The sequence below is a fragment of the Acinetobacter sp. YH12108 genome (assembly GCF_013419055.1).
In the GTDB taxonomy this organism is placed as follows: domain Bacteria; phylum Pseudomonadota; class Gammaproteobacteria; order Pseudomonadales; family Moraxellaceae; genus Acinetobacter.
The window spans coordinates 57672-105448 of record NZ_VPAW01000013.1 but is presented as its reverse complement, the minus strand read 5'-3'; the positions used below and the strand labels follow the sequence as shown (position 1 = coordinate 105448).

The window sequence follows — 47777 nt, the reverse complement described above, 5'->3', positions numbered from 1 at the left end:
CAACCTGTCCTAATTCTATAGAGAATAGCTTCAATAAAATTGCGTAAATTTGAGTTGTGGTGAATGGATAAATTACGCAGAATAACTTTCAACTTTTGCCAGTGTTGATCTGTCAGCATGGTACGAGGCATAGCGAATAGTAAAATTGGGTTTGGCGATTTGATTTTACTACTTCGCTATTTTTTTAAGCTAAAAGTGTCAACACACCCTAAATAATTTTAAATAAAAAGGCTGCTCAGCAGCCTTTTTATATGATGCTATTTAACCTATTAAGGCGTAAGTAACACTGGGCTAATCAAGCTGTCCACATCCAGTTTTTTGCTATATGCACCTTGCTCGATATTAAACTCATTCACGTGGTAGCTAGAGCCATAGATCGAGGTCAGTTTGTCGCTTTTCTTAAAGACGTCTTGGTTGGCTTTCACATTTAAGAAATCTGTACCGTCCACATATTCACGATACTGTTCAACAGGTACGCCAGCTTTATTGGCCATAATCTGAATGGCTTCATCATGTGTTTTTGGATCTTCAATATAAGCCACCACTCGGTCCCAAATCTGAATGATTTTTTTCCATTCTTTTTGGTTACGCAGCAAACTTTCAGAATTGACCGTTAATGCACCAAAAATAATGCCCGGTTTATTTTCAGCGGAATAAATAATTTTCGAGCCCGGTACATTTTTCAGTGCCTGATTTGCACTTGGCTGCCAAAGAGCTGCAACCTGTACATCAGGAGAAGTAAATACTTGAGGAATTTCATTGGTTGTCGTGTTGACCAATTCAACTTCGTTACTTTTAATATTTAAATCTTTCAGTGCACTATCCAAGAGCAAGTGATCTACCAAGCCCTTTTCTACCGCAATTTTTTTGCCTTTTAAGTCTTTTAGTTCAATCCCCTGTTTGGCAATGATTAAATCATTGGTCTTGCCCAAGTCTGTCGCCAAAACCAAAATGCCGTTGACCCCACTGGCTGCAACCATCAGATTGTCACCGTGTGCAATGGTCACTGCATCAATTTGCTTGGAACTAAATGCATTTAATGACGCAGAATAATCAAACCATTCAAAATCAACATCCAGTCCCTGCTCTTTAAACCAGCCTTTATCAATGGCAATTTGCCATGCCACCCAGCCTGGATAATCACTGTAGCCAATTTTAATTTTCTGGCTCATTTCAGTTGCAGATGCATTGGAGGTTTCGCTTGGGAGATTTGCTTTATTTCCGCTGTCACAGGCAACAAGTAAGGTACTTGCAAGTACAGAAAATAAAATAGATTTTGCTTTAAACATACTTACAGCCTCTTTAGTCAGTATTACATTATTTAAAATTCGTAATATTGATAAATGCAAAATCTATTCCACAATCCTTTTATATTTCAATTATTTTTCTGGGACCAATTTGAGGACTTGTTCGGTACACATCACCTGTCCAAAAATCCCATTTTCAACGGTGATCATCTGCAGTGCAGAATGGTGCAAATCTACATTGGCCGATGCACAGGCATCTTCAACCGTAATGCAATAAAAGCCCAAATCGGTGGCTTGTCTAAAGGTACTGGATACGCACACTTCGGTGGTCACACCGCTAATAATCAGATGTTTAATATCATGATTTTTTAAGATTAACTCGAGATCGGTATAGGCAAATGCTGAATAGCCGGGCTTATCGATCACCGGCTCACCCGCGATTGGTTTTAAATCGTCTATCAGGTCATGCCCATATTCACCTCTGAGCATTAACTTGCCCATTGGGCCTTCAGCACCAATTTCCGCTTTTAGCCCTGCAGTGCGCTTTTTTTTGAGTGAATATAAATCCGTTAAATCGGTACGATGACCTTCACGGGTATGCACCACCAACAGCTGATGTTGTCTTGCCCAGTCCAGTAATTTCTGAATATTGGCAATCGGTTGTCTAAGAATTTCAACATCCAAACCCATATGATCGGCATAACCATTTTTTTCGCAGAAATCACGCTGCATATCAATCACAATCAATGCCGTGCGTTTAAGATCAATCATAACCATCCAAATAAAATCAATAAAAATTATAAATATTCAAGGCGTTGACCATCCTTAAAGGTAATGTCGGTATAAATACAAATCCGTTCATCCACACAATGACGTTTCCCCTCACGCACCAAAATCGAAGGTTCGACTTTATGCACTTTTGCTTCACCTCGGGCAATGGCTTGCATGACCTTTAAGGTCAGTTCCAGTTCAGCCATGCTGATTTGAGGAAGTTGCGAAGTAACAAAAGGATGTGCACCAAAGAATTGCGTTTCGGCATTGGTCATCGACTGGATATAGGCCAATGATTTTTCATAATCTGCCACATTTCCCACATACAGCTCACTCGGATAAAGTACATCGCCAAGCAAACAGATATTTAAGCTGTCACTGTATAAAATGATCGAGTCTTTGGAGTGTCCTGGTGCATAGAGCAGCTGAAATGAAATGCCGCCAAGATCAATGACATCTCCCACATCCAGCATTTTTTCGACTTGAATAGGATCAGGTTTGAAGCCATCAATACTGCCCAAATGGAATTCATCCGGAATCTGATACAGACCGGCTTCATCCTTAAAACTGTGGAGGCAATCTAAATTGGGCAGATAAATCCGCTCAAAAAATTTGAGCCCACCAATATGATCAAAATGCAAATGTGAAGGTAAAACCGCAAAGGGTTTATCCGTTAACTGCTTGATGACCTGAGTCATATCATGCTCAGGACTGGCACCGGCATCAAACATTAAGGCCTGCTCACTGCCAATCATCAGGTAGGAAAAATTACCCTGATAATAAGAGGGCTCTTCGATGGCGTATAAATATTCTGTAATCTGATGAATGACAAAATATTGTTCCTGATTCTGCAAATGAAGAGTATCCATTGAAAAGCCCCCTCGAATTTATGCGTCTGCCGTAATTGGCGCCAAAGTAAACAACACCTGTCCTGTTTTTACCGTTTGCCCTTTTTCAATGGTAATGGCTTCAACTTTCATGCGTTCAGGGGCAATAATTGGAATCTCGATTTTCATCGCTTCAATCACAGCAAGCGTTGCACCTTCTTCCACAATATCGCCTGATTGACATTCAATTTTCCAGATGGAACCCGGCATATGTGATTCCACCGCACAGCCACCTTCAGGCACTTCAACGCCTTCACCATCATCCACAGCATCTAAACTTTCAGAGACATATTCGGCAAGTCCTGCTTCATGCCAACGACGGCGTTCTGCTTCAAAGTTCGCTTGTTGCGTTGTCTTAAACTCGCTAATGGTGTCGGCATTGTCGGTCAGGAACTGGTTGTACTCTTTCAGATTCAATACACCTTCTTCAATACGCAGTTTCAGGCGGCCTGCCTTAAAGTCCTCACGCATTTGCATCAGTTCTTCTTCAGACACTTCATAGAACTTGATCTGGTCAAAGAAGCGTAGTAACCATGGCTTGCCTTGCTCGAAGTCGGCATTTTTACGGTAACGCGACCACATTTGCGTAGTACGACCGACGAACTGATAACCACCAGGGCCTTCCATACCGTACACGCACATATAAGCACCGCCGATCCCCACAGCATTTTCAGGGGTCCAGGTACGCGCCGGGTTATATTTGGTTGTGACTAAACGTTGACGCGGATCAAGCGGTGTTGCCACAGGTGCACCGAGGTACACGTCGCCTAGGCCCATCACCAGATAGCTGGCGTTATACACCACATCTTTGACTGCCTGTTTATCTTTCAGGCCATTAATACGGCGGATAAACTCGATATTGTCCGGACACCACGGCGCATCTGGACGCACAGTTTGCATATAGCGTTCAGTTGCCAACTGGGTTTGCGAATCTTCCCAAGCAAGTGGCAGATATACCGTACGCGATGGCACTTCCATTTCAGTCACATCAGGCAATTCAGTTTCAGCCACTTGCAACAGGCGCAATAGGTCGAGCTGATCCAGCTTGATTGAATTGAAATGGATTTGCAGCGAACGGATGCCCGGTGTCAGGTCAATAATGCCCGGAATATTCTGTTTTTGTACCCATTGCATCAAGGCATGGATACGGAAACGCAGGTTCAGATCCAGCACCAGCTCGCCATATTCCACCAGCATGTAGTTATTACCCGCTGGGCGATACACCACATCTGGCGCACCATTTTCACCTTTTAAGGTATCCAGTACGGCATTTTTCAGCGTAGCCAGTTCAGGATAGAAGGATTCATTAAATGAAACTTCCTGAGTATCCAGCGCTTCTAGTTGTGCGTGATATTTCTCATTCAACAGTTTGGCTTGGTGATAGCTGACTGGAACAAATTTCACTTTGTCACCGGCTTTGAGCTGACCTAGTTTCCACAGCTCAGAATTGATCACCACCGCTGGACAAACAAACCCCCCCAAACTTGGGCCATCTGGACCGAGAATAATTGGCATATCGCCTGTAAAGTCGATCGCACCAATCGCATACGCGTTGTCATGAATATTGGATGGATGCAGACCGGCTTCACCACCATCTTCACGTGCCCATTCCGGCTTTGGACCAATCAGGCGGATACCGGTACGGCTAGAGTTAAAGTGAATCTCAAAATTATTGGCAAAGAAGGTATCAATGTCCTTTTTGGTGAAGAAATCTGGCGCACCATGCGGGCCATACATCACCGCAATTTCCCATTCATGGCTGAAAGTCGGAATTTGCGCTGGCGCTAGTGCTTTAACTTCATCAGATGTATACGCCGTAATTGGCAGCATATCGCCGATCAGCAGGTTACGGCCGGCATGACCGCCAAACTGACCGAGGGTAAAGGTCGCTTGTGAACCTAAATATTCAGGCACATTCAGACCGCTCTTAATGCCGATATAGGTACGGCAACCGGTGGCGATCTTGCCACATTTTAAAATCTGACCTTTACGCACATTCACGGTTTGCCACATTGGCACAGCCACACCATCCAGTGTTGATGGCATGTCACCACCGGCCAATACAATCTGGCTGTCACAATGGAATTTTAAAGTTGGCCCTTGCAGGGTACATTCTAGACCCGCTGTATTTGGGGCATTACCTAATAACTGGTTTGCCACATTTAATGACAATGGGTCAATCGCACCTGATGGCGGCACACCGACATCCCAGTAGCCCAAACGACCTGTCACATCTTGCACAGCAGTTTGAATGCCCGCTTGTAGCACTTCAACTTTTTGGGTTTTCCATTCAAAAGTATTCAGGAAACGCGTGGTTTGTGTACCAGCTTTAAACACCTCACCATCAATAATGTTTTGTAGATATTCCAGGTTGGTTTCGATACCCGCCACTTGAGTTTTCGACAGTGTATCCGTCATCGCCTGAATGGCTGCGTCACGATCATCTGCTGTGACAATGATTTTAGCAATCATTGGATCATAGAAAGATGATACATTCGATCCGGTTTCCACCCAGGTTTCGTTACGTGCATTATCATCAAACTCGACATAAGTCAGCAGACCGGCACTTGGCTGGAAGTTCTTGATCGGGTCTTCGGCATAGAGACGTACCTGAATCGAATGACCTTTGGATTCCAGTTGCCCGGTTGGTGCAGCCCAGTCACCGCTGGCCAATGTCACCATCCATTCTACCAGGTCCACACCAAAGACTTGCTCCGTCACACCGTGTTCGACTTGAAGACGGGTATTCACTTCAAGAAAGTAGAATTCCTGGGTGTCGGTATCCATCACGAATTCAACCGTACCGGCAGAACGGTAATTCACTGACTCCATCAGCTGAATCGCGACATTCTGGATATAGGCACGTTGCTCATCGCTAATGTGCGGTGCTGGCGTTTCCTCGATCACTTTCTGGTTACGGCGTTGTACCGAACAATCGCGTTCACCAAGAGCAATTACCTTGCCTTGGCCATCACCAAAAATCTGCACTTCAATGTGACGGGCATTTTGTACAAATTTTTCCAGGTACAGACCGGCATCTTTGAAGTTGGCTTGTGCTAAATATGAAACTGTTGCATAGGCATCTTTCAGCTCAGCTTCGTTCCAGACCAGACGCATGCCGATCCCGCCACCACCCGCAGTACTTTTCAACATGACTGGATAGCCGATACGTTCAGCTTCGGCCAGGGCTTCTGCTTCATCTGCCAGTAACTGGCTACCTGGCAGTAATGGTACGTTAGCCTGAATTGCCAGCTCACGCGCTGTATGCTTTAAACCAAAAGCACGCATTTGTGCCGAGTTTGGACCAATAAAGGCAATGCCTTGCGCTTCACACAGGTCGCAGAATTCAGCATTTTCCGACAGGAAGCCATAACCCGGATGAATCGCTTGTGCACCGGTTTGTTTTGCCACTTCCAGAATTTTTTCGACATTTAAATAACTTTGGCTGGCAGGTGCTTCACCAATATACACAGCTTCATCCGCAAGAGTGACATGTAACGAATCACGGTCTGCTTCAGAATATACGGCTACAGATTGAATCCCCAGTTTTTTCAGGGTACGGATCACGCGGCAGGCAATCGCGCCACGGTTGGCAATCAGAACTTTATCAAACATGACTTAAGCCTCCTCGCCTTCACGCACAACCAGCTGGATTTGTGTCGGGTTATAGGCATTACATGGGTTATTCAATTGCGGACAGTTCGAGATCAGTACGATCAGATCCATTTCTGCCTTGATTTCCACATACTTGCCCGGTGCCGAAATACCATCATCAAATTTCAGGTGACCATCAGCCGTTACTGGCACATTCATAAAGAAGTTGATGTTTGGACCGATGTGACGCACGTTTAAGCCATGTTTTTTCGCTACCGGATGTTTTGCCAGTGCATACATAAAGTTGTTGCGGCAGCTGTGCATTGGGTATTTGTCATGTGCATAACGGACCGTGTTACTTTCACATGAACATGCACCACCTAAAGTGTCATGACGACCACAGTTATCATCATTGATCACGGCAATGGCACGGCCAAAGTTACTATATAAAGAGGTACCTTTTTCCAGATAAATCTGCTGGTTTATCGCTAAGGTATCGGTTGCGCTATAACGCTCTTCTGTATTTTCAGCCGAGATAAATAAGGTATCAACAGCCTGATTCCCTTCCAGATCGATGATGCGGAAATACTGGCCTTTTTTGACTTCGCACATCCATGCTTCACCGGCAGGACAGATTTCGCTAAGAACTGTTTTTTCGAATTGTTGTAGAGCTGTCATGGTCATTCTCCTGCCTTAAACGTTAGAAAGTGCGTAGTAACGTGCGTTGTTCTGGAATGCACGCTGGTTCTGTGGACAGGAGTCGCGACAGATATCGGTTTCGCCTAAGCTATTGGCTTTAAACAAAGATAACTGAATGTCAGCCGGCTGATATGCCGCACTGTTATCCAGACCATGCGGTGCAGCAGACAGGAACACCAGACAATCCATTTCAAAACGCAGTTCAATGATTTGTTCAGTATTGTCTGAAGGCACATAAGACAATGCACCCGCATCATTCGGAGTGACTTTCGAGAACAGGTTGACGGTCGCACTCAGGTCAGTCTGGCCTAAAGAGAATTTGGATAATTCAACCAACAGGCCATCTAAACCACTTTGGTACATGTCATTGCGGGCATCCTGGAAGCTACGGATGCCAAACTGTTTTTCAATCTGTTCAGGACGGGATGGCCCGCAGAAGGTATCGTTCCAGCCAGCTTCATCTTTAACAATGGAAGCCATCACACGACCCAGATCGGAATACAGCACATTCCCTGCTGTCAGGTATGCGGTATGTTGGCCTTTCAGGCTGTCTGGCATGTTGTAACGTTCCAGTTTGTCTTCAGCATTGACACAGAACAGGGAAACATTGGCATTGGCACCGAGTGCCTTGAATTGCAGAACCGCGCCTTTTTGAATGCGCCCGGACCAATGATGCCCTCCCGGCAGGATTTCAGTCCAAAGTGTTTGATTGTTATGGTACTTATTGTCTATTGCGCCCATTTGCATGACCTCTCTAAGGTTTTTGTTCCAACCTCCCGGGCTTTTATCCCTCCGTGTAGCTCAAATCGAGCCGTGAACTCTCGGTCTCAGGCGCAGTTTTTTGAAAAAACTGCCGGAACCCTAGATCACTTTATGATGTGTAAATAAATGCAAATGACGTGCCAATTTAGTATTACGATTTTTATTATTAGTAATACTTAAAATGCTCAAAATAAGTTCATTTTACGAATTTATTGATAAATACAGTCTGGATGTGCACCCAAACTGGACTTTTTATCTCTATCCAAAAACGGGATAATGGCGGTGAAAGAGAATTGGGTGTGACATGTTTAAAGATAAAAAGCTGGTATGTTTTGACCTGGATGGGACCTTGATTGATTCAGTGGGAATCTGGAACCAAGTCGATGCTGCCCTGATTCAGGAATTGTCGGGGATCGAAGTCGGTCTGGATCAGATTCAGCAACAGCGTGACCTGCAACTGAAAGCCTTTAGACATATGCCCGATCCTTATCTGGAATATTGTGGCTATTTAAAAGAGCTCTATGGTTTTGAACCCAGCAAGGAAGAGGTTAAAAATCGCCGTTACGGTATTTCACGGCATTCTCTGGATCATGTGATTGAACTCAAACCGCAAGCTGAGCTGCTGATTCAAGCCCTAAAACAGCAAGGGATACAATTGGCACTCACGACTACCACTAGTTTATTCAATGTGCAGCGTTATCAGGACAATAACCAGAAGATTAATCAGAAAATCAGTTTTGATGATGATTTTGCGATTATTTTGACTCGTGAAAATGTTGAGAATATCAAACCGCATCCAGAAGTGTATTTAAATGCGCTCCAGCATTTTGAAATTGAGGCTAAAGATTGCCTGATTGTTGAAGACTCTTTAATTGGGGTGGAAGCTGCCAACAATGCGGGAATTGATGTCGTTGCAATTTACGACCAGTATTCTGCGCATGAAATGGACCTGATCAAAGCCAAGGCAGATTATTTTGTAGAAGATTTTGCTGGTCTCATAAAATTGGTGAACTAAAAAAATGCCATGAATCCTTTCTGATCATGGCATTTTTCGTGTTATCTCTGAATTGATTAGATTAGAGCATTATTTGGCTTTTTTATAGACGGAGCCTGAGCCGACCAAATTGCCAGTTTTTTCGTCAATCGCGAAATCAACGACACCTGTACCTGAATTAATCTGAAGCAGACCATTATCAGCGACTGAAGCGGGCATCGGATTTTTCTTGTCGGTTTTGCCGCTTTCTTTATCTTTAATGGTATTGGTAATGAAATAGTTTTCACCATTTTTGGAAATTACCAGGATATTTTCCAATTTTGGATTTTCCAGTGTATTTTTCCAGTTCCCCTGATAATCTGGTGCTGGAGTTTCCGGGGTATTACACGCGGTTAACAGCAATAAAAGTGAGATGCCTGAAAAATATTTAAGATATTTCAAAACTGAGACCTTGAATGATAGAACGCGGCCATTATAAAAAGAACCTCCTTGAGGTAAACGCTTAGCTTGTAGGCGAAGCGTTTCAGCGGTAGTAAATCTGTCCCGCCTTCGTCATTTTTTGAAAAACATCTTCACATTTCATTCATAAATTCGTGTGAACTGACCACTTTTTAACAGATAAAAAAATCCTCAATAGACCATCCAAATCTATTGAGGAGTACCAAACTGGATAATAGAGAAACCCTAAAAATTAATTTACAAGCTTAGATTTAAAGTAACGAAACACCGATTTAACTGCGTGAGTTTTTTCTGCAATTTGCTGATTCCATTCATTTGGCAGTGAGCATTTCGCCAGTCTGACCCATACAGTCGAGAACTGTTTCATAAAGCTGGCTTCGTTATAGTGAATCCCGTACTCAGCACATAAGGCTTTGATTTTTGGTGCTACTTCGGCATAACGGTTTGCTGGCATATCTGGGAACAGATGATGCTCAATCTGATGGCTTAAATTACCACTCAGAATATGCAACCAGTTCGCGCCACTGAAGTTGCTCGAACCACGGATCTGACGCAGATACCATTCCGCACGGGTTTCATTGTCGGTATTGTCCATTTCAAAGGTTTCTGCATCTTCAGTGAAATGTCCATTAAAGATCACCGCAGACGCCCATAGGCTACGAATCACATTGGCAACCGCATTCCCGGTAAATACTGGAATGGCATTTGGACCGGCAATCAGTGGGAAAAATACATAATCTTTCAGGACCTGACGGCGCATTTTTTTGCGTAAAGGCGCTGCTTCTTCCCAGACCTGTTTCCAGGTTTTGGTTTTATAGGCAATCACATCTTCCAGATGCAAACGCTGTACACCCACATACCATTCAAAGAACACCATCAACTGAATGGTTAAAGGAATATTCCAGATAAAACGTAGTTCCCACGGCTGAGATTCACTGACACGGATCAGACCATAACCGACATCGTGATCCATACCGACAATATTAGTATACGTGTGGTGAATATAGTTATGGTTGTATTTCCAGTCATCCCCAGTGGAAATAGTATCCCAATCATAAGTCGAACCATTCAGACCCGGATCATTCATCCAGTCGAACTGGCCGTGCATCACATTATGGCCAAGTTCCATATTTTCCACGATTTTCGAGATACCCAACAAGCCTGTGCCCGCTAACCATACTGGTGGCAACCAGCCTGCGACCATCAGCATGCCACGGGAAGCAATCTCGCTATAACGTACAAAATTACGGATTTTATAAATATATTCTGCGTCTTTTTCGCCCAAATCTTCCATTACTTCACGGCGGATAGCATCAACCTTGGCACCGAACTCTTCAACCTGTTCCGGGCTTAGAAATTGAGATTTACTGTGTTTTTTAAAATCAATTTGCATATTCATGGGAGCACCTTCTTATTCGTTTAGTAATGGTTGAAATAGCTTATAAATTAATCACCACAGGACTGACGGCCTGTGAAATACAAAGTTTGATTGGAGTATTGCTGCCGTGGTCGATCTCACCCGTCAGCATGTTTTTCACCGAACCGCTGACTTTAGTACATGAGCAAGTATTACAAATGCCCATACGGCAACCATGCGCTGGACGAAGACCCGCCTGCTCTGCACTTTCCAGCAGATTAGATTCTGCCTGGAATTCCTGCTGCGATCTTAAAAACTGTACAGGCTGTGCTTTCACTTTTTCATCCATCGCAATCTGGAAATATTCAGAATGGAAACTGGATTTCACCGCCAGTTTATCGGCAATTTTGAGTGCAGTTTTCATCATTCCCGCTGAACCACAGGCATAGATTTCACGCTGTTCAAAGTCTGGTACCAGCTTGTTTAGCAATTGCTGGCTCAGATGTTGCTTATGCTCGACTGTATTAAAATGATGATATTTCAGATGAGGATGCATCAACGCCAAGGTTTTGATCTCGGCATGAAATGCATCATCACGGGTGAAATAGATTAGATCAATCGGATGCTGAAACTGCACGACTGCTTTTTGCAATAAGGAATAAATTGCAGTAATGCCACTGCCTGATGCCAGAAACAGAATCGGTTTAGGAGAGTTTAATAAGGTAAATTCGCCCTGTGGCTGAGACAGCTCGACCACTGCACCTAGTTGCAATAAAGTTAGGGCACGTGACACCTTACCTTGCTGCTTGACTGCAATAATCACATCGCCATTTTTTAAAATGGTCACGATAGAATAATGACGTTGATGACGAACTCCATCCAGACGCAGAGTCACCGCGATATTTTGACCGGCCTGAAATGACCCGCGGTTAAAGTTATAATTTGGACGTAACTGGATTTTGAAAAAGTCCAGGCTGACCGCCTGAATATTCACGACCGATGCTTTGACTTTTTTGAGTGCCCAGGTTGGATGGATTTTTTCACCAACAAAATCAATGAAGTCTTCACGAATCCAATGCGGCTTGTAGGTTGTCATACTTGTCATTTTTATCCCCTCTATTCCGCAGACAGCATTAATGTACAACTGTCTATTTATTATGTAGTCCAGAATAAAGAATTTTGAAGCTCACACCATGTCAATGTAGGTCAAATTATGTGCTTAGAAACCATAGTTGGACTTTTTGTAAGACAATCCTAGCCAGAAAGTGCTGTTAAAACTGTATGAACTGAATAAATTGCTTTTTTGGTCTGTATATTTTTAGCAAAAACATATAAAAAAACTGACCTCTATATAAGAGATCAGTTTCTGTTTTAAATATTCGGTGAGTTAAAAAGGCAAAAATTTACCTTTTAAAAAAATAGCTTAACCTACGGCCTGTTCCAGCAAGATAGAACCATAAAGTTCACGCAGGTCTTTTTTCAGCATCTTGCCGGTTCCACTTAACGGAATAGAATCTACAAAGATCACGCGATCCGGGATCTGCCATTTAGCGACTTTGTCCGCATAGTAATCCAGAATTTCAGCTTCACTCACATGACTCTCTGGCTTTTTAATCGCAATCAGAACGGGACGCTCATCCCATTTAGGATGCTGTGCCGCAATCACGGCAGCCATGGCAATTTCAGGATGTCCCATCGCCATATTTTCAAGATCGACTGAAGAGATCCATTCACCGCCTGACTTGATCAGATCTTTGGAACGGTCACACAGCTTCATAAAGCCATCTTCATTTAAGGTAGCAATATCTCCGGTATCAAACCAGCCATCTGCTGTGAGCGCAGATTCTTCCTTGCCAAAATAGTGATCAATGATCCAGTGCCCTTTAATCTGCAGATTACCTATGGTTTCACCATCCCGGGCAATTTCCTGAGTTCCTTTTTCTTCATCGGTTAAACGTAAATCAACGCCAAACGGTGGACGACCTTGAGACAGACGAATCTGCATTTTTTCTTCATCCGCTAGATCAAGATGTTTGGTTTTTAGCTGATTGGCACTACCAAGTGGACTGGTTTCAGTCATCCCCCAGGCATGAATGGTTTCGCAGTTAAACTGCTCTTTAAAGGTTTTCAGCATAGCCGGTGGACAGGCAGAACCACCGACCACATTCCGTTTCAGGCTTTCCAGTTTTGAACCACTTTGCTGGGCAGCCGCAATCAGCCCTTGCCAGATCGTCGGAACACCTAAAGCCACAGAGACTTTATACGTATCAATCAGATTAACCAGACTGGCTCCATCCAGGCCTGGCCCCGGCAACACCAAGGTACAACCGACCATGGCAGCGGCATATGGGGTTCCCCAGGCATTGACATGAAACATTGGTACCACCGGCAGCATGATGTCACGCGCTGCCACATTCAGGGAATCCGGCATGATAATCGCATAACTATGCAGCACTGTTGAGCGATGGCTATATAAAACCCCTTTCGGATTTCCAGTCGTACCGGAGGTATAACACAGTGAACTTGCTGTATTTTCATCCAGTTCAGGCCAGTCAAATTCTGCAGATTGCTGGGCAAGCAAATCGTCATAAAACTGAACTTCCGGAATGGCTTCACGAATCGACGAATCTTCAGCATCCAGACAGATATACTGTTCTACAGTTTTTAATAACGGTTTGACGGCTTTAATTAAAGGTGCAAAGGTTTTATCAAACAGCAGTATTCGATCGGCAGCATCATTGATAATAAATACCAGCTGTTCCGGAAATAACCGCGGGTTAATGGTATGGCAAATCAGTCCACTTCCCGAAATGGCATACCAAGATTCTAGATGTCGATGATTATTCCAGGCAATGGTTGCAACCCGGTCGCCGAGTGTCAGACCGAATTGCTGTAATACATTGGCAAAACGTTTCGAGTTTTCCCGGATTTCTCCCCAATTGGTCTTTTTAATGCTGGTATCGGTATTTTTAGAAATGATCTCGGTATCGGCATGATAACGACCGGCATGTTCAATCATGCTGCTGATCAGTAAGGGCTGGAACATCATATTTCCGAGCATGCTTCACTCCTTTATCCTTGTTGTTTGTCCATCTGCTATATCGTTGTTATTTCTGTATGATGCGCTGGCGAAAAGCCTGTATTCATTTTTATCATCAAACAGTCTGAATCTAGCAAGGAAATCTGACTTTGTGAGTGTCAAATTGTGACAAAGTCATAGAGTGGATGCAGAAAAAGTAGAAAATAAAACTGGTAATGTGTGGCATAAAAAAGCCCCAATTTAGATTGGGGCGATGATAGTGTTCAGGGAGAAGAGAATTTTAAAAGCCGCTCATCATAATTTTGTCTGCATTTACTACAAAGATAACGCCGAGGCAGAATAAACCAGTATAAAGTGCAAACCAGAGAATCATCTTCTTGAATGCTGCATCAGAAATACTGCTATCCGCATATTTTGGTGCTTTGTTGTCTTCTGAATTCATATGATCACCCATAATTGGTCTGGCGTTATGAGTTTTATTATCAGCAGACCTAAATCAGCTGTATAGATACAATATTCATTTAAAAAAATATAACAGTTAGTCACTTATTTTTTTGATTTGTTATATTTTAATAACTTATTCATAATATAATTCCGATTATATTAGTACAGTTTAGATTTTATTTTCTTATGTTCAAGTCTGAAAAGCTGGCCCAAAATATTCGCCAAATGATTGAAAATGGCGCATGGAAGGCGCATGACAAATTACCTTCATTGCGGGAACAGACTGAATTGTCCGGCTATAGCCTGATGACGGTGCTTAATGCCTATCAGGTGCTTGAATCGCAAGGATTGGTCTATGCCAAAGATAAATCTGGCTACTATATTGCGGAGCGACCTCAAACCTATAACAGCAAAGAACCTGCCGTACAGATTGGCTTAAACTCCAAAGTTAAAATTAACTCTGTGGTATTTAATTATTTAAAGTCACTGCAAACTCCAAATATTGCACCTTTTGGTTCAGCTTTTCCAAATGCTGAACTATTATATAACAGCCGGTTTATGCAGATTTTGGCGCAGCATAGCAAAAGAAAAAGCAGTTATAGCCATCAAAATCATATGCCACCGGGTAATCAGGAATTACGCCAACTAATTGCCAACCGCTATCAGTTACAAGGCATAAACTGCACTTCGGATGACATTGTCATTACTTCTGGTGCCTTGGAAGCCCTCAATCTGTCTTTACAGGCTTTGACTCAACCGGGTGATTTTATCCTGCTCCAGCAAACCATTTTTTATGGTGCCTGGCAGGCGGCTGAACGTTTAGGCCTGCAAGTCATCACAATCCCTGAACATCCACAGTTTGGTTTTGACCTGGAATCATTTGAACAAGCACTTAAACAGTACCCGATCAAAGTTTGCTGGCTGATGCTGAATGTGCATAATCCGATTGGCTTTACGGTAAATTCAGAGATCAAGCAAAGAATTGCGGAACTGTTGAATGAATATCAGGTATATCTGATTGAAGATGATGTCTATCAGGAACTCAATTACGGCGCTCATAAACCGGTTTCCGTGAAATATTTTGATCAGCATCAACGGGTATTGCACTGCTCTTCATTTTCTAAAACCTTGGGCATGGGTGCGCGGGTCGGCTGGGTTTTCGCTGGCCCATTTTCTGATGCAATCCAGCATTTACAGCTCATGAGTACTTTGACTGTTAGTCCGCTATTACAAAATGCACTGGTCGATTTTCTGTCCCATCATCATTATGAAAAGCATTTGCGCCATTTAAGACAGCAGCTGGAAAAGTATAAGCAAAAATTTTATCAGGAACTTAAAGCGCGTTTAGATGCAGTCTGTGAAATTTATTATTATTCTAGTGGCTATTTTCTCTGGATCAAATTGGCGGAACAGCTGGATGGTCAGGTTTTATATGAACAGCTGATTCAGCACAATATTGCCATTGCCCCTGCTTTGCTGTTTAAACCGGAACATACCAGCCAGAATTATATTCGCCTGAACTGTTCATTTGACTGGACCTCTGAGATAGAAAATGCTGTCAATGTGCTGGCAGAGGTGATCCTGAATCATGCAAAAAGCGTGGATTAATTCATCCACGCTTTAAGTTTCTTATGTAAATCGCTAGAGCTTAGAAACTGTAAATTGCAACGGCATTCACTCGGTTATCTTCACCTTTTGTACTGCCATTTGGTGCAGCACCCAATGCTTCACGTTCACCATAAACATATTCCAGGCCAAAACTCAGCGGTTTTGTAGGGTTATAGAACACATTAGCCCAAGCCTGCCAAAGGTCTTTGTTCACTGCTGTTAGATTCAGACCAGGAGCAGCAAGATAGCCATTATCTTGGTCGAAATTCATATAACCATAGCCTACAGTACCACGTAATTTCTCAGTAAACTGCTGGGTCAGACCAACCGTAATCGAGTCAAATTCACTCTGTAGAAGATCACCATTAGGAGCTCGAACTACGCCAGGATTAGCGTAAGAGACAAAGCTGCTATCACCTTTGACATGATAATAATCTGCCTTAAGACTGGTGCCTGAAACAAACTCATATTTCGCACCTAAACCCACACCCCATGCAGTTTTTTCATCTTCATTCACACGTTTTTCATTCCCCATCGCACGCGCGCTGACAGAAAGATTATCTGCAAATTTGTGATTTAAGCGTGCAGTTAAGGCAGGTAAACGCTGTTTGATTCCAGTAATGGTCGCATCTTTCGGGTCTTCTACTGCAAGCACCAGATTGGTTGCCGGACTCAAAGTACTGGTATGACGAATCTGAGGCGTCCGTTTAATTGAACCGCCAGCATAAACCAGCGCATCTACTGTTTCAGGTATATAGTCCGGAGTTGCAAAGTTTGACCAAGTTTGACCAATTAACCAGTCAGCATAGCTGATATAGGCATGGCGAATACGCAGGTTGTCAAAACCAGCTCCACCCAGGAAATCGACCTCAACCTTACCGCTTAAGGCATTATCCCCAGCACCCACGGGCGCTTTAAAATCCATCCCTAAACGGGTGGCTGAAAGCGTGGACTTAAACTCATCACTGCGTTCACCTGTGCCTTCAAGAGGTACCGCATTAATCTGGTTATACATACGTGTCGCTGCACCGCCCTCAGCCTGATAAGAGGCATCAGCACGGATATTACCGTATAAATTAAACTCGGCCCCACTGGCAATTTTCATCACAGGTTTGCTCGTAGGAGCTACTGCTGTATTTGCAGGTGCCGGCGTTGCCGCTACAGGTGCAGTCACAGCAGCTGTCTGAGTCTGCTGCTGTTCAATCAAGGCACGTAAAGCTTGAACCTCTTGACGCAACTGCTCAATTTCCTGCTGATTGGACTGAGCTGGAGTTTGTGCCTGGGTAGACAAGCTAAGGCCCCCTAAACTTATTGCCATCATGCTCATCAGAACCGTGCGTTTTAATGTGATTGTTTGATTATTAAATAATTGTTCCGTGTTCATCCTAAACTCACTTTTTTATTATGCGTCTCGATTCTAGCAACAGATCACCACCGCTTACGATGGCGATCTCTATCATTAGAAGTGTTTTCTTTATTAATTGATATTTAATCCATTAACTTGCTTTTTCAGCGAGAGAATCAGTGCGAATCTCAGGTGCAGCAAGGGCTTGACCTTCTACAGACATTTTTAAGTTCACCAGGAAAATTGCCAGCGCAGCAATCAAACCGGGAATCGCAATTGCAAAGAAGTTCATTTGATGCGGTAAATTCATGGTGAGTAAAGCACCTGTCAATACCGGTCCAACGATCGCACCGATACGTCCAATCCCGGAAGCCCAGCCCATGCCAGTAGAACGCACCGTCGATGGATAATATTGCGCCACGAAGGTATAAAGCAGAATTTGTGAACCAATGGTCGCTGCACCGGCCACAGCAATTAAGCTATAAAGCACGAATTGTGGACTGTTATAACCGAGCAGGATTAAAGAAGCTGCCCCGCAAAGAAACATGATGGTCAGTACTTTTTTGATATGGAAACGGTCTGCCAGATAACCCCCACCAATAGCCCCGATCATGCCGCCAATATTCAGGGCAAATAGGAAGATCATGCTGGCACCCAGTGAATATCCAGCCTGGATCATCAGTTTTGGTAACCAGCTGCCTAGTGCATAAACCATTAATAGACACATGAAAAATGCCAACCAGAACATAAAGGTACTAAATGTACGGCCTTGCTGGAATAGTGCTTTTAAAGGTGCTTCATCGCCTTTTTGCACTTCATTCAGAACAAACTGGGTGTCAGATCCAATTATCTGAGTTGGCGAGATTTTTCGGATAATGCTTTGCGCTTCAGCCGTTTGCTGCTTATTGGTCAGATACATCAGGGATTCTGGTAAATATTTCCAGAGTATCGGCAGGAACAGTAAAGGAGTACCCGCAAGCAAGAACATGATTTTCCAGCCGAACTGTGGTACCAGCCATGCGCCAAGCAAAGCAGATGTCATGCCGCCGATGGCATAGCCACTAAACATCAAAGCGACCAGTGTACTGCGAATCCTTTTTGGTGCGTATTCCGTCATCAGGGCAACGACGTTTGGCATCACGCCACCAATTCCGAGTCCGGCAAGAAAACGTAAAATTCCGAATTCGACAGGTGATGTTGCAAAGGCACCGATAAACGTAAAACCACTAAAGATCGCGACACAGATCATGATGGTTTTTTTACGTCCCAGTTTATCGGACAAAGTGCCGAAACTCATCGCTCCAAACATCATACCGAACAAGGCGGTGCTGGCTAACATGCCTGCCTGTACTGCACTGAGTGCCCATTCCTGCATCAGTAGCGGTAAAGCCACGCCGTAAATTACCAGGTCATAACCGTCAAAAATAATGATCAGCAAACACCAGATCAGGACGCCCCAATGAAATGGCGTGAACTTTGCTTCATCAATCAGCGTATTTATATTCACTTTATTTGTAGACATCTCCACCTCCTAATTGTGAAGTTCAATTTATGAGATTCACAATGCAGAAGATGTGCATAAATGTCCAAAACTGAATAGGCATGCTTCTATACCTATAAAGTCTGCCTTAAAGAAAAGGCTTTATTTACTATGCCTTAATGATATTCATCCAAAAAATGAAACCTTCATTCAATATTAAAATATGGATTCGCTTTATTCCCTATAAGATCCAGACAGGTATTGATCTGAATTAAAATACAGCACGATCATATTTAATCGCTTCAAGATCATAGACCTGATAGACCGCATCAAACAGATAACGAATATATTCACTTTCATCCATATTACGAATAGCCATAAAAACCGGACTGACCGCAAATTCATCTAATAAAGGGATAAAGTTTAAATGTGCCAGACGAATATTCTGGGCACTTTCCGGCACAATACAGACGCCCTCTCCGGCAGCCACAAAACCAAGCGCCAGTTGCAATTCACTGACTGCACGGATATTTTTCGGTTCCAGCCCATACTCGGAAAATATACCGCGCACCTGGGTAGAAAAATTCGCTTTACCATTATTCGGGTATAAAAAGAGTGGCTGATCCACCAGTTCCGACAGGTTCACGCCATCTCGTTGCGAGAGAAAATGGCTGGAATGTGCCGCGACCATCAGCCGTTCTTCACGCAGCAACACCCGTTTCACTGCCGGATCTGAAATCCTTAAACGTCCAAAACCGACATCAATCCGCCCTTCTTTAAGTGCCTGAATCTGCTCTGAAGTATTCATTTCAACCATCTCAATTTTGAGCTGGGGATGTTGCTGCTTAAATAGAAACACAATACGCGATAGCAAACCGAACAATAACGAGCCAACAAAACCAATGCTAATGGTGCGATCCGCGATACCAATCCGCTTGGTCATCGATTTGATTTCTTCCGCATTAGACAAAAGTTTAACCGCATGTTGATAGAAGAATTGACCTGCTTCTGTGGTCTTAAGCGGTCGGCTACCTCTTTCAAAGAGCTGAATATCCAGTTCCTGTTCCAGATTTTGTATCTGTCTGCTTAAAGGTGGTTGAGCAATAAACAGTTTTTCTGCCGCCTTGGTAAAACTTTGTTCTTCGACGACTGCGACGAAGTAACGCAAATGCCTGAGTTCCATATTATTGCATACCTTTAAAGTATAAAAAAATGCTAAATCGATCTTAGACCAATCAAAATTATTCTTTTAAGGTATATCAAGTCAAAACATTAAAGCAAGAATGTGAAGCGTAATTATGTATAAGTCAGTTGAAACCTTGCTGGTTCAAATACCGACGATCCGTCCTCACAAGATGGCTGTCGCAACCATGCAAACCCAGACACTGGTCCTGGTCAAAATCACCACCGAAGACGGCTATGTGGGTTGGGGCGAAGCCACCACTATTGGCGGTTTAGGCTACGGTGAAGAAAGCCCAGAAAGTGTCAAAGTGAATATTGAGACTTACTTTGCACCGCTTCTGAAAACATTATCAGGTTTGAATGTTGCACAGACATTACAAGCCATCAAAAAAAATATTAATGGTAACCGTTTTGCCAAGTGTGCCATTCAAACTGCGCTACTGGATATTCAGGCACAGCGTTTGAATCTGCCACTGAGTGAAATTTTAGGTGGACGTTTACGTGACAGCGTACCAGTACTGTGGGTCTTGGCATCTGGCAATACCGAGAAAGACATTGCCGAAGCCCAGAAAATGATTGCGGCCAAACGCCACAATATTTTCAAACTGAAAATTGGTTCACGTCCAGTGGAACAGGATGTTGAACACGTGCTTGCGATTAAACAGGCACTAGGCAAAGACATTTCGATCCGTGTTGATGTGAACCGTGCCTGGACAGAGCTGGACGCGATTAAAGGCATTCAGTTACTCCAGGACGGCGGCATTGACCTGATTGAACAGCCATGTGCCATTGATAATCTGGATGCAATGCGACGTCTGACCCAGCGTTTTGATATCGCCATCATGGCGGATGAATCCTTGATGGGTCCGCAGTCTGCCTATCAGATCGCACGTCAGCATGGCTCATCAGTTTTTGCAGTCAAAGTGGCGCAATCTGGTGGCCTGATTGAAGGTTGTGAAGTTGCAAAAGTGGCACAGCTGGCAGGTATCGATCTGTATGGCGGCACCATGCTTGAAGGTCCGGTGGGCACGATCGCCTCTGCCCATGCCTTCTCGACTTTTGAAAGTCTCGCTTATGGCACCGAACTGTTTGGTCCACTGCTGTTAACTGATGAAATTTTAAGAACCCCACTCCAGTATCAAAACTTTGAACTTGAGATTCCGAAAGGACCAGGTCTGGGTATTGAGTTGGATGAAAACAAAATTGACAACTTGCGTCGTCAATAATTCCAGGAGAATCCCATGCTTTTCCAAGTACGAATGGACGTCAATATTCCAAAAGATATGCCGGTTGAACAGGCCAATGAAATTAAGGCAGTTGAAAAAGCTTATTCACAGGATCTGCAACGCCAGGGTAAGTGGCGTCATATCTGGCGTATCACCGGGCAGTATTCAAACATCAGTATTTTTGATGTTGAAAGCAATGAAGAGTTGCACAACCTGCTACAAGGCTTGCCGCTCTACCCGTATATGAACATCAAAGTTATGGCATTGAACCGCCATCCATCATCGATTCGGGATGATGACAAGTAATGAATAAATTCGGGAATGGAAATGAAAGAGTTTTCTTCCCCCCTTACACCTGAGGGTAATCCAAAAGGACTTGTGGCCAGCAAGATTTAGCCAGCCAAACGAATGCTAAAACATGCGCCACTAAAATATGAAAGACATACTTTAGGAGCAATAGTATGAACCGCCAAGAAATTGATGCACTGGTTAAAAAAATGAATGTCGATACAGCGACAGGACCAGTTGATGAGCGTGTACAACAAGTTGTTGTACGTTTATTAGGTGATCTTTTCCAGGCTATTGAAGATCTTGATATTTCTCAGACTGAACTCTGGAAAGGTCTGGAATACTTTACTGATGCAGGTCAAGCCAATGAATTAGGCTTACTGGCTGCAGGTCTGGGTCTGGAACATTACTTAGACTTACGCGCGGATGAAGCAGATGCCAAAGCAGGCATTACTGGCGGTACACCACGTACCATCGAAGGCCCGCTGTATGTTGCAGGTGCTCCTGAGTCAGTTGGTTTTGCGCGTATGGATGACGGTTCTGAAGAGGGCAAAATTCCAACCCTGATTATTGAAGGCACAGTGACCGATACTGACGGCAACATCATTGAAGGTGCAAAAGTTGAAGTCTGGCATGCCAACAGCCTGGGCAACTACTCTTTCTTTGACAAGTCGCAATCTGACTTTAACCTACGCCGTTCTATCTTTACCGATCAAGACGGTAAATATGTTGCCCTGACTACCATGCCGGTCGGTTATGGCTGTCCACCTGAAGGTACTACCCAGTTCGTACTGGACAAATTAGGTCGTCACGGTAACCGCCCATCTCATGTGCATTACTTCGTATCTGCACCGGGTTACCGAAAGTTAACCACACAGTTCAATATCGAAGGCGATCAATACCTGTGGGATGACTTTGCCTTCGCCACACGTGATGGTCTGGTCGCAACCGCTGTTGATGTGACCGATGAAGCTGAAATCGCACACCGTGGTTTAAATGGTCCATTCAAACATATCCAGTTCAATATTGAACTGGTGAAAGACCAGGCTGCAGCGCCAAGCACTGAAGTAGAACGTCGTCGCGCAAGCGCTTAATTCAAAATGGAATCGGGATGTCAGTCTGAGCAACATCCCGATGACTTCCCCTCCTTGGAAAGTCGGAGACTGGACATGCCTCGTATTCCTGTAATTAACACCAGCCATTTAGACCGTATTGATGAATTACTGGTCGATGATTTTGAATCTGGTGAATTTAAACTGCACCGTTCCGTATTTACTGATCAAGCCCTGTTTGATCTGGAAATGAAATACATCTTTGAAGGAAACTGGGTTTATCTGGCCCATGAGAGCCAGATTCCCAATAACAACGATTACTACACAACCCATATTGGCCGTCAGCCAATCATCATTGCACGTAACCGCAATGGCGAACTGAATGCCATGATCAATGCCTGCTCTCACCGCGGTGCACAACTGTGCCGTTATAAGCGTGGCAATAAAGCAACCTATACCTGCCCATTCCATGGCTGGACATTCAATAACTCGGGCAAGCTGTTAAAAGTGAAAGATCCGGCTGATGCAGGCTATTCAGATTGCTTTAACCAGGACGGTTCTCATGACCTGAAAAAAGTAGCCCGTTTTGAAAATTACAAAGGCTTCTTGTTTGGCAGCCTGAATCCGGATGTTCCTTCTCTGGAAGAATACCTGGGTGAAGCCACCAAGATCATCGACATGATCGTGGGTCAGTCTGAGCAAGGTCTGGAAGTTTTACGCGGTTCGTCGACTTATACCTATGAAGGTAACTGGAAGCTGACTGCAGAAAACGGTGCCGATGGTTATCACGTCTCTGCCGTGCACTGGAACTATGCTGCAACGACTCAGCAACGTAAGGAAAAAGAAGCTGGCGATAATATTCGTGCCATGAGCGCAGGTTCATGGGGCAAACAAGGCGGTGGTTCTTACGGCTTTGAACATGGTCACATGCTGCTTTGGACACAATGGGCCAACCCGGAAGACCGTCCAAACTTTGCCAAGAAAGATGAATATACCGAACGGTATGGTGAAGCCATGGCGAAATGGATGATCGAACGTTCACGTAACCTGTGTATCTATCCAAACGTTTACTTCATGGATCAGTTCGGCTCACAAATCCGTGTTCTGCGTCCAATCTCTGTCGATAAGACTGAAGTGACGATTTACTGTATCGGTCCTGTCGGTGAAGAGCCGGAAGCACGCACTCGCCGTATCCGTCAGTATGAAGATTTCTTTAATGCTTCTGGTATGGCTACCCCAGACGATCTGGAAGAATTCCGTGCCTGTCAGGCTGGTTATGCCGGGATCGCACTGGAATGGAACGACATGTGTCGCGGGTCTAAGCACTGGATTCAAGGGCCAGATGATGCAGCCAATGAAATTGGCCTGAAACCAAAACTGTCTGGTATTAAAACAGAAGATGAAGGCCTGTACCTGGCTCAGCACCAGTACTGGTTAGAGCTGATCAAAAAAGGCATTGCGACTGAAAAAGAAATTGCTGCAAGCACTGAAGGAGAAACCGCATGAGCGACATCACTTTAGAAAATATTGCACAGTTCCTGTATCAGGAAGCCCGCTTTTTAGATGATGAGCAATGGGATGACTGGTTACAGTGCTACGCCCCTACTGCTTCTTTCTGGATGCCTGCTTGGGATGATGATGACCGTCTGACTGAAGATCCACAGTCTGAAATCTCACTGATTTACTACCCAGACCGTCAGGGTCTTGAAGACCGTGTGTTCCGGATCAAGACAGAACGTTCATCTGCCACCATGCCGGATACCCGTACCAGCCACAACATCTGCAATATTGAAATTGTGGAACGTGATGGCGACAAGGTCACTGTACGTTTTAACTGGAATACCCTGAGTTTCCGCTACAAAACCAGTTACAGCTACTTCGGTATGTCTCGTTATGTAATCGATTTTTCAGGCGAAAAACCACAGATTTTAAGCAAATACGTGGTACTGAAAAACGATTACATCAACCAGGTTATCGACATTTATCACCTCTAAGACTGTCTCGACAGCCAGGTAAAACCCTTTAGCCAGATGGAAAATTGGCTGAAGGGTCCAGTTTCAAAGATTTATATAGGATATTCAGCCATGTCAAACCACAATGTTGCACTCCAATTTGAAGATGGCGTTACACGTTTTATTAGTGTTGCCCAAGGCGAAACCTTGTCCGATGCAGCTTACCGTCAAAAGATCAATATCCCTCTAGATTGCCGTGACGGTGCATGTGGAACGTGCCGCGCTTTTTGTGAATCAGGTGCGTATGACATGCCTGAAGAAATGTACATTGAAGATGCACTGACACCAGAAGAAGCCGCAGAAGGTTTTATCCTGGCTTGCCAATGTAAACCGACTTCGGATGCCGTGTTCCAAATTCAGGCCTCCTCTGATGTCTGTAAAACCGAGATTCATGCATTTCAAGGTACGTTGGCCCGTGTAGAAAACCTGTCTGATTCCACCATTACTTTTGATATTCAACTCGATGATGGTCAACCAGATATCCATTTTCTGGCCGGACAATATGTCAATGTCGGTATTCCTGGAACCACTGAAACCCGTTCTTACTCATTCAGCTCTAAACCGGGTAACCGTTTAACTGGTTTTGTAGTACGTAATGTCCCTAACGGCAAAATGAGTGAATTCCTCAGTAAAAATGCCAAAGCCGGCGACAAGATGACATTTACAGGTCCATTCGGCAGCTTCTATCTGCGTAATGTGACCCGGCCGGTATTGATGCTGGCAGGTGGTACAGGTATTGCACCATTCATGTCGATGTTGCAAGTGCTGGAAGAAAAAGGTTCAAAGCATCCAGTGCGTCTGGTATTTGGTGTGACCAATGATTTTGATCTGGTGGCCATTGAAAAACTGAATGAACTACAAGATAAATTCCCGTGGTTCGAATACCGTACTGTAGTGGCAAACCCGGAATCTGCACATGAACGTAAAGGCTATGTCACTGGCCATATTGAAAATGAATGGCTGAATGCTGGAGATGTCGACATCTACCTGTGTGGTCCGGTGCCAATGGTTGAAGCGGTTCGCAGCTGGCTGGATGCTGAAGGTGTCAAACCTGCCAGCTTCCTGTTTGAAAAATTCTCTGCCAACTAAGTTTAGAAGCCGGAGAATCTTATGAACCGTAACCCAAGATTTGAAGATAAAGTCGTGATCGTGACTGGTGCTGCTCAAGGCATCGGTCGCGGTGTCGCGATGCAGGTGGCGAGCGAAGGCGCCCAAGTCATCATGGCCGATCTTTCTCCCTATGTAGAAGAAGTATTGGTAGAGATTGAAGCCACAGGTGGCGATGCCATTACTGTAAAAGCCGATCTGGAAACTTATGCCGGTGCTCAATCTGTCGTTGAAAAAGCCTTAGATACCTATGGGCGTATTGATGTGCTGATCAACAATGTTGGCGGTGCGATCTGGATGAAACCTTTTGAAGAATTTTCTGAAGAAGAAATCATCAAAGAAGTGAACCGTTCATTGTTCCCAACCATGTGGTGCTGCCGTGCAGTGCTACCGCAAATGATCAAGCAGCAGCATGGCACCATTGTAAACGTATCGTCAATTGCAACCCGTGGCATTAACCGGGTGCCTTATTCGGCTTCTAAAGGTGGAGTTAACGGCTTGACAGCTGCCCTTGCCTTTGAACATGCCAAAGACGGGATTCGTGTCAACGCCGTTGCAACGGGTGGCACCGAAGCACCTCCCCGTAAAGTACCGCGCAATGCCAATCCACTGACTGAATCTGAACAAGAATGGATGCAGCAAGTGGTAGATCAGACCATTGACCGTACGTTTATGGGTCGCTACGGCACAATTCAGGAGCAAGTAAATGCCATTCTATTCCTAGCTTCCAATGAATCATCTTATATGACAGGTACCGTAGTACCGGTCGGTGGTGGAGATCAAGGCTAGTCCTGATCATCACGATTTTTGACAGGCTCATGGTTCGACGCAAGGAGGCACATTACCAATGAACACCCTGTTTCAGACATTAAAAAATGACTGGTCAATTTCAGCGACTGTTGCAGGATTTCTAGCAGTGCTGATTTCCTATTCAGGACCACTGATCATTTTTTTCCAGGCAGCGCAGCAAGCCCAGGTTTCCCCAGACATGATGATTTCATGGATTTGGGGAATTTCTATTGGTGCGGCGCTCGCAGGTATCTTTTTATCGATTAAATACAAAATACCTGTTGTCACCGCCTGGTCTGCGCCCGGAACGGCACTATTGGTCACGCTGTTTCCCGATATTTCGCTCAATGAAGCGGTTGCGGCCTATATCACCTCTGCTGTGGTGATTTTTCTCATTGGGATTACCGGTTATTTCGACAAATTGCTGTCCTGGATTCCCCAGGAAGTCGCTGGCGGAATGATGGCCGGAATTTTACTGCAGTTTGGTTTAGGACTGTTCACCGCGACCGATACCATGCCCTATATCGTCTTTGGCATGCTGGCGGTGTTTTTGCTGGCCAAGCGTTTCAGTCCACGTTATGCCATGGTCTGGGTGCTGGTTGCCGGTGTGATTTTAAGCATGCTGCTGGGCAAGATTAATCCGGTCACGGCAGATTTCAGTCTGGCAATTCCGCAATTTATTGCACCGGAATGGACTTGGAGTTCCACCCTGAATCTGGCCCTCCCGCTTATTCTGGTCAGTCTGTCGGGCCAGTTCTTACCAGGAATGGCCATTATCAAGATCAGTGGATATGACATGCCTGCCAAGCCAATTATCAGTGCAACCAGTATTGCCTCGCTCGCAGTAGCCTGTGTGGGGGGGATTACTATTGTATTGGCCTCTATTACGGCCGCATTGTGTTTAGGCAAAGACGCGCACGAGCTGAAAGAAAAGCGTTATATCGCGGGTGTGGCGAACGGGCTTTTTTATATTTTAGGCGGCCTGTTTGCCGGCAGCATTGTCATGCTGTTTAGCCTGATGCCGAAGGAATTAATTGCAGCTTTGGCAGGACTGGCCTTACTCGGAGCAATTGCCACTAACATCTCTATGGCGATGGGCAAAGAGTCGCAACGTGATGCCGCACTGATCACCTTTTTAGCAACTGCTTCCGGCATGCATTTCTTGGGGCTGAGTTCAGTCTTTTGGGGGATTTGTATTGGCCTGGTAGCACATTTTCTGCTGTCACAGAAAGACCGTAATGCTGTTCCGGTTGCAACATCAGATTCAAAACGAATTTAAAGACATCCATTAGTTTAAGGTATGTAAGGACCAGATTATGATAGATAAAAGTTCATTATCATTGAAAGAAGCACTCTCCCAGATCAAGGATGGTTCTACCATTATGATCGGCGGATTTGGGACAGCGGGTCAGCCTGCTGAACTGATTGATGGTCTGATCGAATTGGGAATCAAGGATCTTATTATTGTCAATAATAATGCTGGTAATGGCGACTATGGTCTGGCGAAACTGCTTAAAGCGGGCGCTGTGCGTAAAATTATCTGCTCTTTCCCGCGTCAGTCTGATTCCTGGGTATTTGACGAACTCTATCGTGCAGGCAAGATCGAACTGGAACTGGTGCCGCAAGGTAATCTGGCTTGCCGTATTCAGGCAGCAGGTATGGGCTTAGGTCCAATCTATACCCCAACCGGTTTTGGTACCTTGCTGGCTGAAGGCAAACCAACCTTGAACTATGAAGGCAAAGATTTTGTCCTGGAAAATCCGATTAAAGCTGACTTTGCTTTAATTAAGGCCCATCAGGGCGACCGTTGGGGCAATCTGGTCTACCGTAAATCTGCCCGTAACTTCGGTCCAATCATGGCGATGGCGGCAGATGTGACTATTGCCCAAGTTGCTGAAGTCGTTGAACTCGGTGAGTTGGATCCGGAACACATTATTACCCCAGGCATCTTTGTCCAACATGTTGTCCAAGTACAACCTGCACAGTAATTCAGGAGCAAAATCATGAGCTATAACAAACTGACCCGTGACCAGATTGCTGAACGTGTTGCCCAGGACATTCCGGATGGTGCCTATGTCAACCTTGGTATTGGCCTGCCGACCAAGATTGCCAGCTATCTACCAGCAGACAAGGATGTTTTCCTGCATTCTGAAAATGGCCTGCTGGCTTTCGGTCCGCCACCTGCCAAAGGCGAAGAAGACCCTGAGCTGATTAATGCCGGTAAAGAATTTGTGACCATGCTGACTGGAGGTGCTTTCTTTCACCATGGCGATTCTTTCGCCATGATGCGTGGTGGACAATTAGATATCGCAGTCTTGGGGGCATTCCAGGTCGCTGAAAATGGTGACTTGGCCAACTGGCATACTGGTGCACCGGATGCAATTCCTGCTGTCGGTGGCGCGATGGATCTGGCCGTCGGTGCCAAGAAAGTCTTTATCACTACCGATCATGTCACTAAAAAAGGTGAACCGAAGATCGTGGCTGAACTGACTTATCCTGCCACTGGCCTGAAATGTGTAGACCGTATTTATACCGATCTGTGTGTGATTGATGTCACGGCTGAAGGCATGAAAGTGATTGAAAAAGTTGAAGGTCTGTCATTTGAAGAATTGCAGGCATTAACTGGTGCCAAACTGATTGATGCGACTCAATCAAATTAAGGGGAAGTCCCTCCTTTATTAAAGGAGGGATTTAGGGAGGATTTGAGGATTAAAACTACTTCATTAAATCCCTCCCAACCTCCCTTTAAAAAGGGAGGAGTTTTCTTCTTTTAAATATGTGAGCAAATACACAATGAAAAACGCATACATCATCGATGCCATCCGTACCCCATTCGGTCGCTATGCGGGTGGGCTGGCACCTGTTCGTGCTGATGATCTTGGCGCGATCCCGATTAAAGCCTTGATGGAACGCAACCCAAGTATCAACTGGGAAAAAGTTGATGACATTATCTACGGCTGTGCCAACCAGGCCGGTGAAGACAACCGCAACGTGGGTCGTATGTCAGCACTGCTTGCAAGTGTACCTTATCAAGTGCCAGCCACTACCATTAACCGTCTTTGCGGATCCTCCCTGGATGCAATAGCGATTGCGGCACGTGCCATTAAAGCCGGTGAAGCGAATCTGATTGTGGCTGGTGGTGTGGAATCCATGTCACGCGCCCCTTTTGTCATGGGTAAAGCAGAAACCGCTTATGGCCGTAGCCAGAAAATTGAAGACACCACCATGGGCTGGCGTTTTATCAACCCGAAACTGAAAGAACTGTATGGCGTGGAAACCATGCCGGAAACTGCTGAAAACGTGGCAGAACAGTTCAATATTAATCGTGAAGATCAAGACAAGTTTGCCCTGACCAGCCAGCAACGTACAGCAGCAGCACAAGCCAAAGGTTTCTTTAAAAATGAAATCGTGCCCGTGGTCATTCCTCAGCGTAAAGGCGAACCAGTTGTGGTAGATACTGATGAACATCCTCGTGCTTCTACAACACTAGAAGGTTTAACTAAGTTAAAACCAGTCGTCAAAGCAGATGGTACGGTGACGGCAGGCAATGCTTCTGGCATTAACGATGGTGCAGCGGCACTCCTGATTGCATCCGATGAAGCCGTTCAACACTATAGTTTAAAACCACGTGCCAAAATTATTGGTTCAACGGTTGTCGGTGTAGAGCCACGCATTATGGGCTTTGGTCCGGCACCAGCGATTAAAAAGCTACTGGCCCAGACCGGTTTGACACTAGATCAGATGGATGTCATTGAACTGAATGAAGCCTTTGCTGCACAGGCCTTAGCCGTGACCCGTGACCTTGGCCTTCCAAATGATGCTGCCCATGTAAACCCGAATGGCGGTGCCATTGCCATTGGCCATCCACTCGGTGCTTCCGGTGCCCGTCTGGTGACAACCGCACTGAACCAGCTGGAACAGACTGGCGGGAAATATGCTCTCTGCTCTATGTGCATTGGCGTAGGTCAAGGTATCGCGCTGATTATTGAACGTGTTTAAAAAATCCCTCCTAACCTCCCTTTCTTGCACAAGGCTTAAGCAGTGCTTATGCCTTGTTCAGGGAGGAACTTTTAGAAGGAAATAAAAGGAATAACAAATGCCAACATTTACATCAAATGATGCCCAGATTAATTACCAGACTTTTGGGGATGCCAACAAACCTGCCTTGGTATTTTCCAACTCACTGGGTACCAAATACAGCATGTGGCAGCCACAGATTGAACATTTCCAGCAGGATCATTACGTAATCTGCTATGACACCCGTGGTCATGGTGGTTCGGAAGCACCACAAGGCCCGTATAGCTTGGAGCAGCTGGGTCAGGATGTCGTGAATCTACTGGATCATTTGGATATTGCAAAAGCAGCATTCTGTGGTATTTCTATGGGTGGCTTAACCGGTCAATGGTTGGCGATTCATAAGCCAGAACGTTTTAGCCACGTGATTGTCTGCAATACCGCAGCCAAAATTGGCCAGGAACAGGCATGGCAAGACCGTGCTGCGCTTGTCCGTGAGCAAGGTCTTGCTCCGATTGCTGCAACTGCAGCATCACGCTGGTTTACCGATCCCTTTATCCAGAGCAACCCGGCAGTCGTTGCAGAACTTTCAAACGACCTCGGAGCTGGCAGCCCAGAAGGCTATGCAAACTGCTGTGAAGCTCTGGCTAAGGCGGATGTCCGCGAACAACTTAGTAGCATTCAAATCCCTGTGCTGATTATTGCGGGTCAGCAGGATCCGGTGACGACTGTTGCAGATGGCCAGTTTATGCAGCAACGTATTGCGAACAGCCAGCTATATGGAATAGATGCCTCGCATATTTCCAATGTCGAACAGCCAGAAGCCTTTAATCAGGCAGTAAAAGAATTTATTTCAGTCTGATTAATTTTAGAAAATCAAAAAGCCACGGAATATCGTGGCCTTTTGATTATTATGAATACAGGTATTTAATCAGGCCCAGATCACTAGCATCGCTGCAATCACCACCAGTCCCAAGCCCCAATGTTCGGCACGCGCCAGTTTTTCTTTAAAGAAATAAGCTGAAATCAGCAGACTGAACAGGATTTCGATTTGTCCCAAGGTTTTCACGATTGGCACGCTCATCATACTCATGGCGGTAAACCAGCCGAGGGACGCTATAAAGCTGCAGAAGCTGACTTTAAAGGTTAGACCTAAACGTTGCCACATGGCAACTAAGGTTTTTCGACTAAACAGGCTCAGGTAAATCAGCATACTGATGCACTGAAAACCAATCACCGAAATTAGTACCCATGAAGCGCGATGTACGGTTGGCAACATTGGTAGTTCCAGACTGGCTTCACGTACCAAGAGTGAAGTAATAGCAAAGCTCAAACCGCTGCCGATTCCGATGGCTAAAGTCTTGGTGGATAGGCCGGTGAGCTGATTGCCCTTACTCAGCAGGAATACCGCATAGCCACCAATCAGCACCCCGATCCATGCCAGTGCAGAAAGATGATCTGAAAGAAAAATCACTCCGATAATGGCTGCCAGAATCGCTTCACTTTTTGCCAGTCCAACGCCAATCGCATAATTTTTCTGTTTAAACAGCTGCACCATCAAAGCAGTCGCCAGAATCTGGCTGATACCGGCAATCAGGATATAGATCCAGTACTTCGGGGTAAAATGCACCACACTTTCTACCGGTTTGAAGTGGTATAAAGTTGCAATATAAAGCCCTGCTAGCGGAAAGCCAAACAGGAAACGCGCCAGTGTCACGCCCCAAATATCGACTGTGGTACTAAGCTGTTTTTGAAAGGCATTTCGCCAGGCCTGCATAAATGCAGCCATTAAAGTGAAGAAAATCCAGCTGATTGCCATACCCTGATCATTAGTACCGTAAAAGTGAATTAATTCTATGCCTTAGTACAATCTATGACTAATTAAAAAAGAGATAATGGCTAATAGCTAAAAGTTTAATTTTCTAATTTAGAAATAATTAAAATTTATCAATTTGACAGGGATAAAATTGATTTCTCAGATTCCAACTATGCTAATAAATAAGAAAATAGCTCCAGATTCTTGATTAAATTATAATAAAAGACTTTCCTATTCTAAGGGAGCTATATTTGATTCAACAGGATAAACTTTTTCCATTGGAATAAAGCGAATGCCATGTTTGTGAGTAAGTTCACCTGTTTCTACAAAACCAAATTTTTTATAAATATTGAAGCCATATAAACTGGATTTGACTGTGATCCTTTGATGCCCTTGATTACAGATTTGTTCTTCTAAAAAATTCCACATTTGTCGTCCATATCCCTGCCCCTGATAAGCTGGATCCAGAAAAAAGTGCATGAAGTGTGCAGGTTCCATATAGGCCACCACGCCCACAATTTTTTGATTAATTTCTCCAACAAAATAATGAATATCAGCTCGATCAAAAATGGTCTGAAGAATTTCAGGTTGAAAACGCTTGCGTCCCTCTTCACTAGAAATCAAGACATCAACAAATGGGGAAATGACGTTCGCAATTGCTAGTGTGTCCTGAACAGTGGCTTTTCTTATCTTCATCATATTTTAATACCCCAAAAGCAGAACTATAAAATGAAAAATAATTTATTTTTCTGCACGATGTATGTTTTAACATTGAGGAAAATATATACCAATTAGGTCTTATGAAAAACACTATTCAATCAATTTTTTTCAATAATTTTTGATCTCTAATTTTTTATAGTTTGCATTATTCAGTTTTTTTAAATTGATACTCTCGTTTTTATTTAAGAAAAAAATACATAAGTCAGTTCATCGGTTTTTTTATTTCTGTCAGCTTTTCGTCTATAAACAGTCACTAAACCATAATTTAATGAATAATCGATCACATGCATTTTACAATTAATCAACATAGTGTTTTTTAAGAAATTTTTATGATGAATTTTTAAACAGGATAAAATTCCGCAATGCAATCTGAATATAAATTATAGAGTTTCAGTAATTCATTGTAATTCATTCATTTTGCAGGGAGTATCGATGAAGTATTTTGAATGCCCAGTTTGCGAACAGCAGATCTTTTTCGCCAAATTCGTATGTGATCACTGCCTTTCTCCTATCGGCTATATCGCATCCGAAAAAGAAATGACGACATTTAAAAAGCTGAATGCTCAGGAGTGGGTTCCCGTTGCCGAGAAGTATCAATATTCCCGTTATAAACCTTGTTATAACTATACCCATCATCAGGTATGTAACTGGATGATCCCCGTAGATGACGAGGAAGATTTTTGCGAATCCTGCCAGCTGACTCATGTAATTCCAAATCTGGAAAATGCCGAAAACATGATTTACTGGTATCGGCTTGAGGAAGCCAAACGCCGGTTTCTATATCTGACCCAACGTATGAACATTATGCCTCGTCCAAAACATTCGGATGATGATCCATTAGGTTTGCGTTTTGATTTTCTTCTTCCTGAAAAAGACAAGCCAGTACTTACCGGCCATGCCAATGGGGTGATTACCTTAAATGCCTTCGAGGCCGATGTGGTTTATCGGGAAACAACCCGGGTCAATATGGGTGAAAATTACAGGACATTATTAGGGCATTTTCGTCATGAAAGTGGGCATTTTTATTTTAATGTCATCCAGCATCTACATCCGGAATTACTCGATGAACTTCGCCATTATTTTGGAGATGAGCGGCAAAATTATAGTGAAGCACTAGAGAGGCACTATAATCAAGGTGCGCCTATCAACTGGCATGAAAAATATATTAGTCCCTATGCCACTGCACACCCGTGGGAAGATTGGGCTGAAACCTGGTCACATTATCTGCATATCATGGAAACACTGGAAACTGCATTTTATGCCGGTCTACGCGTGGAAGGTAATGGCCGAAATCTAGCCAGTATGGACTTTAAAGAATGCCCGATTGGTGGACAGGATTTTGAACATATCCTGGAAAACTGGGTCACCCTGACTTTTAATTTGAATGCCTTAAACCGCAGTATGGGTCTGGAAGATGCTTACCCCTTTAAGCTGACTGAAGCTGTGAAAGATAAACTGCGTTTCATTCATCGGCATATCTTGGATAAAGTCTTTAATAACCCACGTCTGATTCAGAACTAAAATATTTATCTAGTACAATAAATAAAGCCCGTGATTCACAGGCTTTATTTTGGGCTTATTTTAAGAAAGAGAACTAAGCAATTTTCATTGAACCGGTTTCTTCAAACTGGGCATGCCAGGACAAAGCTTCATTTAACAAATGCGGTGTTTGCCCACCATGCGCACAGGCGCGCTCAAAGTAATCATTCAGACTTTTACGATAATCGGGATGAGCACAAATATCGATAATCTTGCGGGCACGTTCACGTGGTGCCAATCCGCGCAGATCGGCCAAACCTTGCTCTGTTACCAGAATATCCACGTCATGGTCAGTATGATCCGTATGGCTCACCAGTGGAACCACAGACGAAATCGCACCACCTTTGGCATAGGATTTAGTCACAAAAATCGCAATATGTGCATGACGGGTAAAATCACCTGAGCCGCCAATACCATTCATCATCTTGGTGCCAGCGACATGGGTTGAATTCACATTCCCGTAAATATCAAACTCCAGTGCGGTATTGATTGCAATTATACCCAGACGGCGAATCAGCTCAGGGTTGTTGGAAAGTTCTTGCGGGCGTAAGACAATTTTATCTTTGTACTGATCAAAATTCTTCATCACCCGTGCCGCACATTCATCGCTCAGGGTCATGGAACAACCAGAAGCAAAGGTCATTTTTCCTGAATCGATAAGCTGGAAAGTACAGTCTTGCAGGACTTCAGAATACATTTCCAGATGGTTGAAATTAGAATGTTCAAAACCTGCAAATACGGCATTTGCCACGGAACCTACTCCGGACTGCAGCGGCCCCAGATTTTCAGGTAATCGCCCTGCTGCAACCTCTTGTTCAAAGAAGTTAATCAGGTGACTGGCTATTGCCAGCGTTTCTTCATCTGGCTCGTCCATTTTAAAAGAAGTATCAGGAATCTCATTAATGACAATCGCAGCAATTTTTTCAGGTGCAACATGGATTCCGATCGTACCTATCTTGTCACTGGCTTGCGTCAAAGGAATCGGACCACGATTTGGACGGGCTTTAGGCAAATAGATATCGTGCACGCCTTCCAGAACCGGACTAATGGTGGTATCAATTTCAACAATGACCCGATCTGCCATTTCGATGAAATTCGCCGAGTTTCCACAAGAACCTGTGGGAATAATCTGACCATCTTCAGTAATGGCAGTGGCAGCAATAATCGCGACATTAATCGCCGGTAGGTTTTTATGACGGATATTGTCTGCCAGTTCAGAAAGATGCTGATCGATATACATCACTTCACCATTATTGATGGCCTGACGTAAAGAAGGATCAGCCTGATAAGGATAACGGCGGGTTATAACGTTAGCTTCATTCAGTTTCCCATCAATCCGGTTCCCCAGACTTGCACCTGTCGCCAAGGTAATATGGATCGGATGCTGCCGGGCATATTCAGCCAATGCCAAAGGCACAGTTTTCGCTTCACCGGCGCCGCCAAAACCGCTCAAACCAATTACATCACCATCTTGAATCAATTGTAGTGCTTTTTCTACAGGAACTACTTTATCTTGTAATGCGAGCAAACGAATACGCTCTAAACCGTTCATAAAAATTCTCAAAAATTAAAAATAAAGAGACACCTGCTCCTGGCGTACCAGAAGCATTGTGGTCTAATTCAAAAAATATTTAAGTTTGCTACTTTGAGCATATGATCATGCAATTATGAAAAGACTTAAATTAGTTCTACTGCAATCGCTGTTGCTTCCCCACCGCCAATACATAGTGCTGCAATGCCTTTCTTGCCACCAGTACGCTTTAAGGCATGAATCAGGGTCACAATGATACGGGAACCTGAAGAGCCCAGTGGATGACCTAAAGCACAGGCACCACCATTAACGTTCACTTTTGCTGGATCAAGTTTAAAAGCATCTATTGCTAACATGGTTACCATGGCAAAAGCTTCATTAATTTCCCAAAGGTCTACGTCCTGAGCATCCCAACCCGTTTTTTGCAAGACTTTTTCAATCGCGCCCACTGGTGCAATGGTGAATTCTGATGGATGCTGCGAATGGCTGGCATAGGCCACAATATTAGCCAGCGGCTTTAAGTTGCGCTGCGCGGCAATTTCACTCGAGGTAATCACCAGTGCCGAAGCACCATCAGAAATGGAGCTGGCATTTGCCGCAGTAATTGTTCCATCCTTTTTGAAAGCTGGACGTAAGGTTGGAATTTTGTCAGCCTTGGCATTTAAAGGCTGTTCATCCTGTTCTACCACGACATCGCCTTTACGGCTACTGACAGTGACCGGTACGATTTCATCTTTAAAGAAACCTTGCTGCACCGCTGTCACGGCTTTATTTAATGAGCCAATCGCATAGGCATCCTGCTGCTCACGGGTATAGCCTTTTTTGTCCGCCATTTCCTGCGCCAAGATGCCCATAGATAGACCTGTTTCCGCATCTTCCAGACCTTCCTGGAACATATGGTCAATGACTTTGCCATGCCCCATACGGAATCCGGCCCGTGCCTTGTCCATTAAATAGGGTGCGTTTGACATCGATTCCATACCACCTGCAACCACAATCTCTGCTGAACCGGCCTTGATTGCGTCTGCTGCTTGCATCACCGCCTTCATGCCTGAACCACAAATTTTATTAATCGTGGTCGCCCCGGTGGAATCCGGTAGACCCGCCTGACGCATGGCCTGACGTGCCGGACCCTGTTTTAAGCCGGCTGGCAATACACAGCCCATGATCACTTCATCAATATCATTGGCTGCCAGACCTGCACGCGCTACCGCTTCCTTGATCGCTACAGCACCCAAATCTGGTGCCGTACAGCTTGAAAGTGAGCCTTGAAAACCGCCCATTGCGGTACGTACAGCTTCTACAATTACAATCATTCTAATCTCATCCTTTAACATCATTGTTATCAACACTGTAAAGTGATAGCTCTACAGTGTTCGTCCTTCGCAATATTTGCGGGTTTAGGCTTGTGCAGTGAAATATTCTTCTGGCAATTGCATCACCAGCTCTGCACCTGCCTGAATGCGTTGAATTCTCGCACTTAAATCCGGAAGTACTTTAGCAATATAGTAATTAGCCAGTACCAGTTTATTCTGGAAATAGCTTTCTTCTTTGGTAGCCGCCGCTTTACTGATACGCGCATACATATAGACGAAGCTCAACAAACCTACGGCGTGCAGATAATCAACAGCAATGGAGTTGGCGAAATCAGGATTCTGCTGAGACTGCTCAACAATAAAATTGGTAATATCTTCCAGTTGCTGACAGGTATCTAAGGTTGCCTTTTTAATCGTTAAGGCATCATCTAGACTTTGGGCAAATTCACGGATTTCTGCAATATACTCTGCAATATATGCACCTTTACATTTCGTAGTTTTACGGCCAATCAGGTCAATTGCCTGCACCCCATTGGTCCCCTCATAGATCTGTGAAATGCGCAGGTCACGGATACATTGTTCCATGCCCCATTCACGGATATAGCCATGACCACCGAAGCACATTTGTGCTTCAAGTGCAGCATCCAGTGCTTTATCGGTGAGGTAAGCTTTGGCAATAGGCGTTAATAAAGCCACACGATCAGTTGCTTTACGTACCGCCTCAGGGTCGGTGGAGTATTTGGTAATATCCAGCTGCTGGCCGACATAGACTGCGAAAGCACGAGAAGCTTCATTATTGGCACGCACATTCAGCAACATACGGCGTACATCACCATGTACCAGAATTGAATCGGCTGGTTTTTCTGGTGATTTAGCACCGGTTGATGCACGGCCCTGTAAACGGTCGGTCGCATATTGTGCGGCATTCTGATAAGCAAATTCTGCCGCGCCAATGCCTTGAATCCCCATCGACAAACGTTCGTAGTTCATCATCACGAACATGCCCGCCAGACCTTCATTTTCATTACCCACCATATAGCCTTTGGCACCATCAAAGTTCATGACACAGGTTGCCGAGCCTTTAATACCCATCTTATGTTCGATCGAACCGGCAGCGACCGCATTGCGCTCACCGAGTGAACCATCGGCATTAACCAGGAATTTAGGGACAATAAACAGAGAAATACCGCGTGAACCTGCTGGCGCGTTTGGGGTTTTGGCCAGTACCAGGTGAATGATATTTTCACTCAGATCATGCTCACCGCTGGTAATGAAGATTTTGGTCCCGGTAATGTTGTATGAACCGTCTTGATTTGGTTCAGCCTTGGTTTTGATAATGCCCAGATCTGTCCCTGAATGCGGCTCAGTTAAACACATCGTGCCTGACCATTCACCCGTATAGAATTTTGGCAGATAGGTTTGTTTCTGTTCCTGCGAAGCACGGTCATTGATCGCCATGCCAGCTCCCACGGTTAACAGCGGGTAAAGCATGAAAGAGGGATTGGTACTCCAGATCATTTCGTCTGCAAGTACAGTCAGCATTTTTGGCATGCCCTGACCGCCCCATTCTTCAGGCGCGCCCAGCCCCACCCAGCCACCTTCGGCAAACTGTTTGAAAGCTTCTTTAAAGCCTGCAGGTGTTTTGACTTCACCATTACTAAACTGAGCACCACCTTCTTCATCTGCAGGGCGGTTCAGATCAAGAATCACATTCTTGGAAAACTTGGCCATCTCCTCCAGAATTGCATTTGCAGTTGCCATATCTAAATGTGCAAGATTTTCATTATCTTGCCAAAATTGTTCGGCCTGAAACACATCATTTAAAATAAATTCCATGTCTTTTAGCGGCGCATTATAAATAGGCATTTTCATATTCCTTCACTGGTGATACTCAATTCTGTTACTGAGTATTTTTTCATTATGGATTCGAGAAAATATTTTGAGGATTTTTGCTCGAATCCATGCATGTCATTCAAAAATCATCATATCGAATTAATCTGGCGATGAATTCATTGACATAAATTAGCGATATAAAATTTAAAATCAAAAACTTTATACCTCTGGTATTTACTGAATCCTTAAAACTTAAATCCATTGATGAATGAAAAATTTAAGCTGTTAAAATGACTCTGGCTTCACTTCGCTAAACCTTGTCTGGTCTGGGTTTAAAACGAAAATATGATTCAGCTTTATGCCCTAAAACCATAAATCAAATATATTGAAAATGGAATTTTATTTAGCAAAGTTGATCTCAAGGGTTCAATTTTCTTGACAATATTTTTAGCGCAGCTGTATATGACTTTTTTCTACAAGAAATGTTGAATAAATATACAAATTTAGATAAATATCACGACCTTAGTTTTATAGCTATACCTGTGAAAATAGCATATTCTTAGTAGGTTCCTTTTCTAAAATGATGAGTCAAGAAGATGACGACTGTAAGACAGCAGAACTTCCTTCTTCGTAAAGAGAAGATCCTGAGCATGGCAGAAAGTCTACTGCTTGATAATAATCAGGACATCACCTTGAGTGAACTTGCTGAAGAACTGGACATCGCCAAAGGAACCATCTACAAGCATTTTAAAAGCAAGAACCAGTTATATTTAGAACTCATCATTCTGAATGAAAAAAGAATTCTGGCAATTTCCGATAAATATAATAACGATATTAAAAATTATGTTTCGCAATATATGCTTTATCACATGCTCAATTCAAACCGGACTATTTTGCTGCATGTTATTGAAGAGCGTTTAACCAATAATGAAAAAAACCTGAAAGAGTTATTTCAGGAACTCTACCGTATTCGTGAAGAACGGATTATCCGCATTAAAGATATGACCCATGATTATCTGGTGTCTTTAGACAGTGCCATGTCAATCCGGGATTATTTATCTTATATCTGGACAGTCACTTATGGCGCTTCACTATTATTAAATTCGACCAGTTATCAAAAAGCGATTGGTTCGCGTGAACGCCTGATTAAGCTATATATTAATCAGGCATTAATGACGCCAGATAAAATATCGGCAGTTTCATAAAAAATGCCTAATCATGATTAGGCATTTTAGAATTATTTTTTAAATGGCAAATATCAAGCCATAGTTTCAGGCGGAAAGCCATCTTCAGTTAATGCCGCGATAATCTCAGATTCGCTTGCACTCGATTCAACTTCCACCATTTTGCTGACCACATCAACATCTACTTTAGCATTTTCATCCAGCTCCTGAATGGTTGCCGTCACACTACGTGCACAACCACCACAAGTCATATTTTCAATACGGAATTTCATCTTGATCTCCCTTTGATCAGTTTAAATTTGGGTTAAGCGAATTTTAATTCAAGGCTATTGATCTGCTTTGATAGCCGTATGTGCAGTTTTCCCATGTGACACACCCTGCTCAATCTGTTTCAGAATCTGACAGTCAGATTGCTCATCTCCAGCACACTGTGCAACCGATTGCTGCAAAATTTTCATCATATTTTGCATGTCCGCAATTTTCTGTTGCAGTAACTCGATATGCTTTTGCGCCAACTGTTTGACATCACTGCTGTGTCTGGCATCGTTCAGCCACAGGCCGAGCAATTCTTTCATCTGTTCAGAAGAAAAACCCAGTTCACGCGCATGCTGAATAAAACTTAAAGTCTTGATGTCATCGTCACTATAGATACGATAACCCGAATCGCTACGTTTAGGATTGGGTAATAAACCGATATCTTCATAATAACGGATCATTTTGGCCGAGATCCCGGAGCGTTTCGCGGCCTGTCCAATATTCATTACACTGCCTCCTTCAACTGGATCGGCTGATAAGTCTTTAAACGAAGCGCATTGCTGACCACAAAAACTGAGGATAATGCCATCGCGCCTGCTGCAAACATCGGTGATAACAAAATACCGAAGAATGGATACAACAGACCGGCAGCAATCGGAATCAAGGCAATATTATAGACAAAGGCCCAGAACAGGTTCTGTTTGATATTGCGCATGGTCGCCTGACTCAGGCCAATACCGGTTGCCACATGCTGTAAATTTCCAGACATCAGCACCACGTCTGCTGCTTCGATTGCGACATCCGTACCAGTTCCTATTGCCATTCCAACATCGGCCTGAGCCAAAGCAGGTGCATCATTAATCCCGTCACCGACAAAAGTGACGATGCCATGTTGCTGTTGGAGTTGGCGTACCGCATCGACTTTTTCATTAGGCAGAACTTCAGCAATGACATGATCAATCTTCAACTGTCCGGCAATGGCCTGTGCAGTATGCTGGTTATCACCGGTGATCATGGCAATCTTTAAGCCTTGATCATGTAAGGCCTGAATCGCACTATAGGTTGTGGCTTTAATCGGATCAGCCACAGCAATAATGGCAGCCAACTGCTGATCTATCGCGACATATAAAGGCGTGCGTCCCTGCTCGCCTAACTGTTGTGCTTTCTCTTTAAAAATATCGACACTTAAGCCCAATTGCTGCATCAGGCGTTCTGCGCCAATATGAATTTGCTGACCTGAAACTTGAGCTTTCACGCCTGCACCAGTGATTGAATCAAAATCACTGACTTCAGGTAGTTGCAACTGTTGTGCTTTCGCAGCTTCCACAATCGCATGAGCAATGGGATGTTCGGATTTGGCTTCCACTGCTGCGACCATTTGCAATACTGTTTGCTGCTCAAAACCAGATGTCACTGCAAAATCGGTCAGGGCTGGTTTTCCTTCAGTTAAGGTTCCGGTTTTATCTACCGCCACAACTCTGGTTTGCTGCATGAGTTGCAATGCTTCGCCTTTACGGAACAAGACACCCAGCTCTGCCGCCCGGCCGGTGCCGACCATGATAGATGTTGGCGTAGCCAAGCCCATTGCACAAGGACAGGCAATAATCAGTACAGCAACAGCATTGACCAGTGCATAAGTCAGATTCGGTTCAGGACCCAACAGGAACCAGACAATAAAAGTCAAAGTCGCGAGCAGCATCACAGCCGGTACAAACCATAAGGTCACTTTATCGACTGCCGCCTGAATGGGAAGTTTTGCGCCTTGTGCCTGTTCCACCATATGAATAATCTGAGCTAGAACTGAATCTTGTCCGACTGCTGTCGCCTTGATCTGCAAGGTGCCATTCTGATTTACCGTTCCGCCAATCACCCGATCTCCAGCCTGTTTAGCCACGGCTAAAGGTTCACCGCTGATCATCGCTTCATCGATATAACTTTGACCAGAAACGACTTCACCATCAACTGCGACTTTCTCACCCGGACGAATCTCGATCAGCATGCCCTGCTGTACATCAGCAATTTTCAGATCAACCCAGGTTCCATTTTGCTGTACTCGAGCAGTTTTTGGCTGCAAGCCAACCAGATATTGAATCGCTTCAGAGGTTTTACCTTTGGCTCGAGCTTCCAGATAACGTCCCAGTAAGATCAAGGCAACAATCACAGCCGCCGCTTCGAAATACACATGTACAGTGCTTTGCGGCAATAATTGCGGAAAGAAAGTGGAAATACAGGAAAATCCATAAGCGGCTATTGTTCCCACGGCAACCAGAGAATTCATATCGGGTGCCAGTCGCAACAATGCCGGAATCCCATGCTGATAAAACCGCCGTCCTGGAATCAGCAAAACCAGAGTCGTCAGTACAAACTGGATATACCAGCTGTTTTGGGTACCTAGCGTATGTGCAATCCAGTGATGAAAAGCCGGAATCAGGTGTGAACCCATTTCCAGAATAAACACCGGAACAGCCAGAATTAGTGCTAACCATAAGTCACGTTTTAGCTGTTCAGTTTCAGCGGTTTTCTTTTCCTGAAATGCCGTCTGGGCATCGGTAGCCTGTGTATCTAATTTTTCATGGGCGTTATACCCCGCTTTTTCGACGGCAGCAATTAAAGCTGGAAGCTGACTACGCGGCGCCTTGACCCAAGCTGTTTCAGTGGCGAGATTGACTTGTGCTTCACTTACCTGATCGACTTTTAATAAAGCCTTTTCTACACGTGCCACACAGGAGGCACAGGTCATTCCTTCAATAGCCAGTTCAATTCGGTCGGTTTGAATATCAAAGCCAGCTTTTTGTACAGCCTTAACAAGTTGAGAAACAGCGAGAGGATGAATTGCAGTGACATGAGCTTTTTCGGTTGCCAGATTAACCTGCGCATCCAGTACCTGATCGACTTTTTTCAAGGCTTTTTCAACACGAGCTACACAAGAGGCACAGGTCATGCCTTCAATATTTAAATCAAACTGCTGGATCACGGCTTCAAAACCGGTTTTATTGATAGCATTGACGAGTTGCGATGCAGGAATAGGTTGTTCACTTTTTAAAAAAGCCTGTTCAGTGGAGAGATTGACGTTCGCTTCCACCACACCTTCAATTTTCTTTAAGGCTTTTTCCACACGTGCGACACAAGAGGCACAGGTCATTCCTGAAATCTGTACCTGCTGTTCGTACAACTGTGTGGTTGCTGGTGTATTCATTCTGCTCTCCCCCATTTACCCATTCACTGCCTATGCTATAGCTTAAACATTACCATAATGGGAAGGTCAAGCTTCTGCTTTAAATTCTTGATCTTTCATTATATGAAGGCATAAAGTCCAATAAAAAAACCCGAAGATGGCTTCAGGCTTTTTGAGATTTAAAGAAATTGCTTGGTTAATAGTTTACTCAGCCGAAATATCTTCAAAAAGAATTGAAGATAAATAGCGTTCACCACCATCTGGCAGAATCACTACGATATTTTTGCCTGCATTTTCAGGACGTGCAGCCAATTGCGCAGCTGCAGCCATTGCAGCACCACTTGAAATACCGACCAAGATACCTTCTTGAGTTGCAGTTTTACGTGCCCATTCCACTGCATCGCTACTGGTAATGGCAATCACTTCATCGACCAGATCCAGATCTAGGTTCTTTGGAATAAAGTTTGCGCCAATACCCTGAATTTTGTGTGGTCCTGGAGTGAGCGTCTCGCCACGTTTTGCCTGACCAATAATGGCAGATTCAGCCGGCTCTACAGCAACTGAATAAATCGGCTTGTTTTTCACTTTTTCAAAAAAGCGTGAAATACCGGTAATCGTACCGCCTGTACCTACACCCGCTACCAGAATATCGACATTACCTGCAGTCGCTTCCCAGATTTCAGGACCGGTCGTCTCTTCATGGATTTTTGGGTTAGCTGGATTTTCAAACTGTTGTGGCAGGTAATACAGTTCAGGATTTTCATTCACCAGACGTTGTGCTTCTTCCACCGCGCCTTTCATGCCTTTGGCTGGATCTGTCAGTACTAAATTAGCACCTAATGCTTTCACCACTTTACGGCGTTCAATACTCATGCTGGATGGCATGGTTAAGGTAATATCATAGCCTTTAGCCGCTGCTACAAATGCCAGCGCAATACCGGTATTACCACTGGTTGGCTCAACAATGTGCATGCCCGGCTTCAATTTACCTGACTTTTCTGCATCAGCAATCAAGGCTGCGCCAATACGGCATTTCACCGAAAATGCCGGGTTACGGCTTTCAATTTTCGCAAGTACAGTCGCTCCGCCTGAAATGGCACGATTGATACGAACCAGAGGGGTATTACCAATTGCCTCTGCATTATTGCTATAAACCGCGATACCTAAATTGGCAGGTGTTGGAAAAGCTGAATCTGTAGTCATTAGAATATCCTTGATGTTATTCGCCAAGATGTATTTACATGATACAAGCATTTTCCGGCTTTGTAGATGCCTGAAACAAGATGGAATCACGATAGCAGTTTGAAATGAAACATCTTCTTTCTAAAAAACCGGAACACGATAAAATTATCTTATATTTTAATTAGTAAATTATAACTATTCTTGATAACACAATTCATTAAAAACCATAGTAATTCACGCTTTCTATCCATCAATTCATGCTGTTCGAGTCGTATAATTCGCGGGCTGTAATTGTATAAATGGACATAGTAAATGAAAACCGATCTTGAAATTGCCGCGATGCGGGATTCAGCTCAACAGGTTGTCGGTATTTTAAAGTTAATGGCCAATACGGACCGACTGCTCATTTTATGTCATCTCTCCCAAAATGAACTGAATGTCTCTCAAATTGAAGAGATTACCGAGATCAGACAGCCAACCCTGTCTCAGCAGCTCATGATTTTGCGTAAAAGCGATGCGGTAAATACCCGTCGAGACGGTAAACAGATCTATTATTCGATCAAAGACCAGAACCTGGTAGAAATGTTAAAAAAGCTTTATCAAATCTACTGTGTAAATCAAGCAGTCGCTTAAAGCTGCAATTTACCTCATTCGTCCTGTTTTATTTTAAAGCGATCTGCCTGATTTAAATTTTCTCTACTGAGAGTTTTAAGTCTTTTGCCTTGATCCTTTGTCCCTTCATTCATTTTTTAAAATGTGAATGATCACCTATTTATATCCTAAGACTTCTTAGCAGAATTTGTGCATAATATATCTATATTTGTGATTTAGACCTGTATATGCCAAATTTTAAGTCTAGACTGCTCAATAGACTCCCTGCCTGGTCATGGTTAAGTCAGTACAGTCCGGTGAAATTGAAATCGGATGTACTGGCTGCCCTGATTGTTGTTGCGATGCTGGTACCTCAAGGGATGGCCTATGCCATGCTGGCAGGTTTGCCACCGATTATGGGACTCTATGCCAGTATTCTTCCAATGATCATTTATGCCTTATTGGGTGGCAGTACAACTTTATCAATTGGTCCAGTGGCCATCATTTCCATGATGACCTTTGCCACACTGAATCCATTATTTGAAGTGGGTTCTCCAGTCTATATTGAAGCGGCAACTTTATTGGCATTGATGGTCGGCATTATTTCCCTGCTTTTAGGTGTATTCCGTTTCGGCTTTTTAATTCAGCTGATCAGCCATCCGGTCATTCAGAGTTTTATTATTGCTTCGGCTCTATTGATTGCTTTTGGTCAGTTCAAGTTTCTGGTGGATTTACCTTTAAAAGCCAATAATATTCCCGAGCTGGTGAAAAGCCTGATTGAATATTTACCACTTTTGCATCTCCCGAGTCTGATCTTTGGCCTGCTTTCTATCGGTTTACTGGTTTATCTGCCGAAACTATTAAAATCTCAAGCAGTACAAAGCCGGATCGGTTCGACTGATTTTCTGGTTCGAGCAGTTCCACTGATTCTGGTTTTTCTCGGTATTGCAGCCGTTCTGTTTTTAGACTTAAAAGTTCAAGGCATTAAAACGGTCGGTGAAATTCCTTCAGGCTTTCCGCCTTTGTCTTTCCCACACTGGAACTGGGAACTGGTGATGACCTTATTACCGGGTGCCAGCATGATTGCCATGATCAGTTTTGTGGAATCTCTCTCTATTGCTCAGGCAACGGCGCTACAGCAGCGTAGCAATTTGAACAGTAATCAGGAACTGATTGCGCTCGGTGTAGCCAATATCAGTGCCGGAATCAGTTCCGCCTTTCCTGTAACCGGTAGTCTGTCACGTACTGTGGTGAATGCTGACGCTGGCGCCAAAACACCTTTGGCTGGCGTATTGTCTTCTTTATTGATTGTCGTGGTTAGTCTGTTTTTTACCAGCTTCTTTGAGGATCTGCCGCTGACCATTCTGGCTGCAACCATTATTGTGTCTATCTGGAAACTGGTCAATTTCCAGCCTTTCGTCGATGCCTGGCGTTATTCCAAAGCTGATGGCATTGCCATGTGGATTACTTTTTTTGGTGTGGTATTACTGGATATCACCACTGGCCTGATCGTCGGGATTATTTCGACCTTTATTCTTATGCTATGGCGCATCAGCCGTCCTCATATTGCTGTTGTGGGTCTGGTCGAAGGCACCCAGCATTTCCGGAATATCCAGCGTCATCAGGTGATGACTTCTGATCGGGTACTATCTCTGCGTATTGATGAAAACCTGAGTTTTTTAAATGCGCATACCTTAAAAGGTTATCTGATTAATCAGTTAAGTTTAAATGACAAGTTAGAGCATGTGATTTTGAACTGCTCCAGTATCAGTGCGATTGACTTGAGTGCCTTGGAAACGCTGGAAGAGCTCAATGCTGAATTGTCTAAACTGAATATTCGCCTGCACTTTGCAGAAGTGAAAGGCCCGGTATTCGACCGCTTGCAGGCCTCCAAACTCATGACACATTTGAGTGGACGGATTTATCTAACCCATTTTCAGGCAATTCAGGATCTGGCTCCGGAAATTTTCGAAAAGCCTCAGCATTATATGATTTAAGATTTTTCAATTCTTTGCATGATAGACATGCTGTCATGCAAAGAATTCAACTGAAATATAACTGGAAATGATTGATTTAAATTCTATATTCATCTAAAAAATAAAGATTAAAAACCGATCAGTAAATCTGGCCAATTCTAAGAATTTTGTATGGAAATAATACGATCAAGATAAAAAACCATCTTAATTATTTATTAATTTTCAGTCACTTAAATATTATCTAAAAATATATTTTAAGCGATCCTTAATTTAAGTATAAAATAACGCAAATTTTTTTCGCA

General features: G+C 44.0%; 41 protein-coding genes, 1 pseudogene and 1 riboswitch. Of the genes and pseudogenes, 18 read left to right on the top strand and 24 right to left on the bottom strand.

Translation table 11 applies throughout. The annotated features are described in order from the left end of the window. The 7 genes and pseudogenes from FTU46_RS10195 to FTU46_RS10165 form a co-directional block, all read right to left on the bottom strand. Positions 1 to 131: pseudogene (locus FTU46_RS10195) on the bottom strand (IS5/IS1182 family transposase); the annotation flags it as partial. Positions 132 to 269: 138 nt separating this feature from the next. After that, positions 270 to 1289 (bottom strand): ABC transporter substrate-binding protein, encoded by a 1020-nt coding sequence (locus tag FTU46_RS10190; protein WP_180104939.1) that lies wholly within the window; start codon positions 1287 to 1289, stop codon positions 270 to 272. A gap of 90 nt (positions 1290 to 1379) precedes the next feature. Beyond that, entirely contained in the window at positions 1380 to 2018 is a 639-nt protein-coding gene (locus tag FTU46_RS10185) for a cysteine hydrolase family protein (protein ID WP_257224642.1), read from the bottom strand. Positions 2019 to 2044: 26 nt separating this feature from the next. After that, complete coding sequence (locus FTU46_RS10180; RefSeq protein ID WP_180104937.1) at positions 2045 to 2887, bottom strand: MBL fold metallo-hydrolase; 843 nt, start codon at positions 2885 to 2887, stop codon at positions 2045 to 2047. Between the two features lie 18 nt (positions 2888 to 2905). Continuing rightward, positions 2906 to 6520, bottom strand: a complete 3615-nt coding sequence (gene uca, locus FTU46_RS10175; RefSeq protein WP_180104936.1) for an urea carboxylase — start codon at positions 6518 to 6520, stop codon at positions 2906 to 2908. 3 nt (positions 6521 to 6523) lie between these two features. Continuing rightward, positions 6524 to 7177, bottom strand: coding sequence for an urea amidolyase associated protein UAAP2 (locus tag FTU46_RS10170; RefSeq protein ID WP_180104935.1), 654 nt, complete (start codon positions 7175 to 7177; stop codon positions 6524 to 6526). Positions 7178 to 7192: 15 nt separating this feature from the next. Further along, positions 7193 to 7939 carry an urea amidolyase associated protein UAAP1 gene (locus FTU46_RS10165; RefSeq protein WP_180104934.1) on the bottom strand — a complete coding sequence of 249 codons (747 nt, stop codon included), beginning with the start codon at positions 7937 to 7939 and terminating at the stop codon, positions 7193 to 7195. Positions 7940 to 7969: 30 nt separating this feature from the next. Continuing rightward, positions 7970 to 8074, bottom strand: a riboswitch (guanidine-I (ykkC/yxkD leader). Positions 8075 to 8264: 190 nt separating this feature from the next. On the opposite strand from FTU46_RS10165, the gene FTU46_RS10160 reads away from it, so the two are divergent. Further along, a complete protein-coding gene (locus FTU46_RS10160; RefSeq protein ID WP_180104933.1) occupies positions 8265 to 8975 on the top strand; it encodes an HAD family phosphatase in 711 nt (236 codons plus the stop codon). 69 nt (positions 8976 to 9044) lie between these two features. Here FTU46_RS10160 and FTU46_RS10155 read toward each other — a convergent pair whose 3' ends face one another. From FTU46_RS10155 to FTU46_RS10135, 5 genes are all read right to left on the bottom strand, one after another. Then, positions 9045 to 9395 (bottom strand): hypothetical protein, encoded by a 351-nt coding sequence (locus FTU46_RS10155; protein ID WP_159122938.1) that lies wholly within the window; start codon positions 9393 to 9395, stop codon positions 9045 to 9047. A gap of 250 nt (positions 9396 to 9645) precedes the next feature. Beyond that, positions 9646 to 10812, bottom strand: a complete 1167-nt coding sequence (locus FTU46_RS10150; protein WP_180104932.1) for an acyl-CoA desaturase — start codon at positions 10810 to 10812, stop codon at positions 9646 to 9648. Between the two features lie 40 nt (positions 10813 to 10852). Continuing rightward, a complete protein-coding gene (locus FTU46_RS10145) occupies positions 10853 to 11875 on the bottom strand; it encodes a flavin reductase family protein (RefSeq protein WP_180104931.1) in 1023 nt (340 codons plus the stop codon). 318 nt (positions 11876 to 12193) lie between these two features. After that, the gene (locus FTU46_RS10140; RefSeq protein WP_180069520.1) at positions 12194 to 13831 is read right to left on the bottom strand and encodes a long-chain-fatty-acid--CoA ligase; all 1638 of its coding nucleotides are present in this window, start codon (positions 13829 to 13831) and stop codon (positions 12194 to 12196) included. Positions 13832 to 14090: 259 nt separating this feature from the next. Next, the gene (locus FTU46_RS10135; RefSeq protein WP_166138668.1) at positions 14091 to 14252 is read right to left on the bottom strand and encodes a hypothetical protein; all 162 of its coding nucleotides are present in this window, start codon (positions 14250 to 14252) and stop codon (positions 14091 to 14093) included. A gap of 188 nt (positions 14253 to 14440) precedes the next feature. Here FTU46_RS10135 and FTU46_RS10130 point away from each other — a divergent pair, with 188 nt between their 5' ends. After that, entirely contained in the window at positions 14441 to 15862 is a 1422-nt protein-coding gene (locus FTU46_RS10130; protein ID WP_180104930.1) for a PLP-dependent aminotransferase family protein, read from the top strand. 40 nt (positions 15863 to 15902) lie between these two features. On the opposite strand, the gene FTU46_RS10125 is transcribed toward FTU46_RS10130, so the two are convergent. The 3 genes from FTU46_RS10125 to FTU46_RS10115 form a co-directional block, all read right to left on the bottom strand. Continuing rightward, a complete protein-coding gene (locus FTU46_RS10125; protein ID WP_180104929.1) occupies positions 15903 to 17246 on the bottom strand; it encodes a DcaP family trimeric outer membrane transporter in 1344 nt (447 codons plus the stop codon). Between the two features lie 112 nt (positions 17247 to 17358). Further along, positions 17359 to 18729, bottom strand: a complete 1371-nt coding sequence (locus FTU46_RS10120; RefSeq protein WP_180104928.1) for an MFS transporter — start codon at positions 18727 to 18729, stop codon at positions 17359 to 17361. Between the two features lie 229 nt (positions 18730 to 18958). After that, positions 18959 to 19870 carry a LysR family transcriptional regulator gene (locus tag FTU46_RS10115; protein WP_180104927.1) on the bottom strand — a complete coding sequence of 304 codons (912 nt, stop codon included), beginning with the start codon at positions 19868 to 19870 and terminating at the stop codon, positions 18959 to 18961. A 115-nt stretch (positions 19871 to 19985) separates the two neighbouring features. Between FTU46_RS10115 and FTU46_RS10110 the strand changes: the two genes are divergently transcribed. From FTU46_RS10110 to pcaD, 12 genes are all read left to right on the top strand, one after another. After that, positions 19986 to 21095, top strand: a complete 1110-nt coding sequence (locus FTU46_RS10110) for a muconate/chloromuconate family cycloisomerase (RefSeq protein WP_180104926.1) — start codon at positions 19986 to 19988, stop codon at positions 21093 to 21095. 15 nt (positions 21096 to 21110) lie between these two features. Next, positions 21111 to 21401, top strand: coding sequence for a muconolactone Delta-isomerase (catC, locus tag FTU46_RS10105; protein ID WP_180002032.1), 291 nt, complete (start codon positions 21111 to 21113; stop codon positions 21399 to 21401). A 155-nt stretch (positions 21402 to 21556) separates the two neighbouring features. Then, entirely contained in the window at positions 21557 to 22477 is a 921-nt protein-coding gene (gene catA, locus FTU46_RS10100) for a catechol 1,2-dioxygenase (protein ID WP_180104925.1), read from the top strand. Positions 22478 to 22552: 75 nt separating this feature from the next. Then, positions 22553 to 23941, top strand: coding sequence for a benzoate 1,2-dioxygenase large subunit (gene benA, locus FTU46_RS10095; protein ID WP_104426109.1), 1389 nt, complete (start codon positions 22553 to 22555; stop codon positions 23939 to 23941). Further along, positions 23938 to 24429 (top strand): benzoate 1,2-dioxygenase small subunit, encoded by a 492-nt coding sequence (gene benB / locus FTU46_RS10090; RefSeq protein ID WP_004785632.1) that lies wholly within the window; start codon positions 23938 to 23940, stop codon positions 24427 to 24429. The genes benA and benB overlap by 4 nt, the downstream gene beginning before the upstream one ends. Positions 24430 to 24519: 90 nt before the next feature. Then, complete coding sequence (gene benC / locus FTU46_RS10085; protein WP_180104924.1) at positions 24520 to 25536, top strand: benzoate 1,2-dioxygenase electron transfer component BenC; 1017 nt, start codon at positions 24520 to 24522, stop codon at positions 25534 to 25536. Between the two features lie 21 nt (positions 25537 to 25557). Further along, positions 25558 to 26343 carry a benzoate diol dehydrogenase BenD gene (gene benD / locus FTU46_RS10080; RefSeq protein ID WP_180104923.1) on the top strand — a complete coding sequence of 262 codons (786 nt, stop codon included), beginning with the start codon at positions 25558 to 25560 and terminating at the stop codon, positions 26341 to 26343. A 58-nt stretch (positions 26344 to 26401) separates the two neighbouring features. Next, positions 26402 to 27622 (top strand): benzoate/H(+) symporter BenE, encoded by a 1221-nt coding sequence (gene benE / locus FTU46_RS10075; RefSeq protein ID WP_180104922.1) that lies wholly within the window; start codon positions 26402 to 26404, stop codon positions 27620 to 27622. A gap of 37 nt (positions 27623 to 27659) precedes the next feature. Then, a complete protein-coding gene (locus FTU46_RS10070) occupies positions 27660 to 28331 on the top strand; it encodes a 3-oxoacid CoA-transferase subunit A (protein WP_159122925.1) in 672 nt (223 codons plus the stop codon). 15 nt (positions 28332 to 28346) lie between these two features. Then, entirely contained in the window at positions 28347 to 29003 is a 657-nt protein-coding gene (locus FTU46_RS10065; RefSeq protein WP_180104921.1) for a 3-oxoacid CoA-transferase subunit B, read from the top strand. Positions 29004 to 29136: 133 nt separating this feature from the next. Next, entirely contained in the window at positions 29137 to 30342 is a 1206-nt protein-coding gene (gene pcaF / locus FTU46_RS10060) for a 3-oxoadipyl-CoA thiolase (protein ID WP_180104920.1), read from the top strand. A gap of 97 nt (positions 30343 to 30439) precedes the next feature. Then, the gene (gene pcaD, locus FTU46_RS10055; protein WP_180069490.1) at positions 30440 to 31219 is read left to right on the top strand and encodes a 3-oxoadipate enol-lactonase; all 780 of its coding nucleotides are present in this window, start codon (positions 30440 to 30442) and stop codon (positions 31217 to 31219) included. Positions 31220 to 31288: 69 nt separating this feature from the next. Here pcaD and FTU46_RS10050 read toward each other — a convergent pair whose 3' ends face one another. Both FTU46_RS10050 and FTU46_RS10045 read right to left on the bottom strand, forming a co-directional pair. Then, positions 31289 to 32176, bottom strand: coding sequence for a DMT family transporter (locus FTU46_RS10050; protein ID WP_180104919.1), 888 nt, complete (start codon positions 32174 to 32176; stop codon positions 31289 to 31291). Between the two features lie 228 nt (positions 32177 to 32404). Continuing rightward, a complete protein-coding gene (locus tag FTU46_RS10045; protein ID WP_180104918.1) occupies positions 32405 to 32869 on the bottom strand; it encodes a GNAT family N-acetyltransferase in 465 nt (154 codons plus the stop codon). Between the two features lie 456 nt (positions 32870 to 33325). Here FTU46_RS10045 and FTU46_RS10040 point away from each other — a divergent pair, with 456 nt between their 5' ends. Beyond that, positions 33326 to 34414: a putative zinc-binding metallopeptidase gene (locus FTU46_RS10040; RefSeq protein ID WP_159122920.1), complete on the top strand. Its 1089-nt coding sequence runs from the start codon at positions 33326 to 33328 to the stop codon at positions 34412 to 34414. Positions 34415 to 34487: 73 nt separating this feature from the next. On the opposite strand, the gene FTU46_RS10035 is transcribed toward FTU46_RS10040, so the two are convergent. The 3 genes from FTU46_RS10035 to FTU46_RS10025 all read right to left on the bottom strand — a co-directional run bounded on the left by FTU46_RS10035 (position 34488) and on the right by FTU46_RS10025 (position 39145). Continuing rightward, positions 34488 to 35984: a succinate CoA transferase gene (locus FTU46_RS10035; protein ID WP_180104917.1), complete on the bottom strand. Its 1497-nt coding sequence runs from the start codon at positions 35982 to 35984 to the stop codon at positions 34488 to 34490. Positions 35985 to 36109: 125 nt separating this feature from the next. Continuing rightward, positions 36110 to 37285 (bottom strand): thiolase family protein, encoded by a 1176-nt coding sequence (locus tag FTU46_RS10030; RefSeq protein ID WP_180104941.1) that lies wholly within the window; start codon positions 37283 to 37285, stop codon positions 36110 to 36112. Positions 37286 to 37363: 78 nt separating this feature from the next. Then, a complete protein-coding gene (locus FTU46_RS10025) occupies positions 37364 to 39145 on the bottom strand; it encodes an acyl-CoA dehydrogenase C-terminal domain-containing protein (RefSeq protein ID WP_180104916.1) in 1782 nt (593 codons plus the stop codon). 563 nt (positions 39146 to 39708) lie between these two features. Here FTU46_RS10025 and FTU46_RS10020 point away from each other — a divergent pair. Further along, positions 39709 to 40317, top strand: coding sequence for a TetR/AcrR family transcriptional regulator (locus FTU46_RS10020; protein WP_005235816.1), 609 nt, complete (start codon positions 39709 to 39711; stop codon positions 40315 to 40317). A gap of 53 nt (positions 40318 to 40370) precedes the next feature. On the opposite strand, the gene FTU46_RS10015 is transcribed toward FTU46_RS10020, so the two are convergent. From FTU46_RS10015 to cysK, 4 genes are all read right to left on the bottom strand, one after another. Continuing rightward, positions 40371 to 40568 carry a heavy-metal-associated domain-containing protein gene (locus FTU46_RS10015; protein ID WP_034704558.1) on the bottom strand — a complete coding sequence of 66 codons (198 nt, stop codon included), beginning with the start codon at positions 40566 to 40568 and terminating at the stop codon, positions 40371 to 40373. Between the two features lie 54 nt (positions 40569 to 40622). Beyond that, positions 40623 to 41057 carry a Cu(I)-responsive transcriptional regulator gene (gene cueR, locus FTU46_RS10010; protein WP_159122916.1) on the bottom strand — a complete coding sequence of 145 codons (435 nt, stop codon included), beginning with the start codon at positions 41055 to 41057 and terminating at the stop codon, positions 40623 to 40625. Beyond that, the gene (locus tag FTU46_RS10005; protein ID WP_180104915.1) at positions 41057 to 43747 is read right to left on the bottom strand and encodes a heavy metal translocating P-type ATPase; all 2691 of its coding nucleotides are present in this window, start codon (positions 43745 to 43747) and stop codon (positions 41057 to 41059) included. The genes cueR and FTU46_RS10005 overlap by 1 nt, the downstream gene beginning before the upstream one ends. A 183-nt stretch (positions 43748 to 43930) precedes the next feature. After that, entirely contained in the window at positions 43931 to 44929 is a 999-nt protein-coding gene (gene cysK, locus FTU46_RS10000) for a cysteine synthase A (RefSeq protein WP_159122914.1), read from the bottom strand. 291 nt (positions 44930 to 45220) lie between these two features. Here cysK and FTU46_RS09995 point away from each other — a divergent pair, with 291 nt between their 5' ends. Together FTU46_RS09995 and FTU46_RS09990 are read left to right on the top strand one after the other, a co-directional pair. Continuing rightward, entirely contained in the window at positions 45221 to 45541 is a 321-nt protein-coding gene (locus tag FTU46_RS09995; RefSeq protein ID WP_179992606.1) for a metalloregulator ArsR/SmtB family transcription factor, read from the top strand. A 206-nt stretch (positions 45542 to 45747) separates the two neighbouring features. Further along, complete coding sequence (locus FTU46_RS09990; protein WP_175967711.1) at positions 45748 to 47496, top strand: SulP family inorganic anion transporter; 1749 nt, start codon at positions 45748 to 45750, stop codon at positions 47494 to 47496. Positions 47497 to 47777 lie beyond the last annotated feature (281 nt).

Excerpts from the sequence above, each read along its gene's own strand:
- FTU46_RS10145 (WP_180104931.1), bottom strand. The coding sequence starts at position 11,875 with ATGACAAGTATGACAACCTACAAGCCGCATTGGATTCGTGAAGACTTC.
- FTU46_RS10005 (WP_180104915.1), bottom strand. The coding sequence starts at position 43,747 with ATGAATACACCAGCAACCACACAGTTGTACGAACAGCAGGTACAGATT.
- FTU46_RS10135 (WP_166138668.1), bottom strand. The coding sequence starts at position 14,252 with ATGAATTCAGAAGACAACAAAGCACCAAAATATGCGGATAGCAGTATT.
- pcaD (WP_180069490.1), top strand. The coding sequence starts at position 30,440 with ATGCCAACATTTACATCAAATGATGCCCAGATTAATTACCAGACTTTT.
- FTU46_RS10125 (WP_180104929.1), bottom strand. The coding sequence starts at position 17,246 with ATGAACACGGAACAATTATTTAATAATCAAACAATCACATTAAAACGC.
- FTU46_RS10020 (WP_005235816.1), top strand. The coding sequence starts at position 39,709 with ATGACGACTGTAAGACAGCAGAACTTCCTTCTTCGTAAAGAGAAGATC.
- FTU46_RS10140 (WP_180069520.1), bottom strand. The coding sequence starts at position 13,831 with ATGCTCGGAAATATGATGTTCCAGCCCTTACTGATCAGCAGCATGATT.
- uca (WP_180104936.1), bottom strand. The coding sequence starts at position 6,520 with ATGTTTGATAAAGTTCTGATTGCCAACCGTGGCGCGATTGCCTGCCGC.
- cysK (WP_159122914.1), bottom strand. The coding sequence starts at position 44,929 with ATGACTACAGATTCAGCTTTTCCAACACCTGCCAATTTAGGTATCGCG.
- FTU46_RS10110 (WP_180104926.1), top strand. The coding sequence starts at position 19,986 with ATGTATAAGTCAGTTGAAACCTTGCTGGTTCAAATACCGACGATCCGT.
- FTU46_RS10050 (WP_180104919.1), bottom strand. The coding sequence starts at position 32,176 with ATGGCAATCAGCTGGATTTTCTTCACTTTAATGGCTGCATTTATGCAG.
- FTU46_RS10150 (WP_180104932.1), bottom strand. The coding sequence starts at position 10,812 with ATGAATATGCAAATTGATTTTAAAAAACACAGTAAATCTCAATTTCTA.
- FTU46_RS10065 (WP_180104921.1), top strand. The coding sequence starts at position 28,347 with ATGAGCTATAACAAACTGACCCGTGACCAGATTGCTGAACGTGTTGCC.
- FTU46_RS10035 (WP_180104917.1), bottom strand. The coding sequence starts at position 35,984 with ATGAACGGTTTAGAGCGTATTCGTTTGCTCGCATTACAAGATAAAGTA.
- FTU46_RS10130 (WP_180104930.1), top strand. The coding sequence starts at position 14,441 with ATGTTCAAGTCTGAAAAGCTGGCCCAAAATATTCGCCAAATGATTGAA.
- benA (WP_104426109.1), top strand. The coding sequence starts at position 22,553 with ATGCCTCGTATTCCTGTAATTAACACCAGCCATTTAGACCGTATTGAT.
- cueR (WP_159122916.1), bottom strand. The coding sequence starts at position 41,057 with ATGAATATTGGACAGGCCGCGAAACGCTCCGGGATCTCGGCCAAAATG.
- FTU46_RS10165 (WP_180104934.1), bottom strand. The coding sequence starts at position 7,939 with ATGGGCGCAATAGACAATAAGTACCATAACAATCAAACACTTTGGACT.
- FTU46_RS10070 (WP_159122925.1), top strand. The coding sequence starts at position 27,660 with ATGATAGATAAAAGTTCATTATCATTGAAAGAAGCACTCTCCCAGATC.
- catA (WP_180104925.1), top strand. The coding sequence starts at position 21,557 with ATGAACCGCCAAGAAATTGATGCACTGGTTAAAAAAATGAATGTCGAT.
- benB (WP_004785632.1), top strand. The coding sequence starts at position 23,938 with ATGAGCGACATCACTTTAGAAAATATTGCACAGTTCCTGTATCAGGAA.
- FTU46_RS10115 (WP_180104927.1), bottom strand. The coding sequence starts at position 19,870 with ATGGAACTCAGGCATTTGCGTTACTTCGTCGCAGTCGTCGAAGAACAA.
- catC (WP_180002032.1), top strand. The coding sequence starts at position 21,111 with ATGCTTTTCCAAGTACGAATGGACGTCAATATTCCAAAAGATATGCCG.
- FTU46_RS10120 (WP_180104928.1), bottom strand. The coding sequence starts at position 18,729 with ATGTCTACAAATAAAGTGAATATAAATACGCTGATTGATGAAGCAAAG.
- FTU46_RS10045 (WP_180104918.1), bottom strand. The coding sequence starts at position 32,869 with ATGAAGATAAGAAAAGCCACTGTTCAGGACACACTAGCAATTGCGAAC.
- FTU46_RS10160 (WP_180104933.1), top strand. The coding sequence starts at position 8,265 with ATGTTTAAAGATAAAAAGCTGGTATGTTTTGACCTGGATGGGACCTTG.
- FTU46_RS10185 (WP_257224642.1), bottom strand. The coding sequence starts at position 2,018 with ATGATTGATCTTAAACGCACGGCATTGATTGTGATTGATATGCAGCGT.
- benE (WP_180104922.1), top strand. The coding sequence starts at position 26,402 with ATGAACACCCTGTTTCAGACATTAAAAAATGACTGGTCAATTTCAGCG.
- FTU46_RS10190 (WP_180104939.1), bottom strand. The coding sequence starts at position 1,289 with ATGTTTAAAGCAAAATCTATTTTATTTTCTGTACTTGCAAGTACCTTA.
- benC (WP_180104924.1), top strand. The coding sequence starts at position 24,520 with ATGTCAAACCACAATGTTGCACTCCAATTTGAAGATGGCGTTACACGT.
- benD (WP_180104923.1), top strand. The coding sequence starts at position 25,558 with ATGAACCGTAACCCAAGATTTGAAGATAAAGTCGTGATCGTGACTGGT.
- pcaF (WP_180104920.1), top strand. The coding sequence starts at position 29,137 with ATGAAAAACGCATACATCATCGATGCCATCCGTACCCCATTCGGTCGC.
- FTU46_RS10040 (WP_159122920.1), top strand. The coding sequence starts at position 33,326 with ATGAAGTATTTTGAATGCCCAGTTTGCGAACAGCAGATCTTTTTCGCC.
- FTU46_RS09990 (WP_175967711.1), top strand. The coding sequence starts at position 45,748 with ATGCCAAATTTTAAGTCTAGACTGCTCAATAGACTCCCTGCCTGGTCA.
- FTU46_RS10025 (WP_180104916.1), bottom strand. The coding sequence starts at position 39,145 with ATGCCTATTTATAATGCGCCGCTAAAAGACATGGAATTTATTTTAAAT.
- FTU46_RS10015 (WP_034704558.1), bottom strand. The coding sequence starts at position 40,568 with ATGAAATTCCGTATTGAAAATATGACTTGTGGTGGTTGTGCACGTAGT.
- FTU46_RS10170 (WP_180104935.1), bottom strand. The coding sequence starts at position 7,177 with ATGACAGCTCTACAACAATTCGAAAAAACAGTTCTTAGCGAAATCTGT.
- FTU46_RS10180 (WP_180104937.1), bottom strand. The coding sequence starts at position 2,887 with ATGGATACTCTTCATTTGCAGAATCAGGAACAATATTTTGTCATTCAT.
- FTU46_RS09995 (WP_179992606.1), top strand. The coding sequence starts at position 45,221 with ATGAAAACCGATCTTGAAATTGCCGCGATGCGGGATTCAGCTCAACAG.